The sequence below is a fragment of the Flavobacterium sp. Root420 genome (assembly GCF_001427905.1).
Classification (GTDB): Bacteria; Bacteroidota; Bacteroidia; order Flavobacteriales; family Flavobacteriaceae; genus Flavobacterium.
The window spans coordinates 115,343-173,013 of the sequence record NZ_LMEF01000001.1 but is presented as its reverse complement, the minus strand read 5'-3'; the positions used below and the strand labels follow the sequence as shown (position 1 = coordinate 173,013).

Sequence of the window (57,671 nt, the reverse complement as noted above, 5' to 3'; positions counted from 1 at the left end):
GTTTGGTTCGCCTTCATTAGCAGTCATAATGTATTTTCCGTCAGGCGAAAAAGTAATCATATCCGGTAATGCGCCAACAGTTACTTGTTTTATTAAACTATAATCTGAAGTATTAAAAATTACTACTTTTCCATTTCCTTGTCTGTTTGTGGTTGATTCTAACGCAACGACCAATTTCCCGTCATAAACATCAACACTATTTGAAGCTCCTTCATAAGGAGTTAAATCAATTTTACCTATTTTGACTGGTTTTGTGGGATCTGAAATATCAATTACGTCAATTTGATTCGTTCCGCTATTGTTGACGGTGAAAAGTCTTTTTGTTTTTTCATCGTAGGTAGAAATTTCTGCTGCCGCTTCACCACCAATAGTGATAGAACCAATTTCTTTAAAAGCAGCAGGATTTTCGTTTACTACAACTTCTGGTTCATTGTTTGAATTTTCATCATTATTACAACTCGTCATAATTAAAAGAGCTGTTAATAATGAGATAGTTAATTTTTTCATTTTATTAGTTTTTAGTTGCGTCAAAAGTAATTAGCAGAATTTGGCCAGATATTAAGCCTTCATTATTTAATCTTTAACTTAATTTCTGGAAGATATTTTGGCTTAATTCTAGTGGATTTTCAGTAGACTGTTTTATAATCCTCCCGAATGATTATCTTTGTATTCTTTCAAATTTAGAACCTCTTTATGTCAACAAATAATAGAAGATTTCCAGCAGAATGGGAAAAACAACAAGGAATTATTTTATGTTTTCCGCACAATGGTAACGACTGGCCAGGAAAATACGAAGCTGTTCAATGGGCTTTTGTAGAGTTTATTAAAAAAGTAGCCACTTTTGAAACGGTTTTTTTGGTCGTAGCCGATGAAAAATTAAAAGAAAAAGTAGCAGAAATGTTAGAAAGAGCCCGCGTAAATACCGCTAACGTTTCTTTCATTATTCATAAAACAAACAGAAGCTGGATGCGCGATTCCGGGCCAATTATTGTAAAAAATGGTTCAAAAAGAGAAGCATTAAATTTTAATTTTAATGGTTGGGCGAAATACAAAAATTACCAGTTAGATAAATTTGTTCCAGGCAAAATTGCCGCTTTTATTGATGTTCCGCTTACACAAGTAATGTATAAAGGAAAACCGGTAATTGTTGAAGGCGGTGCAATTGATGTAAATGGAAAAGGGACATTATTGACTTCTGAAGAATGTCTGATGCATCCAACGATTCAGGTTCGAAATGCAGGTTTTACCAAAGAAGATTACGAAGCTGTTTTTAAAGAATATCTTGGAGTTACCAATGTAATCTGGTTGGGAGACGGAATAGAAGGTGACGATACACACGGTCACATCGACGATTTATGCCGATTTGTAAATGAAGATACCATCGTAACTATTGTTGAAACAGATAAAAATGATTCAAACTACAAACCATTACAGGATAATCTAAAACGCTTGCAAAATGCAAAATTAGAAGACGGAAAATCGCCAACAATTGTAGCATTGCCAATGCCAAAACGTGTTGATTTTGAAGATTTAAGATTGCCGGCTAGTTATGCTAACTTCTTAATTTTAAATAAATGTGTTTTAGTACCAACATTTAACGACAGCAATGATCGTGTGGCCTTAAATATATTGTCGGAATGTTTCCCTGATAGAGAAGTAATCGGAATCAGTTGTATCGATTTCATCTGGGGATTCGGAACATTGCATTGCTTAAGTCAGCAGATTCCGGCCTAAACAATTGCCACAAAGGCAGAAAGACACCAAGTTTTTTAACTAATAATTAATTGTAGTGTTTATTGTGAAATGAGAAAAAAAATTATTTTTAATCCTTTAATTTTTGGCAAAATAATACAAATAAAAAAGCTTGTTAGTACGACCTAACAAGCTTTTTTATTTGTATACATTAATAATTAATAATTAACAATTAATGTGTTTTATCTTTTCTTCATGGTCTGATAAAAGGAGGTAATAATTGGCTGCAAACCTCACCAAAACCAAGACGAACTTCGGCATTTTCGCAAAAACCTCTTATGATGACAGTATCATTATCTTCGATAAATTTACGTTCGCTGCCATCTTTAAGTTTTATTGGATTTTTTCCTCCCCAAGTCAATTCAAGCATAGAACCAAAACTGTCAGGAGTTGGACCAGAAATCGTTCCGGAACCCATCATATCGCCAGAATTTACACGACAACCGTTTGAGGTATGATGTGCTAATTGCTGTGCCATAGACCAATATAAATATTTAAAATTTGATTTAGAAACTACAGTTTCTTCCTGATCTTCAGGTTGTATGGAAACCTCTAAATGAATGTCAAAAGCTTTTTTTCCTTTAGTCTGTAAGTAAGGAAGTGGCGACGGATCTTGTTTTGGACCTTTAGTTCTAAAAGGTTCCAAAGCATCCATAGTTACAATCCATGGAGAAATTGACGTTGCAAAGTTTTTGGCTAAGAATGGTCCAAGAGGCACATATTCCCATTTCTGAATATCGCGCGCACTCCAGTCATTCAACAAAACCATCCCGAAAATATAATCTTCCGTTTCATATGTTGGGATATTTTCTCCCATTACATTCACGTCTGTTGTAATAAAGGCTGTTTCAAGCTCAAAATCAACTAAACGAGACGGACCAAAAACAGGATATTTTTCTCCAGCTGGCAAAGTTTGTCCCATTGGCCTGTGAACCGGAATTCCGGACGGAACAATTGTCGAACTTCTTCCGTGGTAACCTACCGGAATGTGTAACCAGTTTGGTAATAAGGCATTTTCAGGATCGCGAAACATTTTTCCAACGTTCGTAGCGTGTTCTTTACTAGAGTAAAAATCAGTGTAATCACCAATTAACACGGGTAATTGCATCTCTACATCATCAATTTTAAAAATAACAATATCGCGATCTTTTGTTGAATCTCTAAGTTGTGGGTTGGTAGCATCAAATATCTCTGCGATACGGTTTCGGACTAATCGCCATGTTTTTTTTCCGTCAGAAATAAAATCATTTAGCGTATCCTGCATGAACATATCATCGGTTAAATCTATTCCTTCAAAATAGTTTAATTGTTGTAAAGCCCCTAAATCTATAGCGTAATCGCCAATTCTTGTTCCTACTGTAACGACATTTTCTTTGGTAAGAAATACACCGAAAGGAATATTCTGTATAGGGAAGTCACTATTTTCTGGTACTTCTAACCATGATTTTCTTTTGGTATCGTTTGCGGTTATTGGCATGTGTATGTTAATTATTTGTTGAAAAATTCTATGTCAAATATATCATAATCTAACAGTATCACAAACGTTTTTTTGTATTTTTGCATCAAATTAACGAAAAACGAAAAAATGCAACGCGACGAACAAATTTTTGACCTTATACTAGAGGAACAAGACAGACAAATTCACGGATTAGAACTTATTGCTTCAGAAAACTTTGTAAGTGACGAAGTAATGGAAGCAGCTGGTTCTGTTTTAACTAACAAATATGCTGAGGGATATCCTGGCAAAAGATACTACGGCGGTTGCGAAGTAGTTGACGTTATTGAACAAATTGCTATTGACAGAGCTAAAGAATTATTTGGTGCTGAATATGCAAACGTACAGCCTCATTCTGGTTCTCAGGCCAATACTGCTGTTTACCACGCTTGTTTGAATCCTGGTGATACTATTTTAGGTTTCGATTTATCTCACGGTGGTCACTTAACTCACGGTTCTCCTGTAAACTTTTCCGGTCGTTTATACCGTCCGGTTTTTTACGGTGTCGATGCTGAAACGGGTCGTTTAGATTATGATAAAATCCAGGAAATTGCAACTAAAGAACAACCAAAATTAATCATCGCAGGAGCTTCGGCTTATTCTCGTGATATGGATTTTGCTCGTTTCAGAGAAATCGCTGATAGTGTAGGAGCAATCTTATTTGCTGATATTTCTCACCCTGCAGGTTTAATTGCAAAGGGATTAATGAATGACCCAATTCCTCATTGTCATATTGTTTCTACAACAACGCACAAAACATTGCGTGGACCACGTGGAGGTTTGATTTTGATGGGAAAAGATTTCGAAAACCCACAAGGTTTGAAAACTCCAAAAGGAGAAATCAGAATGATGTCCTCTTTATTAGATCTTGCCGTTTTCCCTGGAAATCAAGGTGGACCTTTAATGCACATCATCGCTGCTAAAGCGGTTGCTTTTGGTGAGGCATTAAAAGATGAATTCTTTACATATGCTATGCAATTGCAAAAAAATGCAAATGCTATGGCAGATGCTTTTGTAAAAAGAGGATACAAAATTATTTCTGGCGGAACTGATAATCACATGATGCTTATTGACTTAAGAAATAAAAATATTTCTGGTAAAGAGGCTGAAAATGCATTAGTAAAAGCTGAAATCACAGTAAATAAAAATATGGTTCCATTTGATGATAAATCACCATTTGTAACTTCTGGAATTCGTGTTGGAACAGCTGCAATCACAACTCGTGGTTTAGTTGAAGAAGATATGGAAACTATCGTAGCTTTAATCGATAAAGTATTAGCTGATCATACCAATGAAGCAGTTATCGAAGAAGTAGCTAACGAAGTAAACGAAATGATGAGCGAAAGACCGATTTTCGTATACTAAAAATTAGTCATAAAGTCTTAAAGTCGAAGGTCGAAAGTCTTGGAATGGAATGCAAATCTCTATTCTAGTTTTGATCTTCGACTTTTTTCGGCTTTACAACTTTATGACTTTCTAACTTTAAGACTTAAAAAATGGGCGTACTAAGATTACAATTGCCAACTGATCCAAGATGGGTAAATATTGTAGAAAAAAATATTGAGGAAATCCTGACAGATCACGCCTGGTGCGAGCAAAAAGCAGCGACTAATGCGATAACCATTATCACTAATAACTCAGAACATCAGGATTTGGTGAAAGATTTATTGGCTTTAGCCAAAGAAGAAATCGATCATTTTGAACAGGTTCACAATATAATCATTAAAAGAGGACTAAAACTAGGACGCGAACGTAAAGATGATTATGTAAACGAACTTTATCAATACATGAAAAAAAGCGGAGACGGAAGTCGTGTTTCTGGTCTTGTAGAAAGATTATTGTTCTCAGCAATGATTGAAGCGAGAAGTTGTGAGCGTTTTAAAGTTTTATCTGAAAATATCCAGGATGAAGAATTGGCTGTATTTTACAGAGAATTGATGGAAAGCGAAGCCGGACATTACACAACCTTCATAACATACGCCAGAAAATACGGAGTAGGAATCGACGTTGAAAAACGCTGGAGAGAATGGTTGGCCTATGAAGAATCGATTATTTCAAATTACGGAAAAGGGGAGACGATTCACGGATAGGAAATTTTTGTTTCAAGTTTTTAAAAGTTTCAAGTTTCAGGTTTTCAAAACTTTGTGAATCTCTGCGAAACCTTTTGTGAATCTCGGCGGAATTTTCTAAATAATCTACAATCTACAATTGTTAATAACTGAATAATTAGTTTTCTATTGATTTTAAAGACTTCATTTTCAAAATTAATATCTTTGAAAGTAACAGAAAATTTAAAGCCATGAGAATAGAAACTGATTTAAAATTAGGGTTTAAAGATGTAATGATTCGTCCAAAAAGATCAACGCTTAAAAGTAGATCTGAAGTCTCTCTCGAACGAAATTTTAAATTTTTGCACAGTACCACAATCTGGACAGGAATTCCGATTATGGCTGCTAATATGGATACAGTTGGAACCTTTGAAATGGCTAAAGTTTTAGCTGGTGAAAAGCTTTTTACAGCGATTCACAAACATTATTCTCCCGAAGAATGGAATGATTTTCTTAAAAATGTACCAGAAGATTACTATAATTATATTGCTATAAGCACCGGTACAGGCAAAGAAGATTTTGCAAAAATTGGCCAAATTATAACAGTAAATCCGTTTTTGAAATTTATCTGTATTGATGTTGCGAACGGCTATTCGGAACACTTTGTACAGTTTTTAAAACAAACCCGTAAACAATATCCGGATCAAGTTATTATTGCCGGAAATGTAGTTACCGGCGAAATGGTCGAAGAATTACTTTTGGCTGGAGCCGATATCGTAAAGGTCGGAATTGGGCCAGGTTCTGTTTGTACCACTCGTGTTAAAACAGGTGTTGGTTATCCACAGCTTTCTGCAATTATCGAATGTGCCGACGCTGCACATGGTTTAGGCGGACATATTATAAGTGATGGCGGATGCAGTACTCCGGGCGATGTTGCCAAAGCTTTTGGTGCAGGATCTGATTTTGTAATGCTTGGCGGAATGTTAGCCGGACATACGGAGAGTGGAGGAGAGTTAATAGAAATAAATGGCCAAAAATTCAAGCAATTTTACGGAATGAGCTCTACAACAGCCATGGATAAACATGTTGGAGGTGTGGCTGAATACAGAGCCAGCGAAGGAAAAACAGTTCAGGTTCCTTTTAAAGGAAAAGTTATCAATACAGTCTTGGATATTTTGGGAGGATTGCGAAGCGCTTGTACATATGTAGGTGCATCGAGATTGAAAGAACTGACTAAACGAACAACATTCATCCGCGTAAGCGAACAGGAAAATCAGGTTTTTACTAAATAATAAAAGCATTTTAAATATAATATGATTACAATTTCAGTAGCAACTATTTGTGATATTAAACAAATTCAAAATATAGTACACATAACCTGGCCAATTACTTACGGCGAAATTCTATCAAAAGAACAATTAGATTATATGTTAGATCTTTTTTATTCTAATGAAGCACTAACCCTTCAATACAATAAAAAAGAACAATTGTTTTATATGATTTATGAAGATGAAACGAATTTAGGATTCATTGGAATAGAACATAATTATAATGATAAAGCTGTAACTAAAATTCATAAAATATACCTTTTGCCTGAAACACAAGGAAAAGGAATTGGTAAGAAGGTCATTGATGAAATTGGAAAACTAGCTCTAGACAATAATTCTACAGCGTTAATTTTAAATGTAAACCGATTTAATTCGGCTTTAGGTTTTTATAAAAAAATAGGTTTTGAAGTTGTCGATGAAGTTAATATTGATATTGGAAAAGGCTATTTGATGGAAGATTATGTGATGGAGAAGAAGTTGTAAAATATATTTTGAAATATAATAAATAAAAGTAATGAAGCAAACAGTTGTATTGTTTTTATTAATGTTTTTAAGTTATAGTTGTGAAACTTCCGGGCAGTTAATAAATATTCCTGATCAAATTAATATTTCGGGTATTGAAAATAAAGTAAACATAAAAGGAACAAAAATAATAATCAATGAGTCTAAAGATTATATATACTATAAGGAGTTAAAAAGATTTCAAAAAGATTCTAAAAATTACTTTCAGGTTATTGAAATTCTAAATCAAGATTATTATGAGGTAATTCCAAATATAATTAGTAAAATAAACGAATTAGAAAAGCAAGGCGGAAGAATAGGAACAAAGAAAGAATTTAAGTTAGGAAGTTATGATGCTTATTGTGGGTTTGCTCCTCAAGGTCAAGATTCTGAACAAATAATTTTAACATTTGGGGATACTTCCTTTTCGGTTTTAGTTATTGGAATCTTTCAAAATGATGAAAAAGAAAGAAAGGAAATTACTGATTTAGTTTTAAGTACATATTATGATAAAGAAATAAAAACAAACATTGATGATAATTTATTTTATAATGTAGATTTAAAAAAGTCAGAGTTTCAATTATTAAATGTCATGAGTAATGTTGGTGTATATACTATTGGAAAAGAAAAAATGACAGGAAATGGAATCTATACAAATAATTTTTCAATTGGATTTTTACCTAATAATCTTCATGGTTTTGATTTAAAAACTTACAGCGATAAATTGATTTATAAATATGAAAATAATATTTATAAAGAGAAAAATATTAAAATAAAGATGATTTCTGAAAAGAAATATAAAGAAGAAGAAAACGAAATAATAAAGGTAGAAATGTTTGGAATTTTCGAAGAAAAAGAGCTAAAAATTTATCAGTATATAAAACAAACGCCAAAAGGTATAATTCAATTTGTAGGAACAGATATTTCCAAAAAATATGTTCATTTTAATGAATACAAAAATATAGCTGAAAATATAAAAATAAAATAGTAGAATAATTATGCAGGTAAAAAATGTGATAAAAAAAATTAGTTTTAAACTAGCTTTTTTTTATTCTCCTAACTCACCAAAACATCATGCTTAAACAACAACCCCTTCACTTCTTTCAAAGCAAAAACAGCTTTCTTTAATTTCGTTTTGGAGGGATCAATAGTGTAATTATAACTCGTTTTAAAATCGGCTTTGTTGGCGATGGCTTTATCAAATTCAGAGCGGTATAAATCGCAGTTATCAAAAAGTACACTTGTAAGATCTGTCGACATAAAATCTACGGCAATCAGGCTACACTTGGTAAATGTTGTTCCTTTTATTTTTAAAGTATAAAACTTTGAAAAATCCAATATACAATCGTGAAAATGAACTTCAAAGATTAATTTGTCGCACATCGCAAAATTTACTTCTTTGATTTCACAACGATTAAAAGTTGCTGTTCTAAAAGCCACATAATTGATTTTGGCTTCATTAAAGATACAATCATTAAAAGTACAATCTATAAAAGTAACAGCTAAGAAAGTACAGGCGGAAAAATTACAATTATTAAAAATACAACATTCAAAATCTTTAAAATTAAGTTCGTCTCTACCATAAACAATAGTATCATATTCTTTATCAAGAAAATATTCGGACTCTTTTTTCAATGTTGTTTTTTGATGATTATTTGAGAGTGAAAAGATAATAATTACCCCAATAATTGACGTCATATAAGTCATATATTTTTAAATTATTGAAAAAGTTTTCATTTCAATTTAAGGGATTGTTTCTGTAAAATATTGAAAATAAGGTTTATATTTACAGTAAGATTGAATCATTATTTCAAAAAAATAAAACTTCAGATGGTGAATTTTTTAAAAAATAATTGCTTTCAGACGAAATATAAAATCTTAGGGTTGTTCTTTTTAATACATTTTTCCTCAATCGCTCAAAACGATTCTATTAGTGCCGAACTATGTTCTCCAAAAACAATATTGGAAATCTTCAAAAAGAAAGATTCCGTTTATGTTGTTAAACCCACAAAAAACAATTTCTTTTTAATTATTCCGGCAATTGGTTCTCAACCTGCAACCGGGTTCTTTTATGGAGCAGTTGCGCAATATACTTTTAAAGGAAAAGAAAAAAACGATAAATTTTCGATAGCCAATGTTGGAATAACCTACACCACAAAAAAGCAATGGCTGGTAAATATCAAGAACAATATTTTATTAAAAAATAACAGGATATTTTTAAGTGGTGATTATCGAATGTATATATTTTCTCAGCCTAATTATGGTTTAGGAACCAATATTATTCCTCCCACCAGAGATAAACTAAAGGGATTTAGTATTGATTCACTGGCACAATCGATGGATTACAATTACTTTAAATTTCATCAGACTGCCTCTTTTGAAGTAAAGAAGAATTTTTATGTGGGCGGCGGAATCAATATCGATTGGTATGCCAATATTGTAGATAAAGAACTGGATTTGGCTAACGGAAAAACGACCAATCATTACGAATAGCCAAAAATATGGATTTGATAATCTGGAGTATTTTTTGACAGGTGTGAGCCTTAATCTGGTTTACGATTCCAGAGACAATCAGGTTAATGCGACACGTGGATGGTTTGCGAACTTAAATTATCGTTTTAATCCTGTATTGTTTAAAAATCAGGATAATAGCAATGTTCTTTATACGGAGTACCGCAATTTTATTCCGCTTTCGCAGAAAAACGAACGTTATATTTTAGCGCTTTGGACCTATGGACAATTTGTAACACGAGGAAAAGTACCTTATTTAAATTTACCGGCGATTGGCTGGGATCAGCGCAGCCGCAGCGGGGAAGGGTATACGCAGGGATTATTCAGAGGAACAAATTTAATTTATCTCGCTTCTGAATTTCGGTTCCCAATTACCTGCAATCAAATGTTTAGCGGAACCGTATTCACTAACTTTGTAACGGCAAGTAATCCGGAAACAAATACGAAACTTTTTCACTCTATTCAGCCTGCAGCAGGAATTGGCCTGCGTATTTTAATCGATAAGGCTACGCGCACCAATCTTATTGTAGATTATGCGTGGGGAAATAGTTCTAAAGGATTTTATTTAAATGCCGGAGAAACTTTTTAAATTAATATTTTCATTGTTATTGTATCTATTAATAACCAGAACCTCATTTTTGCCACCTTAGAATTGATTTCTTCATAATTAATTCATAATTATAAATTATTGTGGTTTCTATTTTAATCTCAATTGTTATTTTTGTTACTAATACCACTATTAAATGAAGTTACTCATAGTCGAAGACGAACCAAATCTATTGTCCATTTTACGCAAAGGATTCGCTGAAAACAACAATGATGTCAGCGTTGCTCTTGATGGTAAAACGGCTTTAGAAATGATTGAAAACTATACTTTTGATGTGGTAATTTTAGATGTAATGTTGCCTGACATAAACGGAATCGAAATTTGCAGAAGATTACGTGCCAGTAAAAATTTTGTTCCTGTTTTGCTTTTGACGGCACTTGGAACTTCAGAAAATATTGTAACAGGATTAAATGCCGGCGCAGATGATTATGTGGTAAAACCCTTTAAATTTGGTGAGCTCAATGCGAGAGTTAATGCCTTGTACCGAAGAGCCAATCAGGAAACTGAAAAAGTGGATTCCATAATAATTAGCGATTTAGAAATAAACAGCAAATCTAAAACCGTTAAAAGAAACGGAGAATCGATTTTTTTAACGGCTAAAGAGTTTAAACTACTCTATTATTTAGCTAAAAATAACGGTAGAATCGTATCCCGCGATCAGATTTTAGATAATGTCTGGGACATCAATTTTGATATGAATACCAATGTTGTAGATGTTTACATCAATTATTTAAGAAAAAAAATAGACAAACCTTTTGCAACCAAACTGATTCATACCATGAAGGGGTTAGGTTATGTTATACAGCCATAAAATGGATATAAGAAAAAAAATCACTTTTACTTATGTTGCCCTTTCTACCTTTAGTACACTTTTATTATGTGTTTTAGTTTTTGTATTGTTTCGCGAAAATAATAGATATCATTTTTTAAAACGTTTAGAAGACAGAGCTAAAATTGTGGCTTCAATTCATTTTCAAAATGATCCTGAAAAGAAAAAATACTATAGTAATCTTAAAAAAAATGGACTGGAAGAACTTATTGAGGAAGAAGAGTATGTTCTTAAGATAAACAGCGCTAACAGTTTTGAGTATAATACTAAATTAAATTTACCCAACCAGTTTTACTCGAACATTCTGGAAACCGGAAAGGATTATTTTGAAGTTAACAGCAAGTATTACTTAGGTCAGGTTTTTACAGAAAACAATCAAAAATATATTGTAATTGTGGGTGCCCGCGACCGTAGAGGAAAAACAACAACAATATATATTGTAAAAATATTGCTTTTTGGCGGAATCGGATTTGTGATTTTGGCCTTCTTTTTAGGTCGCTTTCTCGCTAAAAGAGTTATTAATCCTGTGGCGAGAATTACTAAAGAAGTGAACAGAATAAGTGCTTCTAATCTTCATAACAGATTACCGAATGTTAAGAATTCTGACGAGATTTCAGATCTTACGCATACTTTTAATGACATGTTGGACCGATTAGAAACGTCGTTTGAAATTCAGGCTAATTTTATCAATAACGCTTCACATGAATTAAAAACACCAATTACAACGATTATTGCGGAGTCTGAAATTATGCTTTTGAAAGAAAGGGAAGTTTCAGAATACATTCAATCCTTAGAAAATATTTACAGTCAGGCTTCAAGATTAGGAAATTTAACTGAGAGTTTATTAAAATTGACTCAAACCGGTTATGATGGAAAAAAACAAGTTCTCGATATTGCCAGAATTGATGAATTATTAATGGACGTAAAATCGGATTTGGATAAAATTTATCCGGACAATCGTGTTAGCATCAAACTTAATTTTGCTCCAAAAGATTCTAATTTGTTTTTAATTCCGTGCAACAAACCGCTTTTAGAATTAGCAATCAATAATATCATTACAAACGGAGTTAAATATTCTGATAATAATGAAGTATTTGTAAGGCTATCTGCTAATAAAGACTGGATTAAAATAGCTATTAATGATATCGGAATCGGAATTCCGCCAGAAGATATTCCGCATTTATATGAACCTTTCTTCAGAGGGAAAATTGCAGCCAAATATATTGGTTATGGTTTAGGGCTTCCTTTGGCCTCTAAAATTATTCGAATGCACGATGGTGAAATACAGGTGCAATCAGAACAAAACAAAGGAACTATTGTGACGATCATTTTTAAGAAGGAGATCGCTAAAAAAGCCAACATTAGAATTTCTAATGTTGAATCTTAGGAAATTCTAATTTTACTTTAAGATCCCTCTAATTTACGAAGAGTTATTTTGTATGTATAAACTAAACAATTATACATATGAAAAATTTCCTTATACCAACGACTTTGGAAGAAGATACGATCAGCGCTGTAAAATCGGCTATTAATCAGGCAAGAAATACCAATTGCGAGATTATTTTAATGATGGTTTCAGATACTCCTGATACTTTTTCATCTTCACAATTTTTGCGCGAAATGAGAGTTAGTCTAACTTCAAGTCAGGAAGTAGTTCTTGAAACGTGCAGATATATTATAGAACATACTGCAAACTGCAAAATTAAAATTCACAATCAATACGGACTTTCAGCTCCAATATTTAAAGGAATCATTGAAGCTTTTGATGTGAAATTGATTGTTCTGACGCAATCTTATAAACAAGAAACAAAAAGAGTTCATCAATATTTGATGCAATTGGCCGGAAATCAAAAATGTCCGATTTTACATTTAGGAAACGAGCAATTTAAAGAAGATTTTAATAAAGCACTTTATATCGAGAATGCTAAAGGGAATATGCATGTTAAAGATATTCAGCAGTATTTAAGTGAAAATTTTTCATTTGAGATCGTAAGCCAGACTTCAAATTTTGATGATAACTACGAAGCATTCGCACCTTATTTATCAGAAGCTATTACAAAATACGACATCGATTTGTTAGTGGAAACACGTAAAAGCGAAAAAATCAAATTCAAAAAAAATAAAAAAGAAAATAGCAACGACAGATTAGGACTTCCTGTTTTATCGCTATATGAAGAATTAGCGTAAGCTATATCACTTCAAAACAAATACAAATTTAATTAAAAGCCGAAAATATGTTATTAAAGAAAAGAATTCCAATGAGGTACGTTCTCGGGAAAATTAAAGTAGAGTTGGCACTGGTAATGACTTACACTATTTTGTTTGAGATTTTTCATTACTATTTTATAAACCTTCCAGTAGATATTCCAATTGCAATTCCAACAATGATTGGAACCATTATATCCTTATTATTAGCTTTTAAATCAAATCAAGCCTATGACAGATGGTGGGAAGCCCGTATTGTGTGGGGTGCAATTGTAAACGATTCCAGAACCTTAATCCGTCAGGTACTGACATTTTATAAAGATCCTGATTTTTCTGTCGAAGCAAGTGAATTCAAAGAAAATTTTGCAAAAAGGCAAATTGCATGGTGTTATAGTTTAGGTCAGGCACTTCGAAATAAAGATGCTATAAAACCGCTTAAAGGTTTGGTTAGTGATGAAGAAATGAAATTTATTAAAAACCATCAAAATATTCCAAATGCGATTTTAATGCTGCACGCACGAGATCTTAGAAATGCTAAAAATGACAAAAGCATTAATATGTATCAGCAGGTAGAAATTGATAATACTTTATCAAGATTATGTGATCATATGGGTAAATGTGAAAGAATTAAAAATACCATTTTCCCAACAACATACAGCATGTATATCAGATTAACATTGTGTTTGTTTATTTTATTGTTGCCGTTTGGACTGACTAGTGTTTTGAGCTGGTTTGCTATCCCGTTGATTACAGCAATTGCCGCGGCTTTCTTTTTAATTGAAAGAATGGCAATTCACTTACAGGATCCGTTTGAAAACCGACCAACTGATACACCTGTTACTGCTATTGCCAATACAATTGAAAAAAATATAATGCAAATGCTTAATGAATATCAAAGTGAATTTGACATCATTAAAGAATTTGATCTTAAGCCTGAAACAAAAAAAGCGACAGAAGATGCTTATTTTGTTTTGTAATTAAATGTTGGAGTTAGATTAGTTGCAACCAGACAGCGTAATTGTTGTCTGGTTTTTATTTTTAAGAATGCAATAGTCTTCCTAAAGTTTTGATGGATTCCCGCAGTTCATTGCTCCAGGGCAAACCAAAACTCAAGCGCATGCAATTGGAGAATTGATCCTGAAATGAGAAAATTCGACCTGGCGCAATACTGATATTGTGTTTCATTGCCAGATGATAAAAAGCAACTGTATCAATATTTTTATCCAGTTCTATCCAAAGAAAAAAACCGCCTTGTGGCTGACTTACTTTTGTTCCTGTCGGAAAAGATTCTAAAACTGTATTAATATAATTATTGCAGTTATGGTTGAGAATTTGGCGAATTTTTCTAAGATGGTTTTCATAACGTCCATTTTTAAGAAAATCACCCACAACTTCATGTGTAATAGTAGGTGAGGAGAGTGTATGGTAAATTTTATTACGCAATATTTGTTTTTTAAATTTCCCCGGCGAAACCCAGCCCACGCGATAACCCGGAGCAAGAGTTTTAGATACGGAGCTGCAACAAAGCACTATGCCGCTTTCGTCATACGTTTTGCAATTAGTTGGCCGGCTGGAGCCAAAATATAAATCGCCGTGAATATCGTCTTCAATTAACGGAACATTGTAAAACTCCATCAATTTAACCACTTCTTTTTTATGTTCAACAGGCATCATGCTTCCGGACGGATTACTAAAATTACTCATCAGCAAACAAAGCTTTATCTTTTTTGTAGCAAGTGCTTTTTTTAAAGCCTCCAGTTCAATTCCTGTAGTCATATTTGTGGGCAATTCCATTATATACAAACCTAATGATTTTGCCAATTGCAAAATTCCAAAATACGCTGGGCTTTCTGTAATAATAGTATCTCCGGGTTTGGTCAAAGTCATCAAACAATGCGAAATAGCACTCGTACAGCCCGGCATTGTAATAATATCATTTTCGGTTAATGAACCGCCCCATGTAAAAGACCAACGTGCAATTTCCTTTCTCAAATTAATATTTCCCTGCACCTGTTCGTAACTTGTCCCGCTATTTGGAAGCTGACGTGTCGCCTGAATAATTCCTTTGTTTAATTTGGCAATAGGAAGAAGTTCATTTGACGGAAAGCCCATAGAAAGCATAGTGATATTTTGATCTGTCATATTACCATAAACCTGATCAATTAAATCTTCACGATCAATATTCACGCATTTTAAAACAGGACTGCTTGGCGAAGGTTCAGTAATAATCCTTGCCGACGTATTACTTACATAATAACCGGATTGTGGTCTTGATTCAATCAATGATCTGCTCTCCACCTCATAATAAGCTTTGCTTACTGTGCTCATGCTGTATCCCGTTTCGGCACATACTTCACGTATTGAAGGAAGTTTATCACCAACATTCAAAACACCTGACTTTATTTGCTTTTCGATTCGGTCAGCAAACTGCTGATATAAGTAATTTGAATTTTTCATAAAAAAAACTGTTATGGTGCAATTTACAAAAACTGTATCTGTATTGCTGTTTTATTTTTAAGAAATTTGCTTTATCAGAAATCAATCAAAAAAAGATTCAATGAAAACAACCAAATATTATATAGCAGCCATAACTTGTTTTGCAATCTGGGGATTTTTTAGTCTGGCTCTAAAGCCAATTCATGAATATCCATCTTTAGATATTTTATTTTACCGCGTATTTAGTTGCAGTATTTTGATGTTGCTTATTGTTTTTGCTTTTAAGAGAAAAAAAGTTGCAGAAACAGTTTCCATTTTCAAAGCGTTATCTACTTCAGAGAAGCGAAAAGCGATTTTATTGAATATTGGCGGAAGTGTTTTTCTAATGCTAAACTGGTTCACCTTTATTTATGTGATGAATCATATTAGTGTAAAAGCAACCTCGCTGGCGTATTTGGTTTGTCCTATTTTGACCACTTTATTGGCTTACTTCATTTTAAAAGAAAAATTGAGTAAAACACAGTGGATTTCTGTTGGTTTGAGTGTTTCCGGTTGTTTGTTATTGTCTTATACAGCAATCATGGATATGTTTTTCAGTATTATTATTGGTTTTACTTATGCTTGTTATTTAGTAAGTCAGCGTGTGAATAAAGGTTTTGATAAGTTTATTATTTTAACTTTTCATATTACATTGGCAGCCTTATTTTTATTGCCGTTTTATCCGGTATACAGTGGGCCAGTTCCAACCGAATTTAAGTTTTATTTCTGTATTGAAACCATTGCGGTTTTGTTTACAATATTTCCTTTGTTCCTGAATCTTTATGCACTTTCAGGCATCAATTCATCAACTGTTGGAATGCTTTTAAATATCAATCCGATGATTGCTTTTTGTTTGGCAAACTTTGTTTATCACGAAAAAATTAGCGCTTTACAAATCGCAGCTTACAGTATCATTTTTATAGCAGTTATCGTTTTTAATTCGCATCATCTTTTTGCATTAAAACAAAAATATATCCTGTCGTCTAAAGATTCTATTTAAATGTAATTGACATACTTTTTATTGGTTTAAAAATAAATTACCAGAATCTTAACAGGATGTTAAAGCAGGAATGAGTATTTTCATTCCTGCTTTTTTATTTGGTAAAATAGGAAGCAAATTGCCAGGAATTTCACGAATAATTTGAATTTTTAAAATTAATTAATTCGTGAAAATTACTGAAATTCGTGGCAACATTTTTTTAATTCTATTTCTAAATCGATTCTATATTTTATGAAAAATACCAAACTTCAAGCCTTTTTACCGTTGTTTTATTTAGTATGGTCTGATGATTTGCTGACTCAAAAAGAGTTTGCAACTATTCAACAGTTTATAAATGATTTGACTTGGCTTTCGCCCGAAGAAAAACAGCAGTTGCTTTCTAAAGTTGACATTTCAAATCCGCCTTCACGAAATGAACTCACACAATGGAAAGCGGATATAGAGAAAAGTATTCAGGATAAATCTTCCATAAAATCTATTTTTGATATTGCCGTCGCACTTTCTGAAAAAGATGTAGATATTTCGACGGTAAAACCTGAGTTTATAAAACTTGAAAATGATCTTGGAATTTTAGGTGAGGAAGTAATTCAGAACTTTAAAACCAAAGCAGATTCTTTTACAGCCAATTCTCAAACGATTTCTAATTTTGATATTCAGAAAATAACCGAACTTTTGGATGGAAAAGAAGCTGCAATTATCAAAAGAGTAAAATCGGTAATTTCAAGACCTGAATTCGCTTATGAAACTTCAACAGACATTAATGTGTACCGCCAAACGGTGTATAATTGGTGTAAAATTTTAGCCGATGAAAATCTCGGAAATATGGCGTATCCAAAACAATATGGTGGAGGAGAAAACATAGCCGATTATTTTGCGATTATGGAAACCTTAAGTTATCACGATTTAAGTTTGGTGATAAAATTTGGTGTTCAGTTTGGTCTTTGGGGAATGAGTGTACAATCACTTGGAACTGAAAAACATTATGCTAAATACTTAAAAGATATTGGCTCGCTGAAAATTCCGGGTTGTTTTGCGATGACCGAAACACATCATGGTTCCAACGTAAAAGGGTTAGAAACTACTGCAACGTACAATCATAACGAGCAAACTTTTACGATTCATACGCCCAATAAAAATGCCCAAAAAGAATATATTGGAAACGCCGCAGTTCACGGACAAATGGCAACCGTTTTCGCTAAATTAATAATTGATGATCATGATTATGGTGTAAATGCTTTCGTAGTTCCGTTACGCGATACAAACGGAAATGTGTTAAACGGCATTACCATTGGCGATTGTGGACATAAAATGGGGCTAAATGGCGTTGATAACGGAACAATTTCGTTTGATAATGTTGTTATTCCGAAAGGAAATATGCTGGATCGTTTTGCTTCTGTAAATGATAAAGGAGAATTCGAAAGTCCGATTCCAAGTGATAACAGAAGATTCTTTACCATGCTTGGGACTTTGGTTGGAGGCCGAATCGGGATTCCGCGTTCCGCTCTGGCAGCAGCCAAATCAGGATTGACAATTGCCATTCGTTATAGTGATCAAAGAAGGCAATTTGGTCCCGAAGGAGGATCAGAAGTTCCGATTTTAAATTACAGAATGCATCAGCGAAGACTGCTTCCAGCATTGGCAAAAACATATGCGGTTCATTTTGCATTACAATATCTGACCAGTAGATTTTTGAATAGAACCGAAGATGAAATGCAGGAAATCGAAGCTTTGGCAGCCGGAATGAAATCTTATTCTACTTGGAGTACAAGAGATATTTTGCAGGAATGTCGTGAAGCCTGTGGCGGAAAAGGATATTTATCTGAAAACCGAATTGATGATTTAAAAAATGACACTGAAATTTATACCACTTTTGAAGGTGATAATACCGTTTTGATGCAATTGGTAGCCAAAAATCGTTTATCAGAATTCAGAAAAGCGTTTGGTGAAATGGGTTCGTTAGGAATCATCAATTATGTATATGAAAATGCAAAAGTGGCTATTACCGAAAAAAATCCGATAGCAACCCGCAGAACTGATGATGAACATTTACTAGACGATCAATTTCATTTACAGGCTTTTATCCACAGAGAAAAAACAATTTTAGCCTCTACAGCGCAACGTATTAAAAAATTAGTTGATGGAGGTTTAGAACCTTATGATGCTTTTAATGTGGTTCAACACCAAATGATCGATGTCGCACAGGCATATCTGGAACGAATAGTTTTAGAACAATTTCAGGCGGCGATTAAAACAGTTCAGGATGAAAAATCAAAAGAAATTTTGACCAAACTGAATCAGCTATATGCACTTTCGCAATTAGAAAAAAACAAAGGCTGGTATCTTGAAGATGGTTATATGGAAGCGGTGAAAACCAAAGCAATCCGTAAAATGGTCAACCAGCTTTGTTGGGATATTCGTCCCGATGCCGTTGCATTAGTAAATGCTTTTGATATTCCGGAAAGTTGTTTGGCAGCACCAATTGCTGTTAATTGAGAGTAAAGAGTAAAGAGTAAAGAGTAAAGAGTAAAGAAAGTAGATCTCGGCTTTGTCAAAGTTTTAAACTTTGACAAAGCTTTTTTTTGCCACAATGTATACGCATTTTTGTCATCCCGAGGAACGAGGGATCACACTCGAAACTCGACAAAGATTAAAGTCTCGCTTTATAGAGCGACTAGTTCTTCTGATAATAATATGGTATTTGTTTAGAAGAACGAGTATAAAATTTATAACAAAAAGACGTTGTAATAATTCTGCTTATAGCTAATAAGTCGAATTTTACCTATTTTGTTTTAAAATTTTAGGATTTTAAAAATTATATTTGTGGATATTATTTATCTTATTTAGTTTGAAAAATTATTTGTTATTTCTTTTATTGGTTCTTTTAGGTAACCCGGTTCATGCATCAGATAGTACAGATACTATTTTGGATAAGCTGAATGATGCCTTAAGAAATAAACAACGCTATGTTCAGCTGAAAGAAGAACGAATTTTAAACTTCAAAAAAATTAAATCAGACGATTTAACAAAAGAGCAGGAGTACAACTACAACAAAACATTATATACAGAATATCAAAAATTCAATTCAGATTCGGCTATTTTCTATGTCAAAAAGAATCTAAAACTTGCCGACGAACTTCAAAATAAGAATTTATCGAATTTAGCAAAAATACAATTAGTAACACTTTATTCCTCTTCAGGAAAATACCGGGAATCTGAAGTCCTTATTAAAAGCATTGACAAAAAAACATTGTCAAAAGCATTACTTCCCAATTATTATGTAGCCTATCGTGAGTTTTATGAACATTATGCCGCCAATAGTTATAGTGTTGAATACATGCAGCAAATTCAGAAATATCGGGATTCTCTTTTGATGGTATTAGATCCTGGCACACTAAATTATAAAATCAACAAAATTCAACGAAGCATGTACTTTAAAATGAGTGCAGCTGAGAAACAATTAAAGAGTTTACTTGAAAACATCAAAGAAGATAATCCGCAATACGCGATGATTACCTATCTTTTAGGAAGTATTTATGAAAAATCTCATCAATTAGAATTACGAAAAAAATACTACGCACTTTCTGCTACATCCGATTTAAAAAATGCGAATAAAGATAATGCTTCTCTTCAGGAACTAGCTTTGGTTTTTTATGAAATTGGCGATGTCGATATGGCATACAAATTAACACAATCAGCGATTGAAGATGCACTTTATTGTAATGTACAATTTCGTACGCTTTTGATGTCAGAAGTTTATTCGATTATAAACACCGTTTACTTAGAAAAAGAAGCAAAACGTAAAACAGAGCTTCAACTTTATCTTTTATGCATTAGTTTGTTATCGGCATTTTTGATTGTAGCTGTAATTTACGTTTACAAACAAATGAAAAAGGTATCCAGAATTCGCGGGGAACTTTATGAAACCAGTCAAAAATTAGCCGAATTAAACAAAGATATTACCGAAACTAACAATCAGTTACAAGAGCGTAACGCACAGTTATCAGAATCAAATCACATTAAAGAAGAATATATTGCACATTTCTTTAGTCTTTGCTCGGCTTACATTAATAAATTAGAAAACTACCGCATTATTTTAAACAAAAAAGCGACAGCAAAACAATTTGATGAAATTTATAGAATGCTTAAATCAACAACTTTGGTTGATAATGAGCTGGAAGAATTATACAAGAATTTTGATATTATCTTTCTAAATCTATATCCAACTTTTGTAAAAGATTTTAATGAGTTGATTATTAAAGAAGAACAGTTTGTTTTGAAACAAGGCGAATTACTAAATACTGAACTTCGCATTTTTGCACTTATCCGACTTGGGATTACCGACAGCGTTAAAATTGCCGCTTTTCTTCGTTATTCTTTAAGCACTATTTATAACTATCGTACCAGAGCCCGAAATAAAGCGGCAGTTTCCCGAAATGACTTTGAAGAAATGGTCATGAAAATCGGTTTAATTTCATTGAAAATGTAATGATTTATTTTAAATCCACTACTTTTTTTATCTCTTAAAAAATATCAAATATCTAATAATCATTATTTTAATTTTTTATTTCACTACTTTTTTCCGTTTAAAATTCTAACACGAACTATAACGTTTTAGCTTTACAATATTATTATAAGGTACTTTTGACTAAAAGTCCCTGCTTGTAAATTAAATGCTTTAATAAATTATATAGTTATGTTTAAAAACGTTAAAACTCTTCTTGTTCTATTGATGCTGAGTTCGTTTGGGATGAATGCCCAAAACAATGTTCCTGTTTATCTGGATGATAAAAAGCCAATTAATGAACGTGTAGAAGATGCACTTGCAAAAATGACAACTGCAGAAAAAATCGCCATGATTCATGCGCAGTCTAAATTCAGTTCACCAGGTGTACAGCGTCTCGGAATTCCGGAAAACTGGATGACCGACGGGCCACACGGAATTCGTACAGAAGTTAAATGGGATGAGTGGGACCAGGCAGGCTGGACAAATGATTCTTGTATTGCATTTCCGGCGTTAACAACACTTTCTGCAACATGGAACAAAGAATTGGCTTCTTTATACGGAAAATCAATTGGAGAAGAAGCACGTTACCGTAACAAAAATGTACTATTAGGACCTGGAGTAAATATCTACAGAACGCCATTAAACGGTCGTAATTTCGAATATATGGGAGAGGATCCTTTCTTAACTTCAAAAATGGTGGTTCCTTATATTAAAGGAGTTCAATCGAATGGAGTCGCTGCCTGCGTTAAACATTTCGCTTTAAACAATCAGGAAACAAACCGTAATACTGTAAACGTAGTTGTAGATGATCGTGCTTTATATGAAATTTACTTGCCGGCTTTTAAAGCGGCTGTACAAGAGGGAGATGCCTGGGCAATTATGGGATCTTACAACAAATACAAAGGACAGCAATGTTGCCACAATGAGTTTTTGTTAAACGATATTCTTCGTGGAGAATGGGGTTTCAAAGGTGTTGTAATCTCAGATTGGGGTGGTGTTCATGATACCAAACAGGCGATTCATAATGGTTTGGATATGGAATTTGGTTCCTGGACCAACGGACTTTCATGGGGAACAAGTAATGCTTATGACAACTATTATTTGGCAAAACCCTATTCAGAAATGATTAGAAAAGGAGAGATTGGAACTAAAGAGTTAGACGAAAAAGTACGTCGTATTTTACGTTTATCTTTCTTGACAACTATGAATAAAAACAGACCTTTTGGATCTTTTGGAACTGAAGAACATGCTAAAGCAGGTTTAAAAATTGCTGAAGAAGGAATTGTATTACTTCAAAATAACAACAACATTTTGCCAATCAATCTTTCTAAAACTAAAAAGATTGCAGTTATTGGAGAAAATGCCATTAAAATGATGACTGTTGGTGGAGGAAGTTCTTCATTGAAAGCAAGATATGAAATTACACCGCTTGAAGGATTAAAAAAGAGAATTGGAAATCAGGCTGAGATTGTTTACGCTCGCGGTTATGTTGGAGACCCAACAAGTAATTATAATGGAGTTATTGCAAAAGTAAGTTTAGAAGAAAAACGTTCTCCGGCAGAATTAACCGCAGAAGCTTTAAAAGTGGCTAAAGATGCTGATATTGTGCTGTTTATTGGAGGCTTGAACAAAAGTCCAAATCAGGATGATGAAGGCCACGACCGTAAAGGATTAGAGCTTTCATACGGTCAGGATAAATTGATTTCTGAGTTAGTGAAAGTAAATAAAAATCTGGTTTATGTAAATATTTCAGGAAATGCTGTGGCAATGCCGTGGGTAAAAGAAGTTCCGGGAATTGTACAAGGATGGTTTTTAGGTACAGAGGCCGGAAATGCTTTGGCGGCAGTTTTAGTTGGAGATGTAAATCCTTCCGGAAAATTGACTTTTACTTTCCCCGTAAAATTATCTGATAACGGAGCGCACGCTTTAGGAGATTTTCCTGGAGGAGAAGATGTAACTTACAAAGAAAGCATTTTTGTGGGTTACCGTTGGGCTGACAAACAAAAAATTAAACCGTTATTCTCTTTTGGGCACGGGTTAAGTTACACCACTTTTGAATACGGAAAAGTGACTGCAGATAAAAAACAAATGTCGGCTGGAGATCAAATTACATTTTCTGTAAAAGTAAAAAATACAGGAAACAGAGAAGGTTCTGAAGTAGTGCAGCTTTATATCAGCGATTTAAAATCTTCTTTGATCCGACCAATTAAGGAATTAAAAGGCTTTGAAAAAGTTTCACTAAAAGCAGGAGAAGAGAAGACGGTAACTTTTACTGTTGATAAAACTGCTTTGAGTTTCTTCGACGACAAAAAACACGAATGGGTTGCTGAACCGGGAGCTTTTGAAGCCATTATCGGGGCATCATCTACAGATATAAAATCTAAAGTGAATTTTTCACTTCAATAATTTCATTAATTTTCTAAATTGGTTGGTTGTAGGGCTGCAATGGTAAAATGTTGCAGCTTTTCTTTTTGATTTTTTACCAATTAAGTTAATTAAGCTTTGTGTTTTAAAAAATATAGATTAAGAAAGTAAAGTTCAACGAGCTTAAACTTAATTTTTCTTAATCTCTTAATGGTTCAAAAAATAAATAAAATGTTTACTGTTAAAAAAATAAATGACATGAAAAATATTCTACTTTGTGTTATCACTTTATTTGTAGCACAAAATCTTTCCGCGCAAAGCCTGAATAAAATGCAATGGTTTAATGAGCCTGAAAAATGGGAAATTAAAAACAATGCTTTGATTATGAATGTAACCGCGAGCAGCGATTATTGGCGTATTTCGCATTACGGGTTTACCGTTGATGATGCACCATTTTATTACGCGACTTACGGCGGAGAATTTGAAGCCAAAGTAAAAATAACAGGCAATTACATCGCCCGTTTTGATCAAATGGGATTAATGATTCGCATTGACGAAAAAAACTACATTAAAACCGGAGTCGAATTTGTGGACGGAAAATTTAATATCAGCACCGTTGTAACGCATGATAAAAGCGATTGGAGCGTAACAACACTAGACAAAGCACCGCCCTTTGTCTGGATCAAAGTAGTAAGAAGATTAGATGCTGTTGAAGTGTTTTTCTCTTATGACGATAAAAATTATATCCTGACCAGAAACGCGCCGTTGCAAGACAATACGCCAGTAATGGTTGGTTTGATGGCCGCATCACCAGACGGAAAAGGTTTTGAAGCTAAATTTGAAAATTTTAAAGTAACACATTTACCGGATCAAAGGAGACTGGAGTGGCTTAAGAATCATCAGGAATAGATTACTTAGATAATTGAGTCAATTAGAAAATTAGATAATTATGTAGTTTTGCTTAAACCTTGTGATCTCTTATGTTTGCAGGTAATTTTATCGTAAAGATCGCAAAGTATTTTTTTTGCTGTGTTTACAATTGGCTTTAAGTAAGTTCGCAAAGCTTTGTGTAGCGATCTTTGCATAAACCCTTTGCGAACTTTGCGGTAAAATAAGTTTTCAATTAACCATTAATAACTAACTATTAACTAACCATTAACCATTTTTTATGAGTTCAACTTCTATTGATATTCAGCCCAAAAAACATTATGAAATTCTGGACGGTCTGCGTGGAGTAGCCGCAATTTTAGTTGTTGCTTTTCATATTTTCGAAGCGCATAACGGCGGAAGCAGATTTAAACAAATTATCAATCACGGTTATTTAGCTGTTGATTTCTTTTTTCTTTTATCGGGCTTTGTTGTGGCTTATGCTTATGACGATCGCTGGGCAAAAATGACACAATGGGAGTTTTACAAACGACGTTTGATTCGTTTGCAGCCCATGGTCATTATGGGAATGATTATTGGCGCCATATTCTACTATTTTCAGGCTTCGGATATTTTGTTTCCGCAGATTGCCGGAATGCCAGTCTGGAAATTGATTTTAACCATGATTATTGGATTTACATTGCTTCCAGTTCCGCCCTCGATGGAAATTAGGGGATGGGGAGAAATGCATCCGCTTGACGGGCCGGCATGGTCGCTTTTCTTCGAATACATAGCCAATATTTTATACGCTGTCTTATTTCGTAAATTCTCGAATAAAGTCATGACCGTTTTTGTATTGATATTCGCCGGTCTGCTGATCAATTATACTGTTTTTGGACCAAAAGGAGATGTGATTGGTGGTTGGTCCTTAAATTTGGAACAGATGAACGTTGGTTTTACCCGTTTGTTATATCCGTTTTTTGCCGGCGTTTTACTTTCTCGTTTAGGAAAACTAATTCACATCAAAGGCGCTTTCTGGGTTTGTAGTTTAATGATTTCAGCAGTGCTAATCATACCAAGAATTGGAGATGAAAACAGCTTATGGATGAACGGTTTGTATGAATCTTTCTGTATTATTTTAGTATTTCCTCTTATTGTGGCAATTGGAGCGGGCGGTGAAATTAAAAGTGCTTTTTCTGCTAAAATATGCAAGCTTTTAGGAGATATTTCCTATCCCATTTATATCACACATTACCCACTTATTTATTGGTATTTTGCCTGGGTTGTCGATAATAAAATAGCATTGGAAGATGGTTACGTTGTAGGGATAGGTGTTTTAATTACCAGCATTGTAATTGCGTATTTATGCCTGAAATTATACGATGAACCTGTTAGAAATTGGCTTCAAAAGAAATTTCAAAGAAGAAGCAAAGTGGCATAGGAACAAAGGTTCATAGGCTAAAACCTTTGTTCCTTTGTACCTCTGCAACTAATTTAAAAAGATTGAATTTCTAATTTTGTTAGTTATTAGCTATTCAAAAAAGGGATGAAACATAATTTGTTTCATCCCTTTTATTTTTACCAAAGATTAAAATGATTTAAAATCAGCGTTAACAGTATAAATCCGTTCAATCCGCGGGCAATTTATGATTGAAAGGCGGAAAGAAAAACCTTTGTCCCTTTGCACCTTTGCATCTCTGTGCCTTAAAAAAGACTTATTCTAAAACCAATTGTCCCAAAGCTTCTTTACTAAAACCTTTCAACTCAGCTGTTTTTCCGGCTTTGATTTTCGCAACCCAATTCGGGTCGGATAAAAGAGGTCTTCCAACGGCAACCAAATCAAAATCGCCTCTGTCGAAACGTCTGTTTAATTCTTCTAAAGATGTTGGTTCTGAACTTTCTCCGGCAAATGCTCCGAAGAAATCGCCTGAAAGTCCAACAGAACCTACTGTAATAGTTGGTGCTCCGGTAACTTTTTTAGCCCATCCTGCAAAATTCAAATCAGATTCTTCGAATTCAGGTTCCCAGAAACGACGTTGAGAACAGTGTAAAATATCAACACCGGCGTCAACGAGAGGCGTAAGCCATGCTTCTAATTCCTGTGGATTTTTAGCCAGTTTATAATTGTAATCAGAAGGTTTAAATTGAGAAAAACGCATAATAACAGCGAAATCGTCACCTACTTGTTTTCTTACTTCTTTTACGACTTCAATGGCAAAACGATTACGTTCCGGCAATGTTTTTCCACCATAAATATCAGTACGTAAATTCGTTTCAGCTCTAAAGAACTGGTCGATCAAATAACCGTGCGCGCCGTGAATTTCAACGGTATCAAAACCTAATTTTTTGGCATCGGCAGCCGCTTGACCGAAAGCAAGAATGGTATCTTCGATATCTTTCTCAGTCATGGCGATTCCATTTCTAAAATCAGGTCGGTTTAAACCAGATGGACCTTCAAAAGGAACTGGCGGAATCCATCCGGAATGATGGTTGTCCATAATTCCCATGTGCCAGATTTGTGGGCCCATTTTTCCACCGGCAGCATGAACTTCATCAATAACTTTTTTCCATCCTTTTAAAGCTGCCTCTCCATGAAAATGAGGTACATTGGCATCATTTGATGATGAAGGTCTGTTGATTACAGTTCCTTCAGATAAGATTAATCCAACTTCCCCTTCAGCTCTTTTTTGGTAGTAAGAAGCTACTTCATCAGTTGGAATTCCGTTTGGCGAAAATGAGCGCGTCATGGGCGCCATTACGATTCTATTTTTAAGATTTAACGTTTTTAAGTTAAATGCCGAAAACAGGTTGTTTGTACTCATAGTAATTTACAAATTAGTTTGAATTAATTTACTGAGTGCTTCAAAGGCACCTTCGTTGCGTTTGTAGTAAGTCCATTGTCCGACGCGTTTGGCCTCAATAAAACCGGCACGTTGTAAAATCGACAGGTATTCAGAAACAGTAGATTGCGTCAGGCCTGCCTTGGCTTGTATTTGACCAACACAAACTCCATGTTCAAATCCTGCATGCTGGAGTTGTTCCGGGAAGTGTATTTCGGGTTCTTTTAACCATTCCAGCATTTGTAATCTGGATTTGTTCGACAGTGCCTTAAAGATTTCTATTTGTTCCATGGTGCAAATATATCGACTTTTCCCGATATGTCAATTAAAAGAAAAATATTTAGGAAAATTTTATGAAGAAGATAATGATTATAAAATGCAATTGATTGTCAAAATATATTCAAAGAAGTATTTATATTTGCTAATGTATTAATCTCGCAAAGTCGCAGAGACACAAAGTTATGCGCAATCTTGTCATTTCGACGAAGGAGAAATCACACTAAAAACTCCACAAAGAAAATCAACAATCTTTGTCGATCAGCACATGTGATTTCTCCTTCGTCGAAATGACAAAAATGAGACTTTGCGAGATTAAAAAAGCCCAATAAACTCAATAAAACTTAACCAATTATGAAAAAAACTTTACTTATTTTGGCATTCTTATGCTCTGTTCTAAACTCAAATGCACAAGTTGTTGGTCTTGAAGTAGGGGATATTGCTCCTGAAATCGATCTTCCAGATACAAAAGGAATTAATGTAGCCTTAACTTCCTTAAGGGGAGATTTGGTTTTAATTGACTTTTGGGCGTCATGGTGTGGACCATGCACAAAGGAACATCCGGAATTAATAAAATTATATAATACTTATCCGGGTAAATTATCCATTTACAGTGTTTCAATGGATACCAAAAAGCCACTTTGGTTAGGAGCTATTGCTAAACAAAAACTCCCATGGATACAAGTAAGTGATCTTAAATATTGGAAATCTCCTGCTGCCGTAGATTATATGCTACAATCTGTACCGTTAAACTTTTTAATAGATAAAAACGGAATTATTCTGGCCAAAAATATTCATGGAAGTGCTTTGAATGAAATGGTGAAGAGTATATTGGCGCCACAGCAAAACTAGAAAGGAAATTACAATTAAATGGTATCAAAACTCAGTTTATCAGAATTCCGTGAAAGATTAAAAAACAATACTGAAATTGGTTCTCCAAAATTAAAATTGAGCCCATTTGGTATAGCTAATGGTTTTACTGGAACAAAACCTTTTTATGGACTTTTTGATGATAAAAGCTTTCGATTAACATTAAATTCAGCAGTATCTCCATCATTTTATATTATAAAAGGAAAATATAAAATAACCAATAATCAACTCAAAGTAGATTATATTATGGAGCCAGGCAATCAATTTCAGTTAATTTGGGCAAGATATTCTCCAATAATTCTTATACTGGCAATCAATATATTTTTCCTCTTTTTTGCAAGAGGACTCAGAAGAGCGTCTACAATAGTTAATTTATTTTTACTTTTCATGGCTTTTTATTCACGATGGAATGAAGAGAGAAAAAGGAAAAAATTAGAGGAAAAGTTTATAAGTATTTTTGAAATTAGATAACGAATTAATTTTACAGCAAAGCTGGTTAATTTTAACGCAAAGCATTTTTTTCCGGTGTGCTTGTAGTTGACTTTATTAAGTTCAAGCTATATGTGATTAACCTTTGCGAACTTTGCGTAATCCCTTTGCGAACTTTGTGGTTAAAATACACAATCCAACCTGCAACCTGACACATTCATATTAATTTTATAATTAAGCCAACAGCAGCAGCAATAAGTATAATATAGGGTTCAGCAATATTTTTGACATATAGCAAAGTGGTAATTGTTGCAACGGCTATAATAACGGTTGGAATATCAATTATAGTGCGCGAGGCAATTACAAAAACAGATCCTACTAATGCACCAATAACCGCCGCCGTAATTCCATCAACAAATGATTTAACGGATTTATTTTTGGCAATTTTATGAAAAGAGGGCGCCATTGCAACGGTAAATAAATAGCAAGGCAGAAATGTTGCTAAAGCAGCAACCAGAGCCCCAAGAAAACCGTCAACCAAATAGCCAATAAATCCTACTGTAATAACTACCGGGCCAGGCGTAATCATGGCGACTGCCACAGAATCCAGAAATTGCTGTTCTGTGAGCCAATGATTTTCGATTACAACACCTGAATGTAAAAAAGGTACGATGGCTAAACCGCTTCCAAATACAAATGTTCCTGCCTGCGCAAAGAAGATGGCAATTTTTAGCAGTGTTTCGCTTTCATAATTCCAAAAAGGAACTTGCAGAAGCACTATTGAATTTATAGATTTTGAGTTTAACCATTTCGGTGGTGCTTTTATAAGCATGTATAAAAAACCTGCTGCAATAAATAGTAAAACGGGTTCTTGCTGTGTTATAAAAGTTACGCCTAAAGTAATGAGAAAAAACAGCCATAACAGCCAATTTATTTTAAAAGATTCGATGTTGAATTTACCTATAGATTTTACGGTAAGTTTATACGAACTTACCATTATAAGGCCAATAACAGCTGCACCAACCCCATAAAATACAGCCTGAATCCAGGATAATCCCCCATATAATTTGTATACAATTCCTAAAAGAACAACCATTAAAAAAGAGGGTAAGACAAATGCAAATCCGATTAAAGTAGCGCCTAATAACCGATAATGCACGAAACCAATATAGATACCTAATTGTGCAGCCAAGGGCCCCGGAGCTAATTGTGCCAAAGCTAAGCCCTGTTTGTATTCTTCTTCAGAGATCCATTTGCGATTTTCGACTAAGTCTTTATGCATGTAGCCTACAAGAGCAACCGGGCCCCCAAAACCTATTGTACCCAGTTTTAGAAAATATAAGGTTAATTCTTTTAATGTATATTTTGAATCTGCCATTGATAAAGTTTTTAAAATGCAATTCCAAATTGAAAACCTACCGTAAACGTTGCAGGATGATCATTACCAAATCTAACCGGAAGCGGAACCGCAACAAAATAACTGCAATTCTCGCTTTTAATAACGGTTTTATTAAGTACTGGAGTAAAACCATATCTTCCGCTGCTTTCAAAAGCAGCTCTTCCGGCAAAAGTATAGCCTTTTCCTAATGCCACTAAAACGCCGGGATGGAATAATATATTGGTTACTTTGTCACTTGCGCCCTGTACTTTTATATTGGGAACTACTTCGAAAGAGAAACCTATTTTTGAGTTTTTCCAGAGGTTGATTCCAGTTGGAAAACCTACGGCATAATAATCCCTGAAATTTACATTGGTTTGTTCATTATTAATCGTTATAATTGGATGCATGATTCCAAAATAGCCAGTTATTTTTGGATAAACTGTTTGAGAAAAAGCATTAACAGCAAAAGAGAATAAAGCGAATAAGAGAATGTGTCTAAATGAAATCATAATAGTTTTTGTTGATAAAACAAAACTATATAGAGTTAGTAGATATAAATAGAATCTTATTTACCTTTTGTATCTGGTTTACTTTTTAGCGTATTTTTTCTATACGAAGAAGGATTTTTTCCGGTATGCAATTTGAATATTCGTGTAAAATGACTTTGATCTGAAAATCCCGTCATATAAGCGATTTCAGTTAAGGTATAAGTTGAATTTTGAATTAGGTTTATGGCTTTTTCAATTCGTAATTTCCGAACATAATCACCAAAATTTAAATCTTCAAAATACTTCGAAAATTCTCTGGATAGATAGGAGGGATTGAGCTCTAAATCACTTGATATTTTTTTTAAGTCAAAAGCAAACTGAGTATCAATCTGATCCTGAATTATTTCTTTTAAATCCTTAACCCACGAAGGTGTTTTTTGATTTGATTTCTTTTCAGCTAAAAATTTGTTGTAGACTTCATGAAGTAAACTTTCAAAAGGACTGTTCTGCAAATGATTTTGTTTGTACAAATGTGTTGCCCAACTGTAAAGCGCATCATAAATAACCATTCCGTTAGCTAATAGTTCAGCATCATTGGTAATATTATATGAAAGTCCGGCCGAAATGGCCCAGAGCCCGGCAGATTCTTTTGCAATTTCATGTTGATCAGTATCAGCGCCACGAACAATTTTAGCCATGATTAAAATGGCTGGATCTTTAATTTGATGCTTTTTTACAATGTAATCAAATGTACATTCTTCGTTGTAATGCGTATATTCTACATTGGGAATGTCAAACGGAATCGCTTTTAATACTTCGGCTTTAGCCAAAACTTCATCAAAAGGAACATAAATAAATTCGGCATCCGGATCGACAAATTTTTTGATGAGCCAAGGGCATGCAATTCTGTCAATTTTTGGTCTTTCTCTGGTAATCCATTTCATTGGCGATAGTTAATTCATTCCCTCCGTTATATCTTTTACGCCACCAAAACTGGTTTTTAACAACTCCCTTACCTGAAACTGTGTTTTATTTCTGGTAATGCTGTTCCATTCCTTAAAATCATAAACATGAATTTGTTTCGCATACGGATTAGTCACGAAAGAAAGTCGGGAAATGGAATATTTAAAATATTTTAATTCGTGCGAAATATGTCGGTTAGGAACGACAATAAGTATGGTTTCAAAATCTAGAAAATTCTTTGGAACATCTGGCCTTTCAGTTAATCCAAGATGGTCAAAAAAAGCAATTATTTTTTGATCATTTAATTTGTCTATTTTTTCATCAATACGCTTAATGGTGCTAAGAAGCGTATTTTCGTCTTTTATAACACTCATGATTAAATTTGGTTTTGTTAATTTTCAATATAAAATTACGCCAAAACAATAAGATTTGGTAAAGAACCGCTGATAGAATGATTCTAAATTTTTAACGTCTAATTTTCAGGTATCATTGTTTGCTATAAAGATCATATTTTGATAAAATACTATTAATTTATCCGGTTTTAAAACTCTAATTTTAGCTTTTGCTAATCATCTCTGTAAACCACATTTTTCATGAAAACTATTTTTCCGAAGGAAATATTATCCTGTTTTATTTTTTTTATCTCGTTTTGTACTTTTTCGCAAAATAAATCAGAAAGAGAATTGACTTTAATTGATAAAGACTGGCGTTTTTCGTTTGGCCATTTATATGATACTCAAAAAGATTTTGGTCATGCCGAAGGTTATTTCTCCTATTTGACAAAAACCGGTTTTGGAGACGGTCCGGCAGCATCAGGTTTTGACGATCGTGCCTGGAGAAAATTAGATCTTCCGCACGATTGGGCTGTAGAACAATCCTTTAGTGAAAAAGCCAGTTTTAGCCACGGATTTAAAACAGCCGGAAAAGGTTTTCCTGAAAAAAGTATCGGTTGGTACCGAAAAAAAATTAGTATTCCGGAAAGTGATAAAGGCCGAATCATTTCCTTAAAGTTTGATGGTGTTTTTAGAAATTCAAAAGTGTTTTTTAACGGCTATTTCCTCGGAACAGAACAAAGTGGTTATAACGGTTTTGAATATGATGTTTCGGCTTATGTAAATTATGGCGGAGAAAATACAATTGTCGTTCGTGTCGATGCTTCGATGGAAGAAGGCTGGTTTTATGAAGGCGCGGGAATTTATCGTCACGTCTATCTCCAGAAAACAAATCCAATTCATATAGTTTCAAATGGAACTTATGTTATTTCCGAAATCAAAAATGATAATGCTGAAATTACCGCTGAGGTTACTATTGAAAATAAAGGAAACGATAAAGGTTCAATTGAAATTATTCAGACTATTTTGGATACCGGAGGAAAACAAATCTCCTCTGTTTCTGAAAATGTTCCGGCTCCTGAGTTTTATAAAAAGGCCAATTTTACTTCAAAATTAGCAGTAAAAAATCCATTATTGTGGGATATTGAGAATCCGAATTTATATCGGTTAGTAACTGATATTAAGCAAAACGGACAAATAATTGACCGTTATGAAACGTCTTTCGGAATCAGAACTATGAAGTTTGATGCCGAAAAAGGTTTTTTTCTGAATGGCAAACCGGTAAAACTAAAAGGAACCAATAATCATCAGGATCATGCCGGAATCGGTACGGCTTTGCCAGACGAATTGCAGTATTACAGAATCAAAAAGCTGAAAGAAATGGGGTCGAATGCGTATCGTTGTTCGCATCATCCACCAACGCCTGAGTTACTTAAAGCCTGTGATGAATTGGGAATGTTAGTGATTGATGAAACCCGTTTAATGGGAATTAACGATTATCATCTGAATGATTTAAAGCGAATGATCGAACGTGACCGTAATCATCCGAGTATTTTTTGCTGGTCGGTTGGAAATGAAGAATGGAATATTGAAGGGAATATTGTTGGTGAACGCATTACTACTATTATGCAGGGATTTACCAAAAGTATTGATTCTACGAGACCGGTTACAGTGGCAATCAGCAGCGGTTTTAGAAGTGGAATCTCTTCGGTAGTCGAAATCATGGGCTATAATTATCTCGGAAACGGCGATATCGACGCACATAGGAATGAGTTCAAAAAACAACCCGGAATGGGCACGGAGGAAGGTTCAACCTTCGCAACAAGAGGAATTTATTTTACAGACGATGCAAAACATTATCAAAGTGCTTATGATAAAAAACCGCGCCCAACATTTTACAGTATCGAAGAAGGCTGGAAATTTTATGCCGAAAGACCGTATTTAGCCGGAGTATTTTTTTGGACTGGTTTTGATTATCGCGGAGAGCCAACACCTTATGGATGGCCATCGGTGACATCTTATTTTGGAATGATGGATGTTTGCGGTTTCCCGAAAGACAATGTATTTTATTTGAAATCGTGGTGGGGAACTGAACCTGTTTTGCACATTCTTCCACATTGGAACTGGAGTGGAATGGAAGGCAAAGAAATTGACGTTTGGGCGTATTCGAATTGTGATGAAGTAGAACTTTTTCTGAACAAAAAAAGTCTCGGCAAAAAGAAAATGGAGTTAAACGGTCATTTAGAATGGAAGGTAAAATATGAAGCAGGAACTTTGGAAGCAATCGGTTTTAAAAACGGGAAAAAAGTTCTGTCACAAGTTCAAAAAACAACAGGAAGCCCTGAAAATATTAAACTTTCTGTAGATAAAGAAAATCTCTCAAACTCAAATGTTGTAATGGTAACGGCCGAATTGACTGATAAAAAAGGATTGCATGTGCCAACGGCAGATGATGAAATTGCGTTTTCGATAAAAGGCGGAAAAATTCTCGGAGTCGGAAATGGGAATCCAACTTCTTTAGAGAGTGATAAATTTATTGATAACACTAATCTTGTTGCTATAAATAATTTTAAGGAGAAGAAATTAACTTCAGCAGATCTTCCAGATAAAATTGAAGACGCTAATGATGCTGATTGGACTGTAGCTTTTAAAGACAGAGACTATAAAAAGCAAGCTCCGGCTTATGTCTACAAAGGAGATTTTGAGTTGAAGAATAATTTGGATAACAATATTGTCACTTTTTTCTACAAGAAAATAGGGAAGGAAACGGCAGTTTTTGTAAACGGAAATAAGATTGAGCCAAGTAAAGACGATACTCAAAAATACATTTTAAATAAAGCCATTTTAAAAGAAGGAAAAAACACGATTTACATTGCAACAACACCATTGCAAAGGATAAAAGACTGGGATGTAATGAACACTGATCCCGGAATTATTCAGGTCGTAACTCCTGCAGAATCCTGGAAAAGGAAACTTTTTAACGGATACGCACAAATCATCATCCAAAAAAATGAAGGTGAAAAAGAAGTTATTTTATCTGCTACAGCGAAAGGATTACAAGCAGGAAATTTAGTTTTGAAAAAATAGATTGAAGTTATTTAACCGCAAGGTCCGCAATGATTTTACCAAAGAACGCAAGGGAAAACTTAGCGAACCTTGCGTATCTCCTTGCGAACTTTGCGGTTAAACCTGCCCTAATCTGAAACCTAAAACCTAAAACAATTACTTTATCCTCTGAATAGTATAACTAGATTGCGTTTTATCTCCTGCCAATAATTTACCCAATTTAGAATTGACAACATAAACATTTCCATCAGAAGCCAAAGTTGCAGTTGTTGGAAATTCCTCTTTTCCAATATTGGTTTCACTTATTTTTGAAGCACTCGTCCAGTTGTTTGTGCTTGAAAAAGTGTAGGTTTTACCCAAACCAAGTCCATTTTCAACCACCACTAAATTATTGTTTTTATCCAATTCAATACCATCCGGAGTGCTGAAAGTTGTTCCGGTAACGACAGTAATAACAGCGGGATCAGAAAGTGATATTTTAAACAGCTTCGAATCATCTGTTTTTACAGCCAGTAAATAACCATCAGGATGGAAAACGATTCCATTTAAACCAAATTGATTTGGAGCGGGCTGAAATAGTGTATTGGTCAAAAATAAAGAGGGAATATAATTGTCATCAATTTTATAAATATTGGGAGAAAACGAATCAGTAATGTAAATATTCCCTTTGGTGTCTACAGCTATATCATTTAAACAAGAGCCTGCATTTGGTGTGAAATTTTTCAAGTCAATTTCCTTGATTAATTCACCTGATGTAAGATTGAAAATGCTAACTGTAGCAATACTTCCGGCGCTGGCAGGAGTACTTTTTTGAGAGATTCCCAAATCAGCATTAGCGACTATTAAGCGGTTTCGGACTTCATCTGTATAAATTCCGGTTGGTAAAACCAGTTTGCTGCTCGTAGCAAAAACGATAGCTTCGCCTTTTGGACTCATTGTGTAAACAGCTCCTTTGTGCAGGGAACTAAACAGAAACTTTTCATTTCTAGAATCGTAATCAATTCCTTCAGGATAAAGACCAATGTCAGTTATGGAATATGTACTTTGGAAAGAGGTGGAAGCGGTTCCTGATTTTTTTTCGCTGTCACATGCCATGAAAAGAATTGAAAGTGCAGTAATTAAAATAGTATTTTTCATTTTTATGAATTAAAATTTTTTGTCCCTATTGACAATGCAAATCTGGGACAGAATACTAAAAATAAAAATGAACTGGTTTAGGAAATAAGGTTGAACTGGATTAACTTTTTGAGGATTTTCGATTGCGGATCTTACTTAAATATTCGGTACTGAAGCCCAAATACGAAGCCAATGCATATTGTGGAACACGTTTTGCAATTGCCGAATATTTGCTCATGAATTCATCATAGCGTTCTTCGGCTGTTTTAGTAAAATTAGATAAAAGTCTTTTTTGTTGAAAAGCCAGAGAGCGTTGGGTAATAATACGTTCGAATTTTTCGAGTTTCGGGATTTCCTGAAGAAAGCGTTGTTCGTCTTGATAAGCAATTTGAATAAGAACAGAATCTTCCAATGCTTCAACAAATAAAGTCGCGGGTTCCTGATAAATTAAACTGCTGTAATCGGAAATCCACCAATCTTCAATAGCAAAAGACAAAGTGTGTTCTTTCCCTTCATTATCGACTAAATAACCTCTGAAAGCTCCTTTGACAACATAACTTTTATGCTGGCAAACAAAACCTGGTTGCACAATAAACTGTCTTTTTTTGACTTTGATGATTTTCAAAAAAGAAGCCAGATGCGTTTTTTCATCATCTGTTAAATCAACATATCTGGAGACATAATCTATAACGGGTTGTAAGTCTTTCATGTAACAAAGATAAATTTTTTGTTTCAGGTTTAAGGTCTAATCGCAAAGTTCGCAAAGGATTACGCAAGGCACGCAAGGAAAAAATAAAACTTAGCGACCTTAGCGTAATCCTTTGCGATCTTTGCGGTTAAGTCCACCCCAACCTGAAACATGAAACCTGAAACAAAATAAAACTATTTTTTTATTTGATTTTCATAACTTTGCAAAATGAAAGAGCAATTAGATTTTCAGGCTTCAGAAGTTGGTATAAACGATTTAAAGCTGAAAGGTTTTAAAGTATACGAAATTAATGGTGATGCAAGTAAAATTCCGACTTATAACCGTAGGGATTTTTACAAAATTTGTATAAATACCAGTAAAAGCCTCGTACATTACGCGGATCGCGGCATTGAGGTTGACGGAACTATTTTGTTCTTTGGAAATCCGTATATTCCGTATTCCTGGGATACCCTTTCACCTTCTTATGAAGGGTATGCCTGTGTGTTTACCGAAGATTTTTTAAAGGTAAAAGACCGTTCAGAAAGTCTTCATGAATCGCCTTTGTTTAAAATAGGTGGTACACCAATTTTTGCGTTAACGCCTGAACATAAAGTGTTTATAGATTCGTTGTTTCAAAAAATGATCGAAGAACAAGAGACAGATTATGTTTTCAAAGATGATTTAATTCGTAATTACATTAATTTGATTTTGCACGAATCAATGAAAATGCAACCATCGGAGAATTTCTTTAAACACAAAAATGCTTCGGCAAGAATCACCTCCTTATTTCTGGAACTTTTAGAAAGACAATTTCCAGTAGAAACAAAAGACCAGCCTCTAATTTTGAAAACGCCACAAGATTACGCTCAAAGTCTTGCAGTACACGTAAACCACCTCAATCGTTCGGTAAAAGAAGTTACCGGAAAACCTACTACAGCCCATATTACTGAACGAATTATCGGCGAAGCCAAAGCTTTATTGCAACACACCGACTGGAGCATTGCAGATATCGGTTACTCACTCGGATTTGAATATCCAAGCTATTTTAATAACTACTTTAAAAGACTTACCGGAACAATTCCGAAATCGTTGAGAATGTAAAATTGTTTCATATTCTTAATTTTTTGTTTGATTATCATTATCCGAGGTAGGTTTTACTAAAGTAAATTTGCATCGAAATAATTAGTATTAATCCTTTATCGGTTTTTTATACACTAAATCTAACTTCTTAAAGCGCATTCTTGCTTTCTGATTTAGTTGTGCCGATAGTAAAAACAAATAATTATGAAAACTTCAGAAAATCAATTAAACGAAATTTTTCCTAATGGCGATTTAGCTTCGGCAGATTACTTTACAGGAAAAGCCTGGGTTAAAATGCTGGTGCCAAACGACCCGGTTCTAAATACTGCAGTTGGTAATGTTGTTTTCGAACCTGGTGCACGAAACAATTGGCATACCCATCCCGGCGGGCAAATTTTGATTGTAACGCGCGGAACAGGATATTATCAGGAAGTTGGCAAACCAATTCAGTTATTGCAAGTAGGTGATGTCGTCAATATTCCCCCCGAACTTAAACACTGGCACGGTGCTTCTCCGGATAGCGAATTTACCCATATTGCCATCAGCACCAATACCCAAACCGGAATTGTAGATTGGTTAGAACCCGTAACCGATGAGCAATACAATAGCTTTAAATAAAAACTAACTCAAAAAATAATTAATTATGTCGACAAATTATGCAGCGGTTATCGAAGAAGGAAAAGTCCCTAATACGTACATGACAGGTGACGTATCTTATAAAAAACAGACCAGCAATATTCATCCTGAAAATACAATGATTAAAGAAGTTACTTTCGAGCCTTGTGCAAGAAGTAACTGGCATATTAATTCAAGTCTTCATTTGCTTATTGCAAAAGAAGGTGTGGGCTATTATCAGGAAAAGGGAAGCGCAGTTCGCTTAATTCATAAAGACGAAGTGATTACAATTTTACCAGGAATTGAACATTGGTATGGAGCAACTCCGTTTAGAAAATTTTCTTATGTAACAATCATAACGGAAATCGACAAAGGGCATGGCATCTGGCTTGACAGCGTTACTGATGAGGAATATCACAGTTTTGGAAGTTAGAGGAATTTGATAATTAGTCAATTAGATAATTAGATAATTAGATAATTAGATAATTAGATAATTAGATAATTAGATAATTCTGGACTTACCTGACCACAATCTTGTCATCCCGAGGAACGAAGGTTCACGCTAGGAACTTCGTTCCTATGCGACTTAGCGCCTTTGTGGCTATTTACCTGAAACAAATAAACTTTAAACAAGAAATTATAATGGAAACAAAAGATATAAAAGCCTTTGGTACAATAGCTGCTGAAGCACCATTAAAAACATTAGACATCAAAAGAAGAGCTGTACAAGCGCATGATGTAGAAATAGAAATTTTATATTGCGGAATTTGCCATTCCGATTTACATTCGGCCAGAAATGAATGGCATGGCACAGTTTATCCAATTGTTCCCGGACATGAAATCGTGGGAAGAGTGGTAAAAGTAGGAGATCACGTAAAGAATTTTAAAGTCGGTGAGTTGGCTGGAGTAGGTTGTATGGTTGATTCCTGTAGAGAATGCGAACAATGTAAAGAAGGTTTGGAACAATTTTGTGATGCCGGAAGTATATTAACTTTCAATTCACCGGATGCACATTTAGGCGGACAAACTTTTGGAGGTTACTCTCAAAGTATTGTGGTGGATGAAAATTATGTATTGCGCATTTCAGATAAATTAGACCTTGCCGGAGTTGCTCCGTTGTTATGTGCTGGAATCACAACATATTCTCCATTAAAACACTGGAAAGTTGGTCCTGGACAAAAAGTAGGAATTGTCGGAATAGGTGGTTTGGGACATATGGGAATCAAATTGGCAAAAGCTATGGGCGCTCATGTGGTAGTTTTTACCACTTCATTGTCTAAAACCGAAGACGCAAAACGTCTAGGAGCTGATGAAGTAGTTTTATCTACAGATCCGGAACAAATGGCGAAACATGCAAGAAGTCTTCACTTTATTTTAGATTGTGTTTCTGCAGAACACAATATCGATTCGTATTTAAATTTATTAAAAGTTGATGGAAATTTAGTATTGGTTGGTGCTCCAATGGAACCACTTCCTGTAACCTCATTCAGTCTTATATTAGGTAGAAGAAGTTTTGCAGGTTCTATGATCGGTGGAATTGCAGAAACTCAGGAAATGTTAGATTTCTGTGCAGAACATAATATTACCGCAGATATTGAAATAATTGGCGTAAATGAAGTAAATGAAGCTTACGAAAGATTACTAAAAGGAGATATTAAGTATCGTTTTGTGATTGATATGGAGTCTTTGAAATAGGAACAAAGGCTCAAAGCAACAAAGGTTCAAAGGTTTCTTTTACTACCTTACTTTTGCAATTGCAAAGAATTAACAGAGAGAGTAAAACCTTTGAACCTTTGTCCCTCTGCAACTTTGCACCTCAAAAGAAAACCCCTTAAGCAATTCAAATCCTAAGGGGTTTTTAAAATAAAATAATAACCAATTAAATTTATTTTACTTTTTGTCTAAATTTTGTTTTAGCATTTTGGCGTGTTCTAAATGCGCGGTCAATCCGGCAATATTATTAGAAGCCCAGGTTCTCACGTCCGCATCTTTTGCATCCTTAGACGCTTTTTCAAGTTTGTTGATTGCTTTTTCGTGACCATCAATCATCATGTCAGCGAATTTTTTATCAAAATCAGCGCCTGATTTTTCGTTTAGTTTTTTATATTCTTCCTGACCATCTTCAGTAAGAGAAGTTGGTAGTGTAAAGTTTTTTGCCTGAGCCAAAGCGCTTACTTCAGAAGCGGCTTTAGTATGATCATCAACTAACATTTTTCCAAATTTTTTCACTTCAGGATTCGTCCCTTTTGTTTGTGCCAGTTTTCCGATTTCGATTTCAGCCAAATTAACTTCAGCCTGATCTACTAAAAATTCAGAATCATCTTCTTTACTGTCTATTGAGTCGAATTTTGCTTCGTTTGCATCTTCAGCCACTTCTTTTGGATCTTCTTGTTTGGTTTCGTTTTTACAAGAATTCAAGAATATAATAATAAGTCCTGCTCCTAAAATTAATTTTCCGGCTAATAGTATCTTTTTCATGATTTTATAGTTTAAATGTTATGTGGTAAAATTATTCAGATGGTATGGAGAATATCTTACAGCATTATTAAATAATGTTACAGGATTTAAATGCATGTTGTAAAAGCAGTATAAATACTTGGTGTTTTAATTTTATTTAGTAGTATACTTGTTTCTATATTAATACAAAATATGGTTTCCAGTAAAGAGGCTATAATTAAAGGTTAATATTAGTTTTTATTTTAAAAAAGTATTAATCTTTTAAAAATAAATTATGAAAAGAAAGGTATTGAATATTCAAGGACTGAATGAGATCAGTATTTTTAATGATGGCTCAGATAGAATATCTTATGCTTATATTAAGGTTATAACAGAATAATCTCAATTCCTGTGAATTGGGATTTTTTTATACCTCACATTTTAAGTTAATTATGAAAATTATTACAAGAATTATATAACGTGTTGAAACTGTTTTATTTTGAAATTTGATATACCAAACATACAATTTTAAACCTAAATTTTTAATCATGCATGCAACAACTAAAAGTGACTATCACGGACTTTTAAAGGAAGGATATAGCAAAGGAAAATCAGCAGAGGTTTCTAATACGAGAGATCCTGATTTAAAGGGTGAAAAAACAAAACCATACGAAGAATGGACCAAAGAAGAATTGTATCAGGAAGCTATAAAAGCAGGTATTCCGGGACGTTCTTATATGAGTAAAAAAAATTTAATTCACTCTTTAAAGAAAAATTAAAAAAATGCTACAGATTCCACAGATTTTGAAGGGAAAATGTTTTTTGAGAAATCTTTTTTAATCTGTGCAATCTGTGGCAAAAACATCCGCTTGACGGGAACTTAAAAAATCTAACAAACATGAATTCAACAGCATCGGCCAAAGCTGAAAAATTAATAAAACAATTAATTAAAACGCCGCATTTGGTGCTGGAAAAATTAGATTTAGTATATGTAAACAATCAGCAATTAACCATTGAAAGATGCAAATTTGAAGAGGGTTTTATTTATAAAAAAAATGGGAGGTGTATTAAGCAAAAAAGCGAATTGAAACGTATTAACAGTTTGGTTTTACCGCCAGCCTGGCAAAATGTACAAATTTCAGAGTTACCAAATGCACATTTACAAGCTATTGGTTTAGATGATAGAAACAGAAAACAATACAGATATCATCCGAAGTGGAATTTGATTAGAAATCAGACTAAATTCTATAAAATAGCAGAATTCGGATCAAAGTTACCCGCCATAAGAAAACAAGTTGATAAAGATTTAGAAAGAAAAGAATGGGGAAGAGAAAAAGTAGTGGCTTTGGTTATCAGATTGATGGAAGAAACCCATATCAGAATTGGGAATGAAAAGTACGCCAAAGACAATAAATCATATGGACTTTCTACTTTACGAAAACGCCATATTAACATTGATAAAAATTCACTCCGATTTGAATTTATCGGAAAAAAGGGAATTCAACACACGATTACAACCAAAAATAAACAACTTATAAAATTAGTAAGTCGTTGTGAGGAAATTCCGGGTTGGGAAGTTTTTAAATATTACGATAAAAATGGTGAAAAAAAGGTTTTAGACAGTCAGATGGTCAATGAATATTTACATACAATTTCTGGTGAATATTTTAGTGCAAAAGACTTTAGAACCTGGGCCGCTTCGATTATATTTTTTGAAACTTTAATGGAAGTAGGAATCACATCAGACGAAAAAGAAATAAAAAAGAATATTCTGGAAGCCTATGATATCACAGCAGCGGCGTTAGGAAATACCAGAAATGTTTGCAGGAATTATTACGTTCATCCTTTGCTGGTTTCGACTTATGAAGATGGTTCCATTCAGAAATATTTTGATAGGGTAAAAAAAAGCCGCAGCAATCAGAAATACTTTTCGAGAACCGAAATTGCTTTTTCTGAGTTAATACAAAATTATCAGCTCAATTTATTGTAAATCAGTACCTATCGAGCTATAAATATAATGTTTAGAGTTAATGTTTATCTTTTAAAAACATGAAATTTGTGTAACAAACAAACAATATTAATTTAAAAATCACGATTATGTTACGTTGGACTGTCATTTTTATTATTCTGGCCATAGTGGCAGGAATATTTGGTTTTGGCGGAGTTGCCGCCGGAGCAGCAAGTATAGCTAAAGTATTATTCTTTATATTCATAGTATTATTTCTTTTATCCCTTATTGGTGGCCGAAGAAGTATTTAGTCTATAGCGCTCAGTAAATTAAAAACGAACTTGAAAACGGCACATATATTTAGGTACATGTGTCGTTTGTATTTTAAAAATAAAAAACAAACAATATGGGAACTCAAAGCGGAGCTTATCAGGATGTTTATATCAAACGAGATGACGAAATGGTAAGTTTAAAAAATGATGTGACAGATTTTTGTGAAAAATATATAAAACCTGTTCATCCTGAAAATTGGGATTGGTCTGTTCGTGATTTTGAAAATCCCGAAAATGACCCAACGATCGATGAGGCGAGAGCAGTAGCGAATGTGGTCTATAAGGATTTGAAAAGTAAGGAAACAGATGTTGATCTCTCAACAATGAATAATGTAAAAGCAATTGAAGCCTATTTGAATCCTGATAGCAAACATGAGGAATTTAATATGGAAGAATTCGCTTTTGCCTTAAAAGTTGAACTGGAACACGGAAGAATAAAGGATGTAAATGTAACTAACAATCATCCGTTCATAACCGCCATGATTGCATTGGCACACATGACAGAGAGTTTAACGTATTACAAAAGATTAAAAGTGATGGAGGCCGAAGGTGAAATTTATGAAATTATGCGTAAAATTGAAACTTCAGATGTGGGTAAGGAAGAATGGTACAAAGAATTAGGCAAAGCCGAACAAGAATTGAACGAAGCCAGAGCAGGATTAGCACAACGCCTGGAAAAAATGGATGATATTCCTACTTTGGAGAAAATTGGAGATTAAACTTGAATTTTTGCATTGACGAAATGACAAGATAACTTAAAAATAGAAAAACCGTTAATTTTAATTAACGGTTTTTCTATTTTTAATTTTAATAGGTTTTAGAATCTTCTGGGATCATTTGCCGGGTAATCATCTTCAGAATCTTCTTCTTCAATTTCGTCCCCTTCAAATTCATCATTGTCATCTTCATCTTCGTCTTCATCATCATCCTGATCAATGTCTTCCAGATCATCAACTTCATTGAAGTCACCGTCTTCGCGTTCACGAATGTCTGACGGATTATCCAGTTCATCAATAGCGGGATCAAGATCAGCATCTACTGCATCGTCATATAAATCATCACTATTATGAATTAGATCTTTTTTAGAGTGAAAATCATCATCCAGATCTTTGATATCCTCCCTGTCATAAAACATTTCATCAGGATTTACCTCATTTGGATTATGACCATTTCTAACCATATATCCGCGTTCTGCGATTTCTGCATTATCGTTATCAGTTTCTTTCATGTCGTCGATATCATACAGTTCTTCATTCATCAGTCTGTTTTTATCGGCGGTATTTGGATTTTGGTTTCTTGGGTCTCTATTACTGGTTGTACTGTTTTTTTGTTCTGTAGTATTCATAATGTAAGTTTTTATAGTATTAGTATTTTACAAATCTAGTGATGAACATGAAGGATTTTCTTATAAGATTTTTAAATGCAATTGTATAATTAACAGGTGTTTAGAATGAAATTTTATCAAACAATGATATAACTACATGAAGATATCAGTAGAGTAATTTTAAAAAATATTAATCCATATAAATTATTATTATGAAAACTGCAACGAATAAAAAAGAAACAACTGCAAAAACTACGACAGCTACAAAGACTGCAACAAAAGCAGGAGTTACAAAACCAAAGTCTGATGCCGCATCAGGATTAACTGAATTATTTGAAGATGGACTAAAAGACATTTATTGGGCTGAAAAAGCTTTGACAAAAGCACTTCCAAAAATGGCTAAAAATGCAACGTCACAAGAACTTATAGATGCCTTAAACAATCATTTGACAGAAACAGAAGGACAAATTAGCCGTTTAGAGCAGGTTTTTGAACTTGCCGGACAAAAAGCTATTGCAAAAAAATGCGATGCAATGGCGGGCTTAATTGAAGAAGGAAACGGAATTCTGGAAGAAACAGAAATTGGTGTTGTTCGTGATGCCGGCATTATAGCTGCCTGTCAGAAAATCGAGCATTATGAAATTGCTACTTACGGTACATTGAGACAATTTGCAGAAACATTGGGAATGTCTGAAGCTGCATCTTTATTAGAGCAAACGCTTGAAGAAGAAAAAGGAGCTGATAAAGCATTGACAATTGTAGCTGTAAACGCCGTAAACTTTGAAGCTGCGGAAGCAAATTAAATTTTTGTTTTTGAAAATACAGTAGAAAGTGCAGTTTTAAACTGCACTTTCTACTTATAAATTTAAAAGCCATATTATGCCCGAAGGCCCATCTATAGTGATATTAAAAGAAGAAGTACAATCATTTTCAGGAAAAAAGATCATCGACGTTTCCGGAAATAGTACTGTTGATATTCAGCGTCTTAAAGACAAAATTATACTGGAGTTTAAAACCTGGGGAAAACATTTTTTAATTTGTTTTGACGGATTTACTGTAAAGATTCATATGCTAATGTTTGGAACCTATCGTGTCAATGAACGAAAGGAAACCCAACCGAGATTAAGTCTGGTTTTTTCTGATGGCGAAATTAATTTTTATACCTGCTCGATAAAAATCCTCGAAGGTGATATTAATGATTACTACGATTGGAGCGAAGATGTGATGAACGATAATTGGGATCCGAAAAAAGCAAAACGAAGCTTGGAAAAACTTCCAAATGAAATGATTTGCGATGCAATGTTAGATCAGAATATATTTGCCGGAGTGGGGAATATCATTAAAAATGAAGTTTTATACCGATGTCGCATTCATCCGGAATCTTTGGTAGGTAAAATTCCGTTTGATCATCTGAATGAAATTATTTCAGAATGTTCTATTTATAGTTTTGAATTCCTGTATTGGAAGAAAAAATATGAATTAAAAAAGCACTGGGAAGCTCATACAAAAACAGTCTGTTTGCGTTGTAATTTACCACTGATAAAAAAATATACAGGTCACAGAAAAAGACGAAGTTTTTTCTGTACCAATTGTCAACAATTACACATATGAAAAATGAAATTCAAATAGGATGCTCCAGCTTTAATAACCGATTTTGGAAAGGCATTTTCTACCCTGAAAACCTGCCTACTTCAAAATGGTTTGACTTTTATTGCCAGCACTTTACTACCTATGAATTTAACGGAAGTTTTTATAGATTTCCAACTGTAAAAGTATTTGAAAATTGGTATAATAAAGCACCGGAAAATTTTACATTTTCAGTCAAAGCGCACAAAGAAATTACGCATATTAAAAAGTTTATTAACTGCGAAGACTTAATTTCTGAATTTTATCAGATTTGTAAACTCGGTTTTAAAGATAAACTCGGTGCAGTTTTATTTCAGTTTCCGCCAAGTTATAAGTTTAGTCCTGAAAATCTGCAGTTAATTATTGAAAACTTAAATCCGGAGTTCAAAAATGTGATTGAGTTTCGACATGAAAGTTGGTGGATTCCAGAAGTTTGGGATGCTTTTATAGCAAACAATATAACATTCTGCAGCGTGAGTCATCCGCAATTGCCTAAAACTATTTTTACTAATTTCCCTTTGGTTTTTGTTAGATTTCATGGAGTACCTAAAATGTTTTATTCGGGTTATGATACTCCCGAATTACTTCAGATAAAAAAAGAAATAGCTTTAAAATCAGGGTTTGTATATTTTAATAATACTGCCAGTGAGGCTGGGATTTTGAATGCTTTGGAATTTAAAAATTTAAAATAAATTCTGATTTTAAGGTACAGTTTGTCATTTCGACGAAGGAGAAATCACATAAAGCTGCTCAAGTCCCGTATTTCAAAAGAATAAATTTTTACATTTTGTATTTATATGTATATTCGTGTTAAATTTTTATTATTTTGAATAGATCAGAAGGCTTTCATACGTATTATATTTATACCATAACAAATAAATATCGAACTGCGTTTTATATCGGTGTAACTAATAATTTAAAACTAAGATTGTTTCAGCATAAAGAAAATGTGGAAGCAAGAAATAAAACATATGCTTCAAATTCAAAGTATAATATTGAATTTTTAGTTTATTATGAAAAGTTTACTTGGATTCACGATGCAATTTCAAGAGAGAAGGAATTAAAAAAGTGGAGAAAAGATAAAAAAATGGCATTAATTAAAGACTTTAACCCTTCATTTGAATTTCTTGATTATCAATTCGGGTAACGCTGTGTGTGCTTAACTAGTGTGATATCTCCTTCGTCGAGATGACAAATTGCGCATAAAAAACCGCAAGGTTCGCAAAGATTTACCCTTGCGAACTTTACGGTTAAATAACTATTCCAATGTTAAATTACCTTGAATTCCGTCATCCATAGTTTTTCCGGTTACAAAAGCGGCAGCCATTTTGGCAATAGCAACCATTTTACCATTTTTGTTGTTCCAATAATAACCATCTGCAGGAACGAATTTTATAACACTTAAATTGGGGTCATCTTCTCCGCCAGGCATCCAGACCTTGACTATAGGATCATATAATTCTTTAATCGTTTCGGGATCGTATGAAATTGTCGCAGTCCCGTGTAAAGTCAGAAATTTATCATTCGGTTCAGAAAAGAAAATTTCAACTTGCGGATTCAAGCTGATTTCTGCATTTTGGCTACTGTTTCTATCTGATAAAAACCAAAGCTGACCCAAATCATCAATTTTCTGTACAGACATTGGTCGTGATTGTAATCGGTATTCATTGTAGGTACAAAACATACATGTTTTTATATTTTCTGCAAGATCTTTTATTTTATCTACAGCAAATTCGTTCGTAAGGTCTTTATGATCTCCCATGACTTTTTATGTTTTAATTAATGATTTTAAAATAGTTAAGCGTATTATTTACTATGCGTTAGAATAGTTTTTGAAAAGACTCAGTTTAGTAAAGTAAAATTGCTTTTTATATATTATTTTAGGTTATATAATTTACTTTATTACTTATGAGATTACAACTCCTAATTTTTAATGTGAGGACTTGTAAACAAAGTAATAAATATATAAATTTGGCCTATCTTTGATGAAAACCTAAACAGTTTTACTTAATACCATGACAAATTTGACGATATTTTACACGGATGATGATGAAGACGATTTGAGCTTTTTTGAAGATGCTGTAGAGTCATTACCAGAAAAAATACAACTAAAAACTTATAATGGAGGAGATAAATTACTTGTAGCAATTTACAATCCGCCTCCTACACCACACGTCGTTTTTTTAGACCTGAATATGCCCGGAAAAAATGGTTTTGATGTTTTGACAGAACTGAGAAATTCAGAGAAAAAGGATATTCCTGTTATCATTTTCTCAACATCTAATGAACCGGGAATTATTGAAAAATGTCGTTTGTTAGGGGCCAATTTATTTATAACGAAGCCCGTTTTAATGAAAGATATTGTAAAATCTATCGAACATGCCTTAAGGATTAATTGGAAAGAATTTGTTCCGGACACTAAAAATTTTGTGTACAAATCGTAAAACATAAAAGAATTTAAACTTCTATAAAAACACATAAGTACTAATGCTTATGTGTTTTTTATTTTTTTATAATTCAGGCAGATAAATCTCAAAAGTTGCACCATTTCCTTTTTCACTGTGCGCTGTAATAACACCTTTATGGTTTTCAACAATTTTTTTTAAAATTGCTAAACCAATTCCCGTCCCTGAAAACTCACTTTCGGTATTTAATCTCTGGAAAACTTCAAAGATTCTCTCTTTATATTCATCAGCAAAACCAATTCCGTTATCAGAAATAGTCAAATGATAATATATTTTTTCGGGATAAGTAACCGGAATTCCAATCTCTTTTCCTTTAATTAAAACTCCTTATATTGAATTGAATTGATTTCGCCTTTTTTAATTGAGGCAAGATTTAAATCTATTGAGTTAATTTTATTTGGTATCAATGATGAAATTTGATAAAACAAAGATTTACAAAACAATCTCGTTTAAAACTTAAGTCATGAAAAAAGAACAAAAACACGAAACCGATTATATTAAGAAATATCAGGAAGAGGGTTACACTGCAAATTTTTTGTTTGAAAACGGATGCTTATTAGACTCAGAAACAAAATACGCTTATAAACCACAAGAAATTTTTATAGTTGCCCATCATCGTTACGAAGGTATGAGCAATCCTGACGATATGTCTATTTTATATGTAATAGAAACCAGTGATCAAAAAAAAGGAACTCATTTAATAGGATACGGACCAACGGCAGATTTAGAAGAAGCGGAATTCTTTAAAAACATTCCGGAGGAAAATTATTCTGTTAATGCAGATATCCATAAACTTACATAAGATAATTTAAGTAGGTATTTTTATTTTGCTGAGAAGCAGCTGTTTTCGGATTTTTCTGAAGACAGCTGTTTTTTTTTGAGGTGCAAAGGTTCAGAGGTACAGGGGTTCAAAGGTCATTAAATTGTGGGTGTTGCCTCTATTTTTTTTAGTTTTAATTACAAAACTAATAACCTTTATTACTCAAGCCTTAACCTTTGTGTCTTTGCATCTATGAACCTTTGCACCTTCCTCCTAATAATTATGAAAATTCTCTCCGTAATTGTGTAATAAATTGATTTGCAATATGTACGAACTTTGAAATATCAAAATAACAAAGTAAAAACCAAAAATAGGTTTGTAGTACATTATACTAAACCACTTTTATTTAAACCAGAACCAACATGAAAAAACTATACTTAAATACTGGAGGATTCAATACTGTTTTTAATGATCTTAAAGAAAGTCTTGATGGAGAATTATCAGTAAGCAACAATGAATACACATTAAATATAAAATCAAAATGGGCAAGAGGAACAATCAAAGCGGTACGTTTTGAAAAAGAAATGTCATACCTTAATTTTGATCTTGTATTTAATCACGATGTAACTTTAAGTATAGAATCGATTCAAACGGCTCCTGTATTTTTTGCTTACTGCGAAAAAGGAACCTTAACGCATAGTTTTGGTGCGAATGGAACTCAAAGAAAAATTAAAAAGAATCAGACAGCGGTTTTAAATAATACATCCGTTATAAATAGTGTGTTGTTTTTTGAAAGCCATAAACCTATTCAGTTTTCATTAGTAGGAATACCGACAATCGCTCCTGTTGAAGATAAAATCAAAATGGTTTCTCAACTTAAAAAAAGATTCACTGCAGACTCTGGACAGTTTTTATACATCGGAACTAAAAATCAAAAAATTGTCGAAAAATTACAAGAACTAAATAATATCCCTCAAAAAGGAATTGTTAAAAATTTACTTCAAAAAAGTATCCTAAACAGTATTTTAGAGATAGAGATAGCCCAGCATAGTTACAATTACATGAGAACTTTTGAGCCAATAATGAATTTAGCGAACAGACAAATTAATGAAATCAGGAGAATTTCGAATCTTAATTTTGCAGATGTAATTAGCGCAGCTGGTTTAGCAAGCCGAAATTATCTGCCGCGTATTTTTAAAGAAAAATATCACTTTTCATTTAAACCATACAATCAAAAATTAGCTAGCTAATAAGCATCACATATACTTAACTTACTATTATGAAAAACAGCTTTTATAACGAGCTGTTTTTTTTGTGCTATTTTGAAATGGCACACGGATAATACAAATTTGGTAACATAGAACGCGGATGACACGGATCTAGGCGGATTATAGCTGTTTTTAAGTTATCAAAGGCATATGATTTAAGTTGCCCTTTTTTGTCATCCCGAGGAACGAGGGATCACACGCGTAACTCGACAAAGATTGGTGACTTCTGAACGGAGTTTCTAGTGTGATCCCTCGTTCCTTGGGATGACATACAAGACGAAAAAACTCAGAACCTTAGTATCTCAGAACCTTAGCACCTTTCAAGATTCTTTCTCATAATAAATAATAAAATAAACCATAAGAAGGTTCAAACAAAAAGAAACACTGTTGGTAATTATTATAGGAAGATCATTTTTGAGAATGCCATAGATAATCCACACCATAATTCCGAAAGTAAGGATACTAAAGGTTTTTAGCGAAATCGCCTTAACTTTTTTAGTTCTCCAAACTTTCAAAATCTGGGGAATGACGGATATTGTAACACAAGTTCCTGCAAACAATCCTATTAGGTCGATATAGTTCATTTTTTAAAGTTGCTAAGATTCTAGGTGGCTAAGTTTTCAATCTAAGTTTTCAATCTAAGTTTTCAATCTCAGTCTCAGTGCTCAACTTGAAACCTGAAACCTGAAACAAAAACAAACCTTTGAACCTCTTTTCACCCTCCTACGAGTTCTCCACCATTAATATGAATAAATTGTCCGGTAATATAACTGCTGTCTTCGCAGGCCAGGAAAACATAAGCAGGTGCAACTTCCGAAGGTTGTCCGGCTCTTTCCATTGGATTGTCTTTTCCGAAATCGGCTAATTTGTCAAAACTGGCAACAATCAAGGGTGTCCATATTGGGCCTGGAGCAACGCCATTTACTCGTATTTTCTTTTTGGCAAGCATGGTGGATAACGATCTGGTAAAACTCACGATAGCACCTTTTGTACTTGCATAATCCGCTAAATGTTCACTACCGCGATAGGCTGTAACAGAACTTGTATTAATAATAGTGTCACCTTCTTTTAAAATCGGTAATGCTGCTTTTGTGATATAGAAATACGGATAAATATTAGTTTCAAAAGTTTTATGAAGCTGTGAAGCGGTTATTTTTTCCAGTTCATTTTGAGGAAATTGTGTTGCGGCATTATTGACTACGATATTTAGTTTTTTGAAATGGCTATGACATTTTTTTACAGCGCTTTTGCAGAATTTTTCATCTTTCAAATCACCGCTTATTAGTAAACATTCTTGTCCTTCTTTTTCTATTAAAGCCTTAGTTTCAAGTGCATCTTTATCTTCTTTAAGGTAAACAATGGCAATATTGGCACCTTCTCTGGCAAAATGAACCGCCACACTTCGTCCAATTCCACTATCGCCTCCGGTTATAAAAGCAACCTTCCCCAATAATTTGCCACTTCCCTCATAATTTTCTCTAATAATTTCCGGCTCAGGATACATCATATGTTCGTTTCCCGGAAGGTTTTGTTTTTGTTCCGGAAATGTTTTTGTCTTTTTCATAATTCATAATTTAAACCATTATTTAAGCCCTAAAATAGAAAGAGATAACACAATAGGTTGACTGAATTGAATTTAAGATTGTCTCAATAAAAAATATTTGCAACATGAATATTTCTGTAAAATTGAGAGATGGGAATTATGTAACTATTTTTTTTCCCGGTAAAATAGTCTGCATTAAAATTTTTATAAATTTGGAAGTTACACCGAAACGGTAATCAACGTTTCGGATTTCATAAACAAACAAATTTTATCTGAATCGAATTTTAAAATAACAATTTTAATTCATAACGCTTTACCCTAACAGCATGGTATTAATTGTAGACGATATAAGAGCAAATATAATTGCCTTAAAAAAGACATTAGAATTGCACGATATCGATGTTGACACTGCTGAATCAGGAGAGGAAGCCCTGAAGAAAATCCTCAAGACGAATTATTGTCTGATTATAATGGACGTTCAGATGCCCGGACTTGATGGTTTTGAAGTTGTTAAAATTCTTTCTGGAAACAAACGCACTAAAGACATTCCGGTTATTTTTCTCTCGGCATTAAACATCGAGAAAAAATACATTTTTAAAGGTTATGAAACCGGTGCAGTAGAATATATTACAAAACCTGTAGATTCTGATTTACTTATTCTTAAAGTAAAAACATTCATAAAAATTTACGAGCAGCAAAACGAATTAAAAGGCATGAAAGACCTTCTTTATAAAGAAATAAAAATCAGGAAGGAAGCTCAGGATAACCTTGAAATTAAGATAGCCGAAAGAACCAGAGAACTGGTTGCAAAAAATGAAGAACTGGAGCTAAGAAACCATGAACTTCAGCAATTTTCCTGGGTAGTTTCTCATGATTTGAACGAGCCTATTCGAAAAATTCAAATCTTTATAAAAATCATTAAGGAGCTTTATCTGACTGCTGATGAAAAAGCAATCGATTATGTGGATCGAACGATTAAATCGGCAGAAAGAATGCAGACTCTAATTACCGATTTGCTGGCGTACTCAAGATTGTCATCACAAGTAAAACCAGAAACCACCGATTTAAATGAGGTGCTTCAGGAAGTGCTTTCGGATTTTGATTATCTCATTGAACGAAAAAATGCAACGATCAAAACCACTGAACTTCCAACGATAGACAGTATTCCGAGTCAGTTGCGACAGGTTTTCCAAAATTTAATTGGAAATGCACTTAAATTTTCCGGAAATACCGATAAACCATTAATCGAAATTACATCTGAAATCATTGCAGAAAAATCGTTTGAAAGCCCAGTTTCGGCAGACGGAAAATTTTGCAGAATTGTAGTTAAAGATAACGGAATTGGTTTCGATGAAATTTACCTTGATCGTATATTTATTATTTTTCAGAGTTTAAACGACCGACAGAAATACGAAGGAACCGGAATTGGTCTGGCAATCGCCAAAAAAATCATCGAAAAACACAACGGAATAATCACGGCAAAAAGTAAAATAGGAGAAGGTGCAAGTTTTATTATTGTCCTGCCTTTACACTACGAATAATTATAATTTATAAGATGAAGAATAACTTTAAACGGAATTTATTAATCAGTTCATTTGTTTCATTAGTAGTATTAATGATTAGTTCTACTGCTTCTTATCTGAGCATCAAAAGCCTGCTAGATAGTAACTTTTGGGTAAAACATACTCAGGAAGTAATTTATAATCTAAACGAAGGTTCAGCAATACTTACAGAGGCGCAAACCAGTATGCGTGGTTATTTGATTACGGGCAACGAGCAATTTGTAGAAAGATATGAAGATTCTGAAAGAAGGTCTAATTATTATTTTGATAAATTAGAGAAGCTTATCGTTGATAATCCTTCACAGCAAAAACAATTAGCGACATTAAAAGAGCTGAGATCTAATTTCTTTAAGTATTTAAACAATCAGATTGTTAAAAAACGGATAGGCAAAAATGTGCTTTATTTTGATCTCGACGAAGGGAGAAAGATGATGGATGAATTGCGCAATCACATTAAAATTATTGAAACTACTGAACAAGCGCTTTTAAAACAAAGAAATGAAACTTCAGATCGTTACGGTACTTATAGTATTATATTGATTATCGTTGCTTTTGTAGTAGCATTTATTATTTCGATTGTCTTTTTATTAAGAATTCTAAAAGATTATAGTGAACGTTTAGTACTTCAAAACGAATTAGAGAAAAAAGATAGGGAAATTGCTGAAAGAATTGAGGCAATTAGTATGATTGCCAGTAATATTTCCAGTGGAAACTATGATATTCGTGTAGATGATACGCAAGCTGATGCATTGGGAAGTGTAGGTGAATCTCTTAATAATATGGGAGTTTCATTAAAATCATCTTTTGAATTGTTATCCCAGAAAGAATGGATGCAAACCGGAGTTGCAAATCTAAATAATGTGATGCTAGGCGATAAAACCCTTCAAAAATTATCAAAAGATGTTATCGAATTTTTATGCCATTATACCAACAGTAGTGCCGGGGTTTTGTATGTGTTAGAAGGAGATGAACTTTATTTTTCAGGTGGCTACAGCTACATTCCGGGCAAAAATAGGGAGCGTATTCAAAAAGGAGAAGGTTTAATAGGACAGGCTATTGTTTCAAAAGAATTACTTGAATTAAAAACATTGTCACCAGAGGATATTCAAATTAATTATGCGTTAGGTCAAATAAAACCAACTCATATTGTAGCTCTTCCGTTGTTGGATACAAAGGTTGAAGGCGCTCTTGAGCTAGCGAGTGTTTACGGATTTTCTGATCTCCAAATAGAGTATTTAAAGACGGTTTCAAACAACATTGGAATTGCGATTAAATCAACTCAAAATAGAAAACGAGTGATGGAGCTGTTAGAAGAAACTAAATCACAATCAGAAGAATTACAGGCGCAACATACAGAGATGGAAGCTATAAATGCGGAACTAGAAGCGCAAACAGAAAAACTTCAGGCATCAGAAGAAGAACTTAGAGTTCAACAGGAAGAACTGGAGCAAACCAACGAAGAATTATCTGAAAGAAGTGTTTTATTGGAAGAAAAAAACAACGAAATTCAGAAAAAATCTGAAGCATTAGAATTGACAACTCGTTATAAATCAGAGTTTCTTGCCAATATGTCCCATGAATTGAGAACACCACTTAATTCAATTTTACTTTTAAGCCGATTATTATCTGAAAATAACAATAAGAGCATGGTTCCTGAGGAAATTGAATTTGCAAAAGTGATTCAGAGCTCCGGAAATAGTTTATTAGGATTAATCGATGAAATTCTGGATTTATCTAAAATTGAAGCCGGAAAAATGGAGCTTGAATTTTTAGACGTTTCGACCAAAGAAATTACAGATAACTTATGGAATCTCTTTAGCCATATGGCCAAAGAGAAAAATATTAAGTTTGAAATCATTGCTGATGAAGCGCCAATTGTCATCAAAACAGACAAAATGCGTTTGGAGCAGATTCTTAAAAACCTGATTTCAAATGCTATTAAATTTACAGATAAAGGATCTGTAAGTTTAGAAATTAAGGTAAATACAGACGATGATAAAATTATCTGTTTTATTGTAAAAGATACCGGAATTGGAATCCCATTAGGCAAACAGCCTTTAATTTTCGAGGCTTTTCAACAAGCAGACGGTTCAACCAAACGTAAATACGGAGGAACCGGTCTAGGATTGTCAATTAGTCGTGAACTGGCCAAATTACTAAGAGGAGAAATTATTCTTCATAGTAAAGAAAATGAAGGAAGTACTTTTACTCTGTGCATTCCGGTTTATGGATCCAGCATTAAAAATGTAGAAATAGAAAAAGCGCCGCCATTAGAAATTGTAGCGTCAGAAGAAGAGGAGAATACAGAAAAGCCTAAAAACAAATATTTAAGTGCGGTAATTCCTGATGAAATTGAAGATGACAGAAATTCAATTGTAGAAGGAGATAAAGTAATTTTGATTGTAGAAGACGATATTAATTTTGCAAAATCACTTTTAAATTTTACCCGTAAAAAAGGCTATAAGGGAGTTGTTTCTGTTAGGGGAGATTATGCCTTAAATTTTGCTTTGCTATACAAACCTGTTGGTGTTTTATTAGACATAGAACTTCCTATAAAAAGTGGCTGGGAAGTTTTGGAGGAAATGAAAAACAATTCTCAAACCAAGCATATTCCGGTACATATTATGTCTTCTCATAAATTGAAACAGGAAAGCTTATTAAAAGGGGCGGTAGATTTCTTAGATAAACCGGTGGCTTTTGATAAAATTCCGGAAGTTTTTATTCGAATAGAAAGTATCATTAATAAAGAAGCGCAAAAAGTACTTATCATAGAAGATAACCCAAAACATGCCAAAGCATTGTCCTTTTTCCTAGAAACATATAATATCAATTCTGAAATAAAAAGTGAAGTTTCGCAAGGATTAGAAGCACTGAATAAAAAAGAAATTGACTGTGTTATTCTGGATATGGGAATTCCGGATAAACAAGCCTATGAAATTTTAGAAGGAGTAAAGAAAAATCCGGGCCTCGAAAACCTGCCTGTAATTGTTTTTACAGGAAAAAGTTTGTCTATTAAGGAAGAAGTCAAGATTAAGAAATATGCCGATTCAATTATTGTAAAAACGGCACATTCGTATCAAAGAATGCTTGATGAGGTTTCTCTTTTTCTTCATTTGGTTGAAGAGAAAAAAGATTCAAAAGATAAAAAAGAAAGTCATAAAAAGCTAAATTTACTTAATAATATCCTATTCGAGAAAAAGGTATTAATTGTAGACGATGATGTTCGTAATATTTATTCGTTGACAAAAGCTTTAGAAGTCTTTAAAATGAATGTAATTACCGCTTTTGACGGAAAAGAAGCAATCAAAATTCTAGAAGAACATCCGGACACAGACATTGTGTTATTAGATATGATGATGCCAAACATGGACGGTTACGAAACAGCCGAAAAAATACGCAGCATGCCTAAATTCCTGAATTTACCACTGATTGCTGTTACAGCAAAAGCGATGACAGGGGACAGGGAAAAATGTATAAAAGCCGGAGCGTCAGATTACATAACAAAACCAGTAGATATTGATCAGCTGCTTTCGTTATTGCGAGTGTGGCTGTACGACAAAATATAATTAAAAAAGTTTTGCCACAGATTTCACAGATTAAGAACTCTTTTTAAATCTTTTAATCTGTGACAAAAAAAATAAAAACAAACCAAATTAAAAGCAGGCGAATATGAATAAAAAAAGACTCTTAATTATTGATGATGATTCTAGAAATATTTTTGCTTTAGAAAACACTTTACGTGCCAGATCATTCGATTGTTTGTCTTGTTTAAGTGCC

57 protein-coding genes (2 of these 57 running past the window's edge) are annotated in these 57,671 nt (G+C 33.7%); 39 read left to right on the top strand and 18 right to left on the bottom strand.

Annotation, left to right across the window (positions count from 1 at the left end; translation table 11 throughout):
- Positions 1 to 507, bottom strand: the 5' end (the start) of a protein-coding gene (locus ASC72_RS00770; RefSeq protein WP_056185238.1) for a choice-of-anchor I family protein. The gene continues 1,011 nt to the left of window position 1, outside the view; only the first 507 of its 1,518 coding nucleotides appear in the window; its start codon is at positions 505 to 507; its stop codon lies beyond the left edge, outside the window.
- 186 nt (positions 508 to 693) lie between these two features.
- Here ASC72_RS00770 and ASC72_RS00765 point away from each other — a divergent pair, with 186 nt between their 5' ends.
- Positions 694 to 1,734: an agmatine/peptidylarginine deiminase gene (locus tag ASC72_RS00765; RefSeq protein ID WP_056185236.1), complete on the top strand. Its 1,041-nt coding sequence runs from the start codon at positions 694 to 696 to the stop codon at positions 1,732 to 1,734.
- Between the two features lie 211 nt (positions 1,735 to 1,945).
- Here the strand turns inward: ASC72_RS00765 and fahA are convergent, their stop codons facing one another.
- Entirely contained in the window at positions 1,946 to 3,229 is a 1,284-nt protein-coding gene (gene fahA / locus ASC72_RS00760) for a fumarylacetoacetase (protein WP_056185234.1), read from the bottom strand.
- A gap of 108 nt (positions 3,230 to 3,337) precedes the next feature.
- Here fahA and glyA point away from each other — a divergent pair, with 108 nt between their 5' ends.
- From glyA to ASC72_RS00735, 5 genes are all read left to right on the top strand, one after another.
- Positions 3,338 to 4,612, top strand: a complete 1,275-nt coding sequence (gene glyA / locus ASC72_RS00755; protein ID WP_026985455.1) for a serine hydroxymethyltransferase — start codon at positions 3,338 to 3,340, stop codon at positions 4,610 to 4,612.
- A gap of 131 nt (positions 4,613 to 4,743) precedes the next feature.
- Positions 4,744 to 5,337, top strand: a complete 594-nt coding sequence (locus ASC72_RS00750; protein WP_056185233.1) for a tRNA-(ms[2]io[6]A)-hydroxylase — start codon at positions 4,744 to 4,746, stop codon at positions 5,335 to 5,337.
- Positions 5,338 to 5,546: 209 nt separating this feature from the next.
- Positions 5,547 to 6,587: a GMP reductase gene (locus tag ASC72_RS00745; RefSeq protein WP_056185231.1), complete on the top strand. Its 1,041-nt coding sequence runs from the start codon at positions 5,547 to 5,549 to the stop codon at positions 6,585 to 6,587.
- 21 nt (positions 6,588 to 6,608) lie between these two features.
- On the top strand, positions 6,609 to 7,106 hold the full coding sequence (locus ASC72_RS00740) for a GNAT family N-acetyltransferase (RefSeq protein WP_056185229.1): 498 nt from the start codon (positions 6,609 to 6,611) through the stop codon (positions 7,104 to 7,106).
- A 31-nt stretch (positions 7,107 to 7,137) separates the two neighbouring features.
- Positions 7,138 to 8,112: a hypothetical protein gene (locus tag ASC72_RS00735; RefSeq protein WP_056185225.1), complete on the top strand. Its 975-nt coding sequence runs from the start codon at positions 7,138 to 7,140 to the stop codon at positions 8,110 to 8,112.
- Positions 8,113 to 8,180: 68 nt separating this feature from the next.
- Here ASC72_RS00735 and ASC72_RS00730 read toward each other — a convergent pair whose 3' ends face one another.
- The gene (locus ASC72_RS00730) at positions 8,181 to 8,759 is read right to left on the bottom strand and encodes a pentapeptide repeat-containing protein (RefSeq protein ID WP_056186828.1); all 579 of its coding nucleotides are present in this window, start codon (positions 8,757 to 8,759) and stop codon (positions 8,181 to 8,183) included.
- A gap of 195 nt (positions 8,760 to 8,954) precedes the next feature.
- Between ASC72_RS00730 and ASC72_RS24420 the strand changes: the two genes are divergently transcribed.
- The 6 genes from ASC72_RS24420 (at position 8,955) to ASC72_RS00705 (ending at position 14,253) form a co-directional block, all read left to right on the top strand.
- Complete coding sequence (locus ASC72_RS24420; RefSeq protein WP_241775587.1) at positions 8,955 to 9,617, top strand: hypothetical protein; 663 nt, start codon at positions 8,955 to 8,957, stop codon at positions 9,615 to 9,617.
- 43 nt (positions 9,618 to 9,660) lie between these two features.
- A complete protein-coding gene (locus ASC72_RS24415) occupies positions 9,661 to 10,224 on the top strand; it encodes a BamA/TamA family outer membrane protein (RefSeq protein WP_241775586.1) in 564 nt (187 codons plus the stop codon).
- A 154-nt stretch (positions 10,225 to 10,378) separates the two neighbouring features.
- On the top strand, positions 10,379 to 11,053 hold the full coding sequence (locus tag ASC72_RS00720) for a response regulator transcription factor (protein WP_056185222.1): 675 nt from the start codon (positions 10,379 to 10,381) through the stop codon (positions 11,051 to 11,053).
- A gap of 1 nt (position 11,054) precedes the next feature.
- On the top strand, positions 11,055 to 12,458 hold the full coding sequence (locus tag ASC72_RS00715; protein ID WP_056186823.1) for a HAMP domain-containing sensor histidine kinase: 1,404 nt from the start codon (positions 11,055 to 11,057) through the stop codon (positions 12,456 to 12,458).
- Positions 12,459 to 12,535: 77 nt separating this feature from the next.
- Complete coding sequence (locus ASC72_RS00710) at positions 12,536 to 13,258, top strand: hypothetical protein (RefSeq protein ID WP_056185220.1); 723 nt, start codon at positions 12,536 to 12,538, stop codon at positions 13,256 to 13,258.
- 47 nt (positions 13,259 to 13,305) lie between these two features.
- On the top strand, positions 13,306 to 14,253 hold the full coding sequence (locus ASC72_RS00705; RefSeq protein ID WP_056185217.1) for a bestrophin family protein: 948 nt from the start codon (positions 13,306 to 13,308) through the stop codon (positions 14,251 to 14,253).
- Positions 14,254 to 14,314: 61 nt separating this feature from the next.
- Here ASC72_RS00705 and ASC72_RS00700 read toward each other — a convergent pair whose 3' ends face one another.
- Positions 14,315 to 15,733, bottom strand: coding sequence for a PLP-dependent aminotransferase family protein (locus ASC72_RS00700; RefSeq protein ID WP_056185214.1), 1,419 nt, complete (start codon positions 15,731 to 15,733; stop codon positions 14,315 to 14,317).
- A 100-nt stretch (positions 15,734 to 15,833) separates the two neighbouring features.
- Here ASC72_RS00700 and ASC72_RS00695 point away from each other — a divergent pair, with 100 nt between their 5' ends.
- From ASC72_RS00695 to ASC72_RS00670, 6 genes are all read left to right on the top strand, one after another.
- Positions 15,834 to 16,751, top strand: coding sequence for an EamA family transporter (locus ASC72_RS00695; RefSeq protein ID WP_056185211.1), 918 nt, complete (start codon positions 15,834 to 15,836; stop codon positions 16,749 to 16,751).
- Positions 16,752 to 16,982: 231 nt separating this feature from the next.
- Entirely contained in the window at positions 16,983 to 19,244 is a 2,262-nt protein-coding gene (locus tag ASC72_RS00690; protein ID WP_056185209.1) for an acyl-CoA dehydrogenase, read from the top strand.
- Between the two features lie 352 nt (positions 19,245 to 19,596).
- Positions 19,597 to 21,237: a DUF6377 domain-containing protein gene (locus ASC72_RS00685; protein ID WP_056185205.1), complete on the top strand. Its 1,641-nt coding sequence runs from the start codon at positions 19,597 to 19,599 to the stop codon at positions 21,235 to 21,237.
- Positions 21,238 to 21,444: 207 nt separating this feature from the next.
- Positions 21,445 to 23,661 carry a glycoside hydrolase family 3 C-terminal domain-containing protein gene (locus tag ASC72_RS00680; protein WP_056185202.1) on the top strand — a complete coding sequence of 739 codons (2,217 nt, stop codon included), beginning with the start codon at positions 21,445 to 21,447 and terminating at the stop codon, positions 23,659 to 23,661.
- A gap of 216 nt (positions 23,662 to 23,877) precedes the next feature.
- Positions 23,878 to 24,528: a DUF1349 domain-containing protein gene (locus ASC72_RS00675; protein ID WP_056186820.1), complete on the top strand. Its 651-nt coding sequence runs from the start codon at positions 23,878 to 23,880 to the stop codon at positions 24,526 to 24,528.
- A gap of 259 nt (positions 24,529 to 24,787) precedes the next feature.
- A complete protein-coding gene (locus ASC72_RS00670) occupies positions 24,788 to 25,927 on the top strand; it encodes an acyltransferase (protein WP_056185199.1) in 1,140 nt (379 codons plus the stop codon).
- A gap of 274 nt (positions 25,928 to 26,201) precedes the next feature.
- Here the strand turns inward: ASC72_RS00670 and ASC72_RS00665 are convergent, their stop codons facing one another.
- Both ASC72_RS00665 and ASC72_RS00660 read right to left on the bottom strand, forming a co-directional pair.
- Positions 26,202 to 27,308, bottom strand: coding sequence for an NADH:flavin oxidoreductase (locus ASC72_RS00665; protein ID WP_056185197.1), 1,107 nt, complete (start codon positions 27,306 to 27,308; stop codon positions 26,202 to 26,204).
- Between the two features lie 6 nt (positions 27,309 to 27,314).
- Entirely contained in the window at positions 27,315 to 27,617 is a 303-nt protein-coding gene (locus ASC72_RS00660) for a helix-turn-helix transcriptional regulator (protein WP_056185193.1), read from the bottom strand.
- Between the two features lie 339 nt (positions 27,618 to 27,956).
- On the opposite strand from ASC72_RS00660, the gene ASC72_RS00655 reads away from it, so the two are divergent.
- Both ASC72_RS00655 and ASC72_RS00650 read left to right on the top strand, forming a co-directional pair.
- Positions 27,957 to 28,454, top strand: coding sequence for a TlpA disulfide reductase family protein (locus ASC72_RS00655; RefSeq protein ID WP_056185190.1), 498 nt, complete (start codon positions 27,957 to 27,959; stop codon positions 28,452 to 28,454).
- An 18-nt stretch (positions 28,455 to 28,472) separates the two neighbouring features.
- Positions 28,473 to 28,943, top strand: coding sequence for a hypothetical protein (locus ASC72_RS00650; RefSeq protein WP_056185186.1), 471 nt, complete (start codon positions 28,473 to 28,475; stop codon positions 28,941 to 28,943).
- Positions 28,944 to 29,118: 175 nt separating this feature from the next.
- On the opposite strand, the gene ASC72_RS00645 is transcribed toward ASC72_RS00650, so the two are convergent.
- Genes ASC72_RS00645 through ASC72_RS00630 form a run of 4 tightly spaced genes read right to left on the bottom strand, consistent with a single transcriptional unit; the run spans position 29,119 to position 32,107 of the window.
- Positions 29,119 to 30,279, bottom strand: a complete 1,161-nt coding sequence (locus ASC72_RS00645) for a chromate transporter (protein WP_056185183.1) — start codon at positions 30,277 to 30,279, stop codon at positions 29,119 to 29,121.
- An 11-nt stretch (positions 30,280 to 30,290) separates the two neighbouring features.
- A complete protein-coding gene (locus tag ASC72_RS00640) occupies positions 30,291 to 30,791 on the bottom strand; it encodes a hypothetical protein (RefSeq protein WP_056185180.1) in 501 nt (166 codons plus the stop codon).
- A gap of 56 nt (positions 30,792 to 30,847) precedes the next feature.
- Positions 30,848 to 31,714, bottom strand: a complete 867-nt coding sequence (locus tag ASC72_RS00635; RefSeq protein WP_056185178.1) for a chromate resistance protein ChrB domain-containing protein — start codon at positions 31,712 to 31,714, stop codon at positions 30,848 to 30,850.
- 9 nt (positions 31,715 to 31,723) lie between these two features.
- Positions 31,724 to 32,107 carry a hypothetical protein gene (locus ASC72_RS00630; RefSeq protein WP_056185175.1) on the bottom strand — a complete coding sequence of 128 codons (384 nt, stop codon included), beginning with the start codon at positions 32,105 to 32,107 and terminating at the stop codon, positions 31,724 to 31,726.
- 219 nt (positions 32,108 to 32,326) lie between these two features.
- Here ASC72_RS00630 and galA point away from each other — a divergent pair, with 219 nt between their 5' ends.
- Positions 32,327 to 35,152, top strand: coding sequence for a beta-galactosidase GalA (galA, locus tag ASC72_RS00625; protein ID WP_056185172.1), 2,826 nt, complete (start codon positions 32,327 to 32,329; stop codon positions 35,150 to 35,152).
- Between the two features lie 135 nt (positions 35,153 to 35,287).
- Here the strand turns inward: galA and ASC72_RS00620 are convergent, their stop codons facing one another.
- Together ASC72_RS00620 and ASC72_RS00615 are read right to left on the bottom strand one after the other, a co-directional pair.
- Positions 35,288 to 36,268 carry an SMP-30/gluconolactonase/LRE family protein gene (locus ASC72_RS00620; protein WP_056185168.1) on the bottom strand — a complete coding sequence of 327 codons (981 nt, stop codon included), beginning with the start codon at positions 36,266 to 36,268 and terminating at the stop codon, positions 35,288 to 35,290.
- Positions 36,269 to 36,368: 100 nt separating this feature from the next.
- Complete coding sequence (locus tag ASC72_RS00615) at positions 36,369 to 36,956, bottom strand: Crp/Fnr family transcriptional regulator (RefSeq protein WP_056185165.1); 588 nt, start codon at positions 36,954 to 36,956, stop codon at positions 36,369 to 36,371.
- Positions 36,957 to 37,163: 207 nt separating this feature from the next.
- Here ASC72_RS00615 and ASC72_RS00610 point away from each other — a divergent pair, with 207 nt between their 5' ends.
- The 4 genes from ASC72_RS00610 (at position 37,164) to ASC72_RS00595 (ending at position 40,325) form a co-directional block, all read left to right on the top strand.
- Entirely contained in the window at positions 37,164 to 38,036 is an 873-nt protein-coding gene (locus tag ASC72_RS00610) for an AraC family transcriptional regulator (protein WP_056185162.1), read from the top strand.
- Between the two features lie 183 nt (positions 38,037 to 38,219).
- A complete protein-coding gene (locus tag ASC72_RS00605) occupies positions 38,220 to 38,633 on the top strand; it encodes a cupin domain-containing protein (RefSeq protein WP_056185160.1) in 414 nt (137 codons plus the stop codon).
- A 25-nt stretch (positions 38,634 to 38,658) separates the two neighbouring features.
- A complete protein-coding gene (locus tag ASC72_RS00600; RefSeq protein ID WP_056185157.1) occupies positions 38,659 to 39,063 on the top strand; it encodes a cupin domain-containing protein in 405 nt (134 codons plus the stop codon).
- A 209-nt stretch (positions 39,064 to 39,272) separates the two neighbouring features.
- On the top strand, positions 39,273 to 40,325 hold the full coding sequence (locus ASC72_RS00595) for an NAD(P)-dependent alcohol dehydrogenase (RefSeq protein WP_056185154.1): 1,053 nt from the start codon (positions 39,273 to 39,275) through the stop codon (positions 40,323 to 40,325).
- 195 nt (positions 40,326 to 40,520) lie between these two features.
- On the opposite strand, the gene ASC72_RS00590 is transcribed toward ASC72_RS00595, so the two are convergent.
- Positions 40,521 to 41,108, bottom strand: coding sequence for a DUF4142 domain-containing protein (locus ASC72_RS00590; RefSeq protein WP_056185151.1), 588 nt, complete (start codon positions 41,106 to 41,108; stop codon positions 40,521 to 40,523).
- 506 nt (positions 41,109 to 41,614) lie between these two features.
- Here ASC72_RS00590 and ASC72_RS00585 point away from each other — a divergent pair.
- From ASC72_RS00585 to ASC72_RS00575, 4 genes are all read left to right on the top strand, one after another.
- Positions 41,615 to 41,845 (top strand): hypothetical protein, encoded by a 231-nt coding sequence (locus ASC72_RS00585; RefSeq protein ID WP_056185148.1) that lies wholly within the window; start codon positions 41,615 to 41,617, stop codon positions 41,843 to 41,845.
- A gap of 119 nt (positions 41,846 to 41,964) precedes the next feature.
- On the top strand, positions 41,965 to 43,056 hold the full coding sequence (locus ASC72_RS00580) for a DNA topoisomerase IB (protein WP_056185145.1): 1,092 nt from the start codon (positions 41,965 to 41,967) through the stop codon (positions 43,054 to 43,056).
- Positions 43,057 to 43,163: 107 nt separating this feature from the next.
- Positions 43,164 to 43,325 carry a DUF1328 domain-containing protein gene (locus ASC72_RS23520; protein WP_082564213.1) on the top strand — a complete coding sequence of 54 codons (162 nt, stop codon included), beginning with the start codon at positions 43,164 to 43,166 and terminating at the stop codon, positions 43,323 to 43,325.
- Positions 43,326 to 43,420: 95 nt separating this feature from the next.
- Positions 43,421 to 44,065 (top strand): DUF5661 family protein, encoded by a 645-nt coding sequence (locus ASC72_RS00575; protein ID WP_056185143.1) that lies wholly within the window; start codon positions 43,421 to 43,423, stop codon positions 44,063 to 44,065.
- A 98-nt stretch (positions 44,066 to 44,163) separates the two neighbouring features.
- Here the strand turns inward: ASC72_RS00575 and ASC72_RS00570 are convergent, their stop codons facing one another.
- Positions 44,164 to 44,691, bottom strand: coding sequence for a hypothetical protein (locus tag ASC72_RS00570; RefSeq protein ID WP_056185140.1), 528 nt, complete (start codon positions 44,689 to 44,691; stop codon positions 44,164 to 44,166).
- Between the two features lie 191 nt (positions 44,692 to 44,882).
- Here ASC72_RS00570 and ASC72_RS00565 point away from each other — a divergent pair, with 191 nt between their 5' ends.
- From ASC72_RS00565 to ASC72_RS00550, 4 genes are all read left to right on the top strand, one after another.
- Positions 44,883 to 45,473, top strand: a complete 591-nt coding sequence (locus ASC72_RS00565) for a ferritin-like domain-containing protein (protein ID WP_056185137.1) — start codon at positions 44,883 to 44,885, stop codon at positions 45,471 to 45,473.
- A gap of 76 nt (positions 45,474 to 45,549) precedes the next feature.
- Positions 45,550 to 46,281, top strand: a complete 732-nt coding sequence (locus ASC72_RS00560) for a DNA-formamidopyrimidine glycosylase family protein (RefSeq protein ID WP_056185134.1) — start codon at positions 45,550 to 45,552, stop codon at positions 46,279 to 46,281.
- Complete coding sequence (locus ASC72_RS00555) at positions 46,278 to 46,988, top strand: DUF72 domain-containing protein (protein ID WP_056185131.1); 711 nt, start codon at positions 46,278 to 46,280, stop codon at positions 46,986 to 46,988. The genes ASC72_RS00560 and ASC72_RS00555 overlap by 4 nt, the downstream gene beginning before the upstream one ends.
- Positions 46,989 to 47,122: 134 nt before the next feature.
- Entirely contained in the window at positions 47,123 to 47,443 is a 321-nt protein-coding gene (locus tag ASC72_RS00550; RefSeq protein WP_371258410.1) for a GIY-YIG nuclease family protein, read from the top strand.
- Between the two features lie 111 nt (positions 47,444 to 47,554).
- Here ASC72_RS00550 and ASC72_RS00545 read toward each other — a convergent pair whose 3' ends face one another.
- Positions 47,555 to 48,058 (bottom strand): pyridoxamine 5'-phosphate oxidase family protein, encoded by a 504-nt coding sequence (locus ASC72_RS00545; RefSeq protein WP_056185125.1) that lies wholly within the window; start codon positions 48,056 to 48,058, stop codon positions 47,555 to 47,557.
- 253 nt (positions 48,059 to 48,311) lie between these two features.
- On the opposite strand from ASC72_RS00545, the gene ASC72_RS00540 reads away from it, so the two are divergent.
- Positions 48,312 to 48,740 carry a response regulator gene (locus tag ASC72_RS00540; RefSeq protein WP_056185120.1) on the top strand — a complete coding sequence of 143 codons (429 nt, stop codon included), beginning with the start codon at positions 48,312 to 48,314 and terminating at the stop codon, positions 48,738 to 48,740.
- 66 nt (positions 48,741 to 48,806) lie between these two features.
- Here ASC72_RS00540 and ASC72_RS00535 read toward each other — a convergent pair whose 3' ends face one another.
- Positions 48,807 to 49,058, bottom strand: a complete 252-nt coding sequence (locus ASC72_RS00535; RefSeq protein ID WP_256380463.1) for an ATP-binding protein — start codon at positions 49,056 to 49,058, stop codon at positions 48,807 to 48,809.
- A 166-nt stretch (positions 49,059 to 49,224) separates the two neighbouring features.
- On the opposite strand from ASC72_RS00535, the gene ASC72_RS00530 reads away from it, so the two are divergent.
- On the top strand, positions 49,225 to 49,563 hold the full coding sequence (locus ASC72_RS00530; RefSeq protein WP_056185116.1) for a hypothetical protein: 339 nt from the start codon (positions 49,225 to 49,227) through the stop codon (positions 49,561 to 49,563).
- 380 nt (positions 49,564 to 49,943) lie between these two features.
- Positions 49,944 to 50,771 carry a hypothetical protein gene (locus ASC72_RS00525; RefSeq protein ID WP_056185115.1) on the top strand — a complete coding sequence of 276 codons (828 nt, stop codon included), beginning with the start codon at positions 49,944 to 49,946 and terminating at the stop codon, positions 50,769 to 50,771.
- A gap of 338 nt (positions 50,772 to 51,109) precedes the next feature.
- On the opposite strand, the gene ASC72_RS00520 is transcribed toward ASC72_RS00525, so the two are convergent.
- The gene (locus tag ASC72_RS00520; protein ID WP_056185114.1) at positions 51,110 to 51,373 is read right to left on the bottom strand and encodes a SemiSWEET family sugar transporter; all 264 of its coding nucleotides are present in this window, start codon (positions 51,371 to 51,373) and stop codon (positions 51,110 to 51,112) included.
- Positions 51,374 to 51,504: 131 nt separating this feature from the next.
- Complete coding sequence (locus ASC72_RS00515) at positions 51,505 to 52,353, bottom strand: SDR family oxidoreductase (RefSeq protein ID WP_056185110.1); 849 nt, start codon at positions 52,351 to 52,353, stop codon at positions 51,505 to 51,507.
- Positions 52,354 to 52,658: 305 nt separating this feature from the next.
- On the opposite strand from ASC72_RS00515, the gene ASC72_RS00510 reads away from it, so the two are divergent.
- The 3 genes from ASC72_RS00510 to ASC72_RS00500 form a co-directional block, all read left to right on the top strand.
- Complete coding sequence (locus tag ASC72_RS00510; RefSeq protein WP_056185109.1) at positions 52,659 to 53,873, top strand: response regulator; 1,215 nt, start codon at positions 52,659 to 52,661, stop codon at positions 53,871 to 53,873.
- 14 nt (positions 53,874 to 53,887) lie between these two features.
- Complete coding sequence (locus ASC72_RS00505; protein ID WP_056185107.1) at positions 53,888 to 57,460, top strand: response regulator; 3,573 nt, start codon at positions 53,888 to 53,890, stop codon at positions 57,458 to 57,460.
- 103 nt (positions 57,461 to 57,563) lie between these two features.
- Positions 57,564 to 57,671, top strand: partial view of a response regulator gene (locus ASC72_RS00500; protein WP_056185105.1) — the 5' portion only. The gene runs 258 nt beyond the window's last position; only the first 108 of its 366 coding nucleotides appear in the window; the start codon lies at positions 57,564 to 57,566; its stop codon lies beyond the right edge, outside the window.

Bases quoted from the DNA above. Each gene is read 5' to 3' on its own strand.
- ASC72_RS00765 (WP_056185236.1), top strand. From the start codon at position 694: ATGTCAACAAATAATAGAAGATTTCCAGCAGAATGGGAAAAACAACAA.
- fahA (WP_056185234.1), bottom strand. From the start codon at position 3,229: ATGCCAATAACCGCAAACGATACCAAAAGAAAATCATGGTTAGAAGTA.
- glyA (WP_026985455.1), top strand. From the start codon at position 3,338: ATGCAACGCGACGAACAAATTTTTGACCTTATACTAGAGGAACAAGAC.
- ASC72_RS00750 (WP_056185233.1), top strand. From the start codon at position 4,744: ATGGGCGTACTAAGATTACAATTGCCAACTGATCCAAGATGGGTAAAT.
- ASC72_RS00745 (WP_056185231.1), top strand. From the start codon at position 5,547: ATGAGAATAGAAACTGATTTAAAATTAGGGTTTAAAGATGTAATGATT.
- ASC72_RS00740 (WP_056185229.1), top strand. From the start codon at position 6,609: ATGATTACAATTTCAGTAGCAACTATTTGTGATATTAAACAAATTCAA.
- ASC72_RS00735 (WP_056185225.1), top strand. From the start codon at position 7,138: ATGAAGCAAACAGTTGTATTGTTTTTATTAATGTTTTTAAGTTATAGT.
- ASC72_RS24420 (WP_241775587.1), top strand. From the start codon at position 8,955: ATGGTGAATTTTTTAAAAAATAATTGCTTTCAGACGAAATATAAAATC.
- ASC72_RS00720 (WP_056185222.1), top strand. From the start codon at position 10,379: ATGAAGTTACTCATAGTCGAAGACGAACCAAATCTATTGTCCATTTTA.
- ASC72_RS00715 (WP_056186823.1), top strand. From the start codon at position 11,055: ATGGATATAAGAAAAAAAATCACTTTTACTTATGTTGCCCTTTCTACC.
- ASC72_RS00710 (WP_056185220.1), top strand. From the start codon at position 12,536: ATGAAAAATTTCCTTATACCAACGACTTTGGAAGAAGATACGATCAGC.
- ASC72_RS00705 (WP_056185217.1), top strand. From the start codon at position 13,306: ATGTTATTAAAGAAAAGAATTCCAATGAGGTACGTTCTCGGGAAAATT.
- ASC72_RS00700 (WP_056185214.1), bottom strand. From the start codon at position 15,733: ATGAAAAATTCAAATTACTTATATCAGCAGTTTGCTGACCGAATCGAA.
- ASC72_RS00695 (WP_056185211.1), top strand. From the start codon at position 15,834: ATGAAAACAACCAAATATTATATAGCAGCCATAACTTGTTTTGCAATC.
- ASC72_RS00690 (WP_056185209.1), top strand. From the start codon at position 16,983: ATGAAAAATACCAAACTTCAAGCCTTTTTACCGTTGTTTTATTTAGTA.
- ASC72_RS00680 (WP_056185202.1), top strand. From the start codon at position 21,445: ATGTTTAAAAACGTTAAAACTCTTCTTGTTCTATTGATGCTGAGTTCG.
- ASC72_RS00675 (WP_056186820.1), top strand. From the start codon at position 23,878: ATGAAAAATATTCTACTTTGTGTTATCACTTTATTTGTAGCACAAAAT.
- ASC72_RS00670 (WP_056185199.1), top strand. From the start codon at position 24,788: ATGAGTTCAACTTCTATTGATATTCAGCCCAAAAAACATTATGAAATT.
- ASC72_RS00665 (WP_056185197.1), bottom strand. From the start codon at position 27,308: ATGAGTACAAACAACCTGTTTTCGGCATTTAACTTAAAAACGTTAAAT.
- ASC72_RS00660 (WP_056185193.1), bottom strand. From the start codon at position 27,617: ATGGAACAAATAGAAATCTTTAAGGCACTGTCGAACAAATCCAGATTA.
- ASC72_RS00655 (WP_056185190.1), top strand. From the start codon at position 27,957: ATGAAAAAAACTTTACTTATTTTGGCATTCTTATGCTCTGTTCTAAAC.
- ASC72_RS00650 (WP_056185186.1), top strand. From the start codon at position 28,473: ATGGTATCAAAACTCAGTTTATCAGAATTCCGTGAAAGATTAAAAAAC.
- ASC72_RS00645 (WP_056185183.1), bottom strand. From the start codon at position 30,279: ATGGCAGATTCAAAATATACATTAAAAGAATTAACCTTATATTTTCTA.
- ASC72_RS00640 (WP_056185180.1), bottom strand. From the start codon at position 30,791: ATGATTTCATTTAGACACATTCTCTTATTCGCTTTATTCTCTTTTGCT.
- ASC72_RS00635 (WP_056185178.1), bottom strand. From the start codon at position 31,714: ATGAAATGGATTACCAGAGAAAGACCAAAAATTGACAGAATTGCATGC.
- ASC72_RS00630 (WP_056185175.1), bottom strand. From the start codon at position 32,107: ATGAGTGTTATAAAAGACGAAAATACGCTTCTTAGCACCATTAAGCGT.
- galA (WP_056185172.1), top strand. From the start codon at position 32,327: ATGAAAACTATTTTTCCGAAGGAAATATTATCCTGTTTTATTTTTTTT.
- ASC72_RS00620 (WP_056185168.1), bottom strand. From the start codon at position 36,268: ATGAAAAATACTATTTTAATTACTGCACTTTCAATTCTTTTCATGGCA.
- ASC72_RS00615 (WP_056185165.1), bottom strand. From the start codon at position 36,956: ATGAAAGACTTACAACCCGTTATAGATTATGTCTCCAGATATGTTGAT.
- ASC72_RS00610 (WP_056185162.1), top strand. From the start codon at position 37,164: ATGAAAGAGCAATTAGATTTTCAGGCTTCAGAAGTTGGTATAAACGAT.
- ASC72_RS00605 (WP_056185160.1), top strand. From the start codon at position 38,220: ATGAAAACTTCAGAAAATCAATTAAACGAAATTTTTCCTAATGGCGAT.
- ASC72_RS00600 (WP_056185157.1), top strand. From the start codon at position 38,659: ATGTCGACAAATTATGCAGCGGTTATCGAAGAAGGAAAAGTCCCTAAT.
- ASC72_RS00595 (WP_056185154.1), top strand. From the start codon at position 39,273: ATGGAAACAAAAGATATAAAAGCCTTTGGTACAATAGCTGCTGAAGCA.
- ASC72_RS00590 (WP_056185151.1), bottom strand. From the start codon at position 41,108: ATGAAAAAGATACTATTAGCCGGAAAATTAATTTTAGGAGCAGGACTT.
- ASC72_RS00585 (WP_056185148.1), top strand. From the start codon at position 41,615: ATGCATGCAACAACTAAAAGTGACTATCACGGACTTTTAAAGGAAGGA.
- ASC72_RS00580 (WP_056185145.1), top strand. From the start codon at position 41,965: ATGAATTCAACAGCATCGGCCAAAGCTGAAAAATTAATAAAACAATTA.
- ASC72_RS23520 (WP_082564213.1), top strand. From the start codon at position 43,164: ATGTTACGTTGGACTGTCATTTTTATTATTCTGGCCATAGTGGCAGGA.
- ASC72_RS00575 (WP_056185143.1), top strand. From the start codon at position 43,421: ATGGGAACTCAAAGCGGAGCTTATCAGGATGTTTATATCAAACGAGAT.
- ASC72_RS00570 (WP_056185140.1), bottom strand. From the start codon at position 44,691: ATGAATACTACAGAACAAAAAAACAGTACAACCAGTAATAGAGACCCA.
- ASC72_RS00565 (WP_056185137.1), top strand. From the start codon at position 44,883: ATGAAAACTGCAACGAATAAAAAAGAAACAACTGCAAAAACTACGACA.
- ASC72_RS00560 (WP_056185134.1), top strand. From the start codon at position 45,550: ATGCCCGAAGGCCCATCTATAGTGATATTAAAAGAAGAAGTACAATCA.
- ASC72_RS00555 (WP_056185131.1), top strand. From the start codon at position 46,278: ATGAAAAATGAAATTCAAATAGGATGCTCCAGCTTTAATAACCGATTT.
- ASC72_RS00545 (WP_056185125.1), bottom strand. From the start codon at position 48,058: ATGGGAGATCATAAAGACCTTACGAACGAATTTGCTGTAGATAAAATA.
- ASC72_RS00540 (WP_056185120.1), top strand. From the start codon at position 48,312: ATGACAAATTTGACGATATTTTACACGGATGATGATGAAGACGATTTG.
- ASC72_RS00530 (WP_056185116.1), top strand. From the start codon at position 49,225: ATGAAAAAAGAACAAAAACACGAAACCGATTATATTAAGAAATATCAG.
- ASC72_RS00525 (WP_056185115.1), top strand. From the start codon at position 49,944: ATGAAAAAACTATACTTAAATACTGGAGGATTCAATACTGTTTTTAAT.
- ASC72_RS00520 (WP_056185114.1), bottom strand. From the start codon at position 51,373: ATGAACTATATCGACCTAATAGGATTGTTTGCAGGAACTTGTGTTACA.
- ASC72_RS00515 (WP_056185110.1), bottom strand. From the start codon at position 52,353: ATGAAAAAGACAAAAACATTTCCGGAACAAAAACAAAACCTTCCGGGA.
- ASC72_RS00510 (WP_056185109.1), top strand. From the start codon at position 52,659: ATGGTATTAATTGTAGACGATATAAGAGCAAATATAATTGCCTTAAAA.
- ASC72_RS00505 (WP_056185107.1), top strand. From the start codon at position 53,888: ATGAAGAATAACTTTAAACGGAATTTATTAATCAGTTCATTTGTTTCA.